This window comes from Hydromonas duriensis (genome assembly GCF_004363775.1).
In the GTDB taxonomy this organism is placed as follows: Bacteria; Pseudomonadota; Gammaproteobacteria; order Burkholderiales; family Burkholderiaceae; genus Hydromonas; species Hydromonas duriensis.
Genome location: NZ_SNZE01000004.1, coordinates 57,172 through 114,842 on the forward strand (window position 1 = coordinate 57,172; position 57,671 = coordinate 114,842).

The following is a 57,671-nucleotide window of genomic DNA, read 5'->3' on the forward strand; positions in this document are numbered from 1 at the left end:
AGAAGGCGGTGCGCATTTGCCCGACGCGTTAAAGTCTAATGAGGTGCGGTTAGCCTTGATTACAGGCCCTCAGGTTGCAGCTCAAGCCATTAGTTCGCCTGTAAAAGCAAATGGGACCAGTTTGATTGTGGGTCGAGTGACGAAACAAACGCAAGCAGGTTTATTGCCGTTGGCAGATGTACTGGCTGAAATAGAGAAAACGCTTAAGCAAGAAGCGGTTTTGGCTCTGGCGCGCGATGAGGCGAAAAAACAAATTGCTGGCATGAATGCAAGTCAAAGTATCGGTCCAAAAATGATGGTGGGGCCTTTATTGAATAATGTTTTAAGTTCAAAAACGGTGGGGCAGGTGCTGGCTGTGGCCTCAAAAGACTTGCCTCAGCTTTTGGTCAGTGAAGAGTCCAATAGTGTGAGCATTCTACGCGTGGTTGGGGAGCAATCGGCAGACACGGCGGCGGATAAATCCAATGCTTTACCTTCATCGCTGCAACAATGGAGCGATTTGTCAGGGGTGCTGCAACAACGCGCTTATTTACAACAATTGCGAGAGCGTTTGGGTGTTAAATTGTATCCAGAGCGTTTAGGCAGCCTTGATAAATCTAAGGTTTAAACTCAATAAAAAGCACGCCATTTGAGCGTGCTTTGATGTTTAAAGTGTGGCGAAAACAGAGTTTTATTAAATGGCGTGACTCAAGTTGTTTATAGCTGTCCGTATTTATTTTATTTTTTATTTGGAGTTCTAAGTGTTATCTGCTGTCAATATTACGCAACAATTTGGTGCTAAGCCTTTATTTGAAAACATTAATGTCAAGTTCGGTGAAGGCAATCGATATGGTTTGATTGGCGCAAATGGTTGTGGCAAATCGACGTTCATGAAAATTTTGGGTGGAGATTTAGAGCCGACGTCAGGGCAAGTGATTTTAGAACCCAATATTCGCTTGGGTAAATTACGACAAGACCAATTTGCTTACGAGGATTTACGCGTCTTGGATGTGGTCATGATGGGGCATATTGAAATGTGGGCGGCGATGACCGAGCGTGACGCCATTTATGCCAATATGGAAGCCACCGAAGATGACTATATGAAAGCAGCCGAGCTTGAGGGCGTTTTTGCCCAATATGATGGTTATACAGCGGAGTCGCGTGCAGGTGAATTGTTGCTTGGCGTGGGTTTGCCAATTGATTTTCACCAAGGCTTGATGAGTGCGGTTGCGCCTGGTTTGAAGGTGCGCGTGTTATTGGCGCAGGCCTTGTTTTCTAATCCAGATGTGTTGTTGTTGGACGAGCCGACCAATAACTTGGATATTGATACCATTCGGTGGTTGGAACATGCGCTTGATGAAAAAGATTGCACGATGATTATCATTTCACATGACCGTCACTTTCTGAATGGCGTGTGTACGCACATGGCCGATATGGATTTTGGCACTTTAACGGTTTATTCGGGCAATTACGATGACTACATGCTCGCCTCAGCTGAAGCGCGGGCGCGACAAATGGCAAGTAACTCAAAAGCCAAAGAGCGCATGGCTGAGTTGCAAGAGTTTGTGCAACGCTTTGCTGCAAATAAGGCAAAGGCCCGTCAAGCCACATCGCGCCAAAAAATGATTCAAAAAATCAAAGCCGATACCGTTGAGATTAAGCCGTCGTCGCGTCAAAATCCATTTATTCGCTTTGAACAAAACAAGGTGTTGCATCGCTTGGCTTTAGAGGTTGAAAGCGTAAGCAAAACATTCGACCGCCCAATTGTGACCAAGTTTTCAACAATGATTGATGCGGGTGATAAAGTCGCCATTATTGGCGGTAATGGCGTGGGTAAAACCACGTTGCTGCGTATCTTAAAAGGCGAGTTGTCGAGTGATTCGGGCACGGTCAAATGGTCGGATAACGCCGATGTTGGATATATGGCGCAAGATGCCGCCGAGCAGTTTGACAGCGATGATTTGGTGTTTGATTGGATGGGGCAATTTCGTCAGGCGGGAGATGATGACCAAGTGATTCGTGGTGTGCTTGGTAAATTGTTATTTTCTGGCGATGACGTGACCAAATGCGTGCGTGTTTTATCAGGTGGAGAAAAACATCGCATGAGCTTCGGTCGATTGTTGTTGGGACGACATAATGTCCTCATGCTTGATGAGCCAACGAATCATTTAGACATGGAATCGATTGAATCTTTGCAGTTGGCTTTAGAAAAATATGCGGGCACTTTGTTTGTGGTCTCTCATGATCGCCAATTCATCGATAATGTCGCCACCCGTATCATTGAAGTCAAAGGCGACGGCACCGTGATTGATTTCAAAGGTGACTATGAATCGTATTTAGACAGCCAAGGTTTAAATTAACATGCGCATACTCCAACTCATCGCTCCGTCGGGCTACCCACAAGACCAAGATGCTGTAGCGCGTGCCGTCGATTATTTTACTCAGCATGGTTGGTTGGTGCGTGGACACAGTGCTGCGTTGCGTCATTTTCAACGTTTTGCAGGAACGGATACAGAGCGTTTGGCTGAATTAAATGCCTTGACGCAGCTTGCGCAAGAAGGGCATAAGCCTGAATTGGTCATGGCCTTACGTGGAGGCTACGGCATGTCACGTTTGCTGGATGGCATTGATTTTGAAGCCTTGGCGCAGGCTGATTTGCGCTTTATGGGGCACAGTGATTTCACGGCGTTCAGCTTGGCCTATTATGCCAAAGTAGGCAAGCCATCGTATTTAGGACCAATGGCCTGCTTTGACTTCGGTTCTGAACAGCCATCCACGTTTATGGAACACCATTTTTGGTGTTTGTTGGATGAGGGGCAAGATTTGATTGAGGTGCAGGCTGCACAACCTCAGACTTTTGAAACAGAAGGTGTTTTGTGGGGGGGAAACCTCACGATGGTCAATCAACTGGTTGGAACGCCTTATTTGCCAAAAGTCACGGGGGGGATTCTATTCCTTGAGGACATCAATGAGCACCCTTATCGCATTGAACGCAACTTGTATCAGCTTAGGGACGCGGGGATTCTTGAGCAGCAATCGGCCGTGATTTTAGGTCAATTCAATGGCTTTAAGTTATATGATAACGATCATGGCTATGATTACAACGAGATGGTGGCCCACATGCGCAGTCGTTGTCGGGTTCCAATTTTAACGGATTTGTCTTTTGGTCACGTTCGCGATAAGGTCACTTTGCCTGTGGGGCAAAAAGCCAAGCTCTGTGTCGCAGGCGAGGCGGGTTATCGATTGGAAGTGAGGGCAATTTAGTTTGCTAAAAACGAAAAAAGGAAAAGCCGATGTCTTTTCCTTTTTTGTTCTTCAACGCGATGTTTAACGCAAATAATAAGTTGTGCGCAGCATCTTGATGCGGGCAATGTAATTTTGTGTTTCTTCAGGCATTTTGTTTAAACGAAATCGCTCATAAGTACTGCCGCTCGGGCGTGTTTTTATGTAATTGTCTACATTACCCAGTCCCCAGTTGTACGCGGCTAAGGTCAACTCCAAATTTTTGTTGTAGCGTTCATACAGTTTATCCAAATATTCAGCAGCTGCGCGCGCCGAGTCTTCAGGGTGAGTGCGATCATTTAGCCCCATGTCACGCGCAGTTGGACGCATGAATTGAAACAGCCCCTGTGCGCCAGCGGTACTTTTTGCATTCGGATTGCCAGCCGATTCTTGGTGCATCACTGCTGACAGAAGGCCGCGTGGCAAATTGTTTTTTTGCTCAAGTTCTTCTAGTTTGAGTTTTTCTCGCCAATCGTAAATGCGTTCTGCCACAAGCTCATCGCCGGATTTATAACCAAACTCGAGCAAAATGGGTCGAAGCACCAGTCCGCATGCAACAATAGCGATGGCGATGATTAGCCATTGAATGCGTTTTTTAGGGGTGTTGTAAGTTAATTTTGGCATTGTTTTTAGTGGATTTACAATCCCTAAAGCATAACGTAGAGAAAATAAAAAAGCCACCGTTAAGGTGGCTCTCTCACAAGAAAAACATCAAATAATGATTATTTGATTTTTGTTTCTTTGTAGATGACATGTTTACGCGCCACTGGATCAAATTTTTTGATTTCCATTTTTTCAGGCATATTGCGTTTGTTTTTGTCGGTCGTGTAAAAATGACCTGTACCTGCTGTTGATTCGAGTTTGATTTTATCACGCATGATAAGGCTCCTTAGATTTCACCGCGGGCGCGCAAGTCTGATAAGACTGCATCGATACCGTTTTTGTCGATGGTGCGTAAAGCTGCATTCGAAACGCGCAAACGCACGAAGCGATTTTCAGACTCTACCCAAAAACGACGGTTTTGCAAGTTAGGCAAAAAACGACGTTTGGTTTTATTGTTTGCATGAGAAACATTGTTCCCAGACATCGGGCGTTTACCCGTTACTTGACATACGCGTGCCATGATAATTCCTTATTTCAAACCAAATGATTACAAACTGTGTTGTGATTCAAGCGCTTAAATCTTTGTTTTTAAAAGGTTCTTCGCTCAATCTTTTTAAATTGGAGACGCGAAACAAGAACAAAAATTTGAAAACTGTTTGCACCGAGACATTCGATTATAGATGATTTTGCCAAGTAATGCAATTAAGTCGATGCAAATACTGTGTTTATTTGTATTTTTAGGTGTTGTTTTAACGTGAGTTGAGGCTGGGGCCGACAGTGAGGTGTTTGTCTGGTGTGCGCCTTATTTTTTTGGGGTGGTGGGTGCTTGGGAGAGAATCCATTCAACCAGATATTGAGCTTCTTCGGGTTTTAGATGCGCTTGTGGCGGCATGACAACGGGTCCAAAGCTACCTGAACCGCCGCTAAGGACTTTAGCTGTCAGTTTAGTCACCGCATCTTTATCATTTTTGTACTTTTCGGCAATGCTTGTCCAAGCAGGCCCGACCATTTTTGCATCACGAGTATGGCAGCTGAAGCAATTTTTTTGCTGGGCAAATGCGGGCGCAGGTGGGCGGGCATCGGTTGAATGTGTTGGACTGGCTGAGTTGACTTGTGGCTCCTGTGGCGTTTGTTCTTGATTCATGTTTTGGCGTGTGTTGTCATTACATGCAGTAAGCGCAATGCTGGTGATCAAGAAGTAGGCGATACGCAGTGCGGTGGAATTTTTCATAGTGGGCATATCCGAGTCAGCGTGGTGTGTGGTGTTTTGAAGAAAATCATGGGCATGCAGTAAATGCGGGGCTTTGCCATGCGGACGATGCCGCGAAAAGTTTAAAATTCGGGTAGAATGCGGGAGCACTTCACACGGCGTTTGCGTGGCATCGATGTGGTGAAGTCTATCAGGAAATGCCTTATGAATGCACCATTACAACATCATTTAAATCCAAATTTTGCCCATGTTGCGCCTCCGAGTGCGGCCTTGACCGAGTTGTTGGAGTCTACGCGCATGCGCGAAATTCCTTACAACTATACGTCTTTTTCAGACCGAGAAATCATTATCCGCTTGTTGGGCGAGGATGCGTGGCAATTGATTTTGGATTTGCGCAGCGAGCGTCGAACGGGTCGTTCTGCAAAGATGTTGTACGAGGTATTGGGCGATATTTGGGTGGTGAGTCGCAATCCGTATTTGCAAGATGATTTGCTTGATAATCCGAAGCGTCGTGCGGCTTTGGTTGAGGCTTTGCAGCATCGATTGAGTGAAATAGATAAGCGGCGGGATGTGACCGATACGGATGAAGCGCGTGCGCGCGCAGCCAAGGTGGATGAACTGGTGCGAAAAGCACAAATAGCCGTGGCGGATTTTGCTCAGCAATTTCGAGACATGTACGATTTACGTGCTCAAGTGCGCAGTAGTCTAGGGCGCTACACCGCTAAAGGCAATATTAAATTTGATGGCTTGTCTCGAGTGTCACACGTCACTGATGCAACCGACTGGCGGGTTGAGTATCCATTTGTAGTGCTCACGCCTGATAGCGAGCAAGAAATGGCAGGATTGGTGCGAGCCTCCATTGAGTTGGGCTTGACCATTATTCCTCGTGGCGGTGGTACGGGTTACACGGGCGGGGCGGTGCCTTTGGATGCGCGATCGGTGGTTATCAATACCGAAAAATTGATTCAAATCGGCGCAGTTACCCCTTGGCGTGGTCGAATGATGGGTCAAGAAGTCATGACGATTCAGACAGGAGCGGGTGTGGTGACGCGCCGTGTTGAAGAAGCGGCCAAAAAAGCAGGTTTGGTGTTTGCCGTTGACCCGACCAGTGCCGATGCGTCTTGTGTGGGTGGCAATGTGGCGATGAATGCGGGCGGTAAAAAAGCGGTGCTGTGGGGTACGGCTTTGGATAACTTAGCCAGTTGGCGGATGGTCGATGCCAAGGGCGAGTGGCTCGAAATCACTCGCCTTGACCACAATATGAGCAAAATTCATGATGCGCCTTTGGCGACCTTTGAAATTGTGCGCTTTAAGGCCGATGGCAAAACCGAGATTGAACGAGAGATTTTAGCGATTGAGGGCTATAAATTTCGCAAAGAAGGTTTGGGCAAGGATGTGACGGACAAATTTTTGTCAGGTTTGCCAGGGGTGCAAAAAGAAGGGTGTGATGGCTTAATTACCAGTGCACGTTGGGTGTTGCATACCATGCCTAAATATACGCGGACAGTGTGTTTAGAGTTTTTTGGCCAAGCGCGCGAGTCCATTCCATCAATTGTGGAAATTAAAGATTATTTGTTTGAAACCGCTAAAACCACGGGCGCAACGCTTGCTGGTTTAGAGCATTTGGATGAGCGATATTTGCGTGCGGTCGGTTACGCGACCAAGAGTCGTCGTGGTGATTTGCCAAAAATGGTTTTGATTGGTGACATTGTTGGCAACGACGAAAATGCCGTAGCGCATGCCACTTCTGAAGTGGTGCGCATGGCCAACACCCGAACGGGCGAGGGATTCGTTGCGGTGTCAGAGGAATCTCGCAAGACATTTTGGCTTGACCGAGCGCGCACAGCAGCCATTGCCCGCCATACCAATGCGTTTAAAGTCAATGAAGATGTTGTGATTCCGCTGCCGCGCATGGGTGAATACACCGATGCGATTGAGCGCATCAATATTGAATTATCCACTCGCAATAAGTTGAAATTATTGGATGCGTTGAGCCATTATTTGGACGGTGATTTGCCTTTGGCTAAAGGCGAAGACGATGCAAATGGCAATATGTCGAAAACAGAGCGTTTGGGTGAGCGGGCGAATGATGCTCAAATGCTGATTCAGCGTGTGCGCATGCGTTGGATGTATTGGATGTCAAATTTAGACCGACGAGTGGCGGATGTGATTGAAGGGGCTGTTGCATTCACCGAGCCTGTACAAATCGATGCTTTGCGTGAACGCTTGATTCGAGAGCCTGAAGTCAAGGTGTTTGACGTGTTGCAAGACCGCACTGTTCGGTTGTCTTACAAGCGCGAAGTGCGTGCCGAATTGCGTCGTATTTTCACGGGCTTATCCTTCGCAACCATTTTAGACGAATGCACACAAATCCATAAAAAAGTGCTGCGCAGTCGCGTCTTTGTTGCGCTGCACATGCACGCGGGCGATGGCAATGTGCACACCAATATTCCTGTTAACTCAGATGATTACGAGATGCTGCAAGAAGCCAATGAGGCGGTTGCGCGCATCATGCAGGTTGCACGCAGCTTAGATGGCGTGATTTCGGGTGAGCATGGTATTGGCATCACCAAGCTGGAATTTTTGACTGATGAAGAACTTGCGCCATTTCGTGCTTATAAAAACAAAGTGGACCCGCATGGCCACTTCAACCGCGGCAAGCTCATGCCCCATGCCGATTTGCGCAATGCGTATACGCCGTCTTTTGGCCTGATGGGGGCGGAGTCTTTGATTATGCAACAATCCGACATTGGCGCGATTGCCGCTTCGGTCAAAGATTGTTTGCGGTGCGGTAAATGCAAGCCCGTGTGTTCCACCCACGTCCCCGTCGCGAACTTATTGTACTCACCTCGAAATAAAATTTTAGCCACATCGCTGTTGGTTGAAGCCTTCTTGTATGAAGAACAAACGCGCCGAGGCATTTCAATCAAGCATTGGGAAGAGTTTGAGGATGTGGCGGACCACTGCACGGTGTGTCATCGTTGCGAAAAACCGTGCCCCGTCAACATTGATTTTGGCGATGTCACGATTGCCATGCGCAATTTATTGCGCACCATGGGTAAAAAGACGCCCAATATTGGCACCAATTTAGCCATGTCCTACTTGAACATGAAAGACCCTGCGAGCATTCGCATGTATAAAAAATTTGTCATTGAGTGGGGCGGCAAAGTGCAAAACATGGCACATAAATTTGCCAAATCCATGCGCATAACCAAGTCACAAGTGACGCAACCTTCGCCAACCATTGGCCGTGCTCCGATACGTGAACAGGTGATTCATTTTATCAATAAGCCCATGCCTGGTAACTTACCGAAAAAAACCGCACGCGCTTTGCTTGACATTGAAGATGCCAAATATGTTCCGATTATCCGTGACCCCAACAACACGTCGAGCGAGTCCGAATCGGTGTTTTATTTCCCGGGTTGTGGTTCGGAGCGATTGTTTTCTCAGGTCGGTCTAGCAACGCAAGCGATGTTATATTCGATTGGTGTTCAAACCGTTTTGCCGCCGGGATATTTATGTTGCGGTTATCCGCAGCACGCCACGGGTAACTCGGATAAAGCCGATAAAATCACCACGGATAACCGCGTGTTGTTTCACCGCGTGGCCAATACGTTGAATTATTTGGACATCAAAACCGTTATTGTTTCTTGTGGCACGTGCATGGATCAGTTGGAAAAATATCAATTTGAGCATATTTTCCCCAATGCACGTTTACTTGATATTCACGAATACCTGCTTGAGAAAGGCGTTCAAGTCAATAAAATTCAAGGCGTGCGCTACATGTACCATGACCCTTGCCACAGCCCGATGAAAACCCACAAACCACAAAAAGTAGTGAATCAATTGATGGACACAGACGTTGCCTTGAGTGACCGCTGTTGTGGAGAATCGGGTACTTTTGCGCTCAGTCGGCCTGACATCGCAACGCAAGTGCGTTTTCGCAAGGAAGAAGAATTGCGTAAAGGCGCAGGCGAACTGCGGGCGGACGGGTTTACAGGGCAAACAAAGGTTCTGACCTCATGCCCCGCTTGTTTGCAGGGTCTACAGCGTTATCGCGATGATATTGACTCTGATGCCGACTACATTGTGGTTGAGATGGCGAAGCACATTTTGGGCGACAATTGGATGCCTGAGTATGTGGCCGCTGCCAACAACGGTGGCATTGAGCGGGTCTTGGTATAAATTAAAACGGTCAATTTCAATTAAAAGCAATGAGAGTCTTGTGAACCTCTGTGGTTTGCGAGTGGATGGGGCGTTGCTGTTGTTGATTTTGACTGAACCACCGAACACAGACTGTTTCTAATGACTTTATCCTCTTACCTGCTATTCATTCCCGCGTGTGTTGCACTTAACCTCGTGCCTGGGCCAAATAATATATTGTCAATGAACAACGCCTCGCGCTTTGGTTTTCGTCCTGCGGTGATGGCGGGCGTTGGGCGATTGGTGGCTTTCGCCACCATGATTGTGCTAACGGCATTGGGCTTGGCAATGGTGTTGGCAGGTTCATCCCGATTTTTTGTTGTGCTTAAAATAGTGGGTGGTTTGTATTTAATCTGGATTGCAATGTCGTTGTGGCGCAGTCCAGTGACGCATTTGGCTTTTGATGGTCAACACAGTAACGTTTCAACCATGCGCTTGACGATGCAAGAGTTTATGTGTGCGGCGAGCAACCCCAAAGCGATTTTAATTTTCACCGCTATTTTTCCTCAGTTTTTAAATACGACCGAACCTTTACTCGCTCAATTTTTACTGATGGGTGCGACTTTTTTGGTGTTTGAATGGGGAACAATTGCTTTATATGCTTTTGCAGGTGTTCATGTGCGACGTTTCTTAAACAATGCCGCTGGGCAGCGTTATTTCAATCGTTTCAGTGCCGTATTGTTGGGGATAATTGGTCTGATTGTGCTGATGTCCAATCCGTCCCATGGCTGATTTCATCCTCACTCAACTCAGAAAAAAAGCTGTTGCAAAAAAGTATCATGCTTGTCTCGCTGCTTGATAAAATCTGTGTCAAATTCGATGCTAATTGGCTTTGATTCGCCTATACATGGTTTGTTCACGATTCAAAATTACAATTGTGCGTCATCATTCTCGCCTATTTAATCATCATGTACTCTTTCCCTCGTCCCTCCGCTCAGCTCACCCTTCAGAAAAAGTTTTTTCTAGCGTTTTTCTCACTTGCCGTGTTTTTAGTCATCATTTTGGCGGGTGTGATGCATTACATTGTGCGCGATGGCTTTGGCGATTATGTGGCGCATGTCAAGTTGCAACGGCTTGCCCCCGTCCAAAAAGTATTGGTGCAATACGTTGAAGAACAAAAGGATTTTTCTGGGTTGAAAATGCCAGGTGTTTGGGAAAGCCTAATCTTGGCGGTTGAAGAAGTCAAACGTGAAGAAAAGATAGCGAAGAATCAAAAGCATCAGGATAAAACAAAAATAGAAGGAGCGCCCGAGGAGCGACGCTTGCCACCACCCGTGAACGAGGACGGTGGATATTTGCCCCCTTACGTGCGCGGGGTGGCGTTGTTGGATGCAAATGCTGATTTTGTCGCGGGTGAGCCTTTGACTTTAGAAAATGCCATGCGCTTTCCTATTAAAAATAGCAATAACACGACAATTGCGTATTGGTTAATTCGCAAAGGGCCTCCTGACAATGATGTGTTGGGGCAACATTTTTTAGCAGAGCAAGTTAAGTGGTCTTTTTTACTGTTGACTTTATCGGCTTTGATTTCAGCTGTCTTGGCGTGGTTACTTGCAGGCTATTTCAAAAAGCCCATGGCGGTTTTACAAACTGGATTTCGTCGGGTCGCGGCTGGCGATTTGGCAACCCGTTTGCCCGTGAATGCGGACAGTGAAATGGGTGAAATTCAACGCAATTTTAATAGCATGACCGCACAGCTTGAGGCGCAAGAGTCTGCGCGTCGTCAATGGGTCGCGGATACATCACATGAGTTGCGCACGCCATTAACGATTTTACGCATGCGCAATGAGGCCATGCGTGATGGCATCATTCAAATCAGCGATGAGGAATGGCAACGCAATTTAAGCACCATTTCAGATTTGACCGTATTGATTGATGATTTGCAATCAGTGGCACGGGCGACTGAAAGTGGCTGGGATTTAAAAATGAGCCCAATTCATGTGCAAGCCTTTTTGGAGGAGGCGTTGCAAGACAATATGGCGGCGTTTACCGCTTCGGGTTTGACGCTGAAAATGAACGATTTGACCGATGCGCCTTTATACGTGAGTGCAGATGCTCAACGTTTGCATCAAGTGTTGCGTAATGTTTTGTTGAACAGTTTGCGCTATACCGATGCACCGGGTGAGACCTTGGTTGAGGTCTCGCGTGAGGGTAAATATGTAAAAATTGAACTCATGGACACAGCACCTGGGGTGTCAGAAGGCTCTTTACAGCATTTATTTGAGCGTTTTTATCGATGCGAAGGGTCGCGTAACCGCGCAACAGGCGGCTCAGGCTTAGGTTTGGCCATTTGTGAAGGCATCGTTAAAGCGCATCATGGCAAAATTCATGCGCAACATTCACGCTTAGGCGGTTTAAGCATAGTGGTAGAATTGCCCTTGCATCAAGTTGCTAAGACGAAATAAGGTCGAGAATACTGTGAAGACCGTTTTGTCGTGCGCATGATTGATGCACAATGCTGTGTCAAAATGAGAAAGTAACACACATAAGAATAAAGCCCTTTATTGACCTGCCAAAGCAATAGCCCAGTCATTTATTGGATATTGAATTGGCTCACTCCGTGGAGTAAAACATGAGCGAACGTAAGAGTCAGATTTTATTGGTTGAAGACGAAGCGATGATTGCCCAAGTGCAACAAGCCTATTTGCAAAACGCGGGTTATCTGGTGCATTGGCATGAGCGCGGTGACGCAGTGATTGAAGCGGTTAAGATTCAAAAGCCAGACATTGTTTTGATGGACATCATGATTCCAGATGCAAAAGAGCGTGATGGCGTCGCCTTATGCAAAGAAATTCGAACATTTTCGGATGTCCCCATCATGATGATTACCGCTAAGGTGGAGGAGCTTGACCGCTTGGTTGGCTTTGAGAGCGGCGCTGACGATTACTTGTGTAAACCATTTAGCCCAAAAGAGATGGTTGCTCGAGTTAAAGCCTTGTTGCGTCGTCGTCAATCTCCTTCAATTGCCCAGTCTGCTTTTGTGTATGACCCTGCGGCGCAAGTGATTCGTTACGGTGAGCAAAAATTAGATTTAACGCCGACTGAATTGCGCTTGTTCAATACCTTGCTGATGCAACCCGAGCGTATTTTTTCGCGGGACCAGTTGATTGCACAAGCATATAACGACAACTTGGATGTGTTTGACCGTGCGGTGGACAGCCATATTAAAAATTTGCGCAAAAAAATCGCCTTGGTCTTGCCCGATGTTGAAGTGGTGCAGTCAGTCTATGGTTTGGGTTATCGCTATTCGCCACCGCCATCGGAGATGGATTTGCTGATGGGCTGATGTGATAAGTTACATATAAGCAATAGAGTTTTGCCCATTTTTACCCTTGTTTTTTACCAAGAAAGGTTCAGCTTGTTCAGTACAACCACTTTAAACCCCTTTGTCGAAGGGGCTGAGTTCAACGGTTTTTTTGATTTGTTCTCGCACATTACCGTGCAAGATTGGGCTATAACCGCGGGCTTTATTGCTTTGGCATTGGCTTTGACATGGGCTTTGCGTGTCATGCTTAAACGACGTATTTCTAAGCGTGACATGCCCAGTTGGGTGAGTGTTGATGTCATTACCCGATTAATGTTGCCATTTTTTCTATGGCTTTTGGCGGACACCGTCAGATATTTTTACAATAAAAATGGTCTATCTGAGCAGTGGTTTGAGTTTTTGGCTCAGATTTTTGGTGCATTCTTATTGGTACGTGTGTTTTTGTATGTGGTGCGTCGTGCGCTACCCGTTGATGGCAGCGTGCGGCATGCCATCGAAAAAATCGCGATTGTCTCTATTTGGGCCGTCATGCTACTCGACTATGTGGGGCAGCTGGATGTGTGGGTAGAACGTTTGGACGCCTTACAGGTTACTTTTGGTAAAAACACCATTACGGCAAAAGATGTATTGACGTTGTGTTTGGTCTTAGTTGTGGTCTGGTTGGTTGTGCAGTGGTTGATTCATGAGATTGAATTGATGTTGCTCAAGCGCCCCAATCGCTATTTTGCAAAATTTGATTTATCCGCTCGGGTCGTGATTGTTCGCATACTCAATGCCTTATTGCTGGTCGCTGGGGTGCTGTTTGCCTTGAATGCGGCGGGGATTAACTTAACCATTCTATCTGTGTTTGGCGGTGCGCTGGGTGTTGGTATTGGTTTGGGTTTACAGAAAATTGCCAGCAATTATGTGTCAGGTTTTGTGATTTTATTTGAGCGCAGTGTGCGCATCGGGGACTTAATCACGACCAATGATGGTTTTCGTGGAAATGTGTCTCAAATCAATGCCCGTTATACCGTTTTAAAAGGAGCCAGTGGCGATGAGGTTTTGTTGCCAAACGAAACATTGGTGACCACGCCGATTGTGAACTGGTCTTTGCAGGATAAAGAATTGTGGATGAGCATTCCCATACAATTAAAACACACGGTAGACATAGATTTTATTCTTCCTAAGTTATTAGAAGCGCTGATTGCTGTTCCACGTGTTTTAAAAGACCCTGCGCCATCGGTGCTTTTGTCTAAAATCACAGATAAAGGTTTTGTTTTGGACATTACATGGTGGATTGGCGACCCTGAAAATGGTCGTATGAACATCACTTCTGATGTCAATTTGGCCATATGGCGGACATGCCGTGAACATCAGGTTGAATTTTTTACTTTGCAAATACCTGAAGTCGATAAGCTGCCCGTGCCTAAAAAAGGTTGAAGTTAGAATCCAAGCAATATACGCAATATACGTTAAAATACTTAAATTTCCTGCTGCAAATCAGATTTGACTTGTTAATGGGTACTGCCTTTTTACGTTGCGATTTATAGAAAGTGTGTCATGAATGAATTATTAAATTTTTTGTCCAACGGCGTGTTGGGGTGGTCCATCGGCAAGATGGTCATCTTTACGCTCGTGGTGACTCACATTACGATTGCTTCGGTGACGATTTACTTGCATCGTCACTCAGCTCATCGGGCACTTGATTTACATCCCATTCCAGCGCATTTTTTTCGTTTTTGGTTGTGGTTGACCACGGGGCAACACACCAAGGCATGGACCGCAATTCATCGCAAGCATCATGCCAAATGTGAAACCGAAGAAGACCCTCATAGCCCAGTGACTAAAGGTTTAAGTACGGTTTTGTGGCAGGGAGCCGACTTGTATCGTATGGAAGCGAAAAACCAAGAAACGCTCCAAAAATATGGTGCAGGCACCCCCGATGATTGGATGGAGCGGCATGTTTACACACCTCGCACTTACTGGGGGATTGTGTTCATGTTCATGATTGATTTTGTCTTGTTTGGGTTTGCGGGCATCACCATTTGGGCGATTCAAATGGCATGGATTCCATTTTTTGCGGCAGGTATCATCAATGGTATCGGTCACTTTTATGGTTATCGTAATTTTGATAGCCCAGATACTTCGACCAATATTTCACCTTGGGGCTTATTGATTGGTGGCGAGGAGTTACACAACAACCATCACACCTTTGCCACTTCAGCCAAGTTTTCGAACAAATGGTATGAGTTCGATTTGGGCTGGTATTACATCAAAGCCATGAGCTTGATTGGTTGGGCTAAGGTCAAAAAAATCCAACCTAAAGCCGTGTTCGTGAAAAACATTCCCGTTGATGAGCACACTTTAGAATCCATCATTAAAAATCGTTACGATGTGATGGCGAAATACGCTCAATCCTTGCGCCAAAGTGTCAAGACTGAGATTGAAGCGTTGCGAGCAACCAATGCGAGCGCAGCCAAGCGACTATCTGAAATTCGTAAACCCCTGCTGCGCGACAGTGAGCACATTGCGGGTGACGTGGCCGCCAAAGTACAGGCCAATATCACGGTCAGCCCGACATTAGAACAACTGTATGTCATGCGCAATGAGTTATCCATGCTGTGGCGTCGCTCAAGTTTGAGCAAAGATGAGCTGCTTGCTCATTTACACGACTGGTGCGACCGTGCCGAACAAAGTGGCATTGAAGCCCTGCGACGTTTTGCTTTACAGTTGCGAACCTATCGTTAAAACCACTGCGTTATCAATTTACCCATTTAAAAAGGCTTGCGCGTGCAAGCCTTTTTATGCGTTTAATGCGTATAAATACTTTACAATGGCGGCTTAATGTTAATAAAGCGATGATTATGTCAAATGCAAAAATTTTATTCGGTTTTCATGCGGTGCAAGCGCGATTGCGCGTCGCCGCCAGTTCTGTTCGCGAGGTGTATGTAGAACATGCAAGGGCAGACAAGCGTATGCAGAACTTCCTTGCCAGTTTGGTGCGTCTGAACATAGAGCCGCGTTTGGTCGATAAACACCGCTTAGACGGTATCGTTGGGCATAGTCGTCATCAAGGCGTAGCCGCTTTGGCGGGCGATATTCGTTTAGCGAATAGTGTGGATGAAGTGCTGGAAAATCTCAGCGTTCCGCCCCTTTTACTGGTGCTCGATGGCATCACCGACCCACACAACTTGGGTGCATGTTTGCGCGTGGCCGATGCTGCGGGGGTACACGCTGTGATTGCCCCAAAAGATAAGGCGGTTGGTATCAACGCCACGGTGGCTAAAGTGGCGTCAGGTGCGGCCGACCATGTACCTTATATTATGGTCACCAATTTGGCACGTACATTGCGCGAAATTAAAGAGCACGATGTATGGGTGGTTGGAACCGACGAAGAGGGCACAAGTGTATTGCACGATGCCAAAGTGGGTGGGGCGATTGCTTGGGTGATGGGCGCGGAAGGAGAAGGCATGCGTCGCTTGACTCGTGAAACCTGTGATGAGTTGGTGCGCATCCCGATGGCGGGTTCTGTGGCGAGCTTGAATGTTTCTGTGGCTGCGGGTGTGTGCTTGTTTGAGTCTGTGCGTCAGCGCGGTTGACAATGTGTTAGGGGAATTCAAATGAACTTAGATTCAGTGAATGAAAGTGCGGATATTGAAGATCGCCGAGGTCGTACGGGAAGGGGAATCGGTGGTGGCGGTCGCTTGGGTATTGGGAGCTTGCTTTTGGCCGCCGTGGCTTATTTTGTCTTTGGCATCAGCCCGTCAACGACGTTGACTGGTTTAAGCACGGTTCAATCCATGTCAGCTGACTCTTCAACGGGTACGGCTGTTTCCAAAGGGACGTATACTAAAGACCAGCAGGCCGTATTTTCTTCTAAGGTCTTGCAAAGCACAAAAGAGGTGTGGTCGTCAGAATTCGCCGCGGCTGGCGGGCAGTACAAAGCCCCGACTTTGGTTCTATATGATGGTGTGACTCGCACGGCTTGTGGTACGGGAGACGCGGCGACAGGGCCTTTTTATTGCCCTGGTGACCAAAAAATTTATTTGGATTTATCATTTTTTCAACAAATGAGTAAGCAAATGGGGGCGGGCGGTGATTTTGCGCAAGCCTACGTGATTGCGCATGAAGTTGGTCATCATGTGCAAAATCAAATCGGTATCGAAGAAAAAGTCAGTGCGCGCCGCTCTCGCGTGTCAGAAGCTGAGGGCAATGCCTTGTCCGTTCGGGTTGAGCTACAAGCCGATTGTTTCGCTGGTGTTTGGGCGGCTAAAGCGGATGTGAACAGTCACATTTTGCAGCAGGGAGATATTGAAGAGGGGTTAAATGCCGCTCATCAAATTGGTGATGATTATTTGCAAAAGCAAGGTCAAGGTTATGTTGTGCCTGATAGTTTTACCCATGGCACTTCAGCACAACGCATGCGTTGGTTTAAACAAGGTCTACAAACAGCCGATTGGAAACAGTGCGACACATTCCGTGCCGCAAGTTTGTAATCCAGGCGTTTTTTCAGACGCTGTGTGATGCTACCCCTTTTATAAAACCAATTAAAAAAGCCCCCAGCGTTTGATTGCTGGGGGCTTAAAAAATGAGTCAAATGGGCATTCGCTTAATGCGCCAAACCTTCCGACTTAACGGCCGCGGCACTCGGAACGTCAGGCACAACGATTTCAGGTTCTATAATCGGAGTCAATGGTCGTTCCAATGCGTGTTGCAACACCTCTTCAATCCATTTCACTGGAATGATGTCAATGCCGTTTTTCACGTTGTCGGGTATTTCGGCTAAGTCCTTGACGTTTTCATGTGGAATTAAAGCAACGGTGATGCCGCCGCGTAAAGCCGCGAGCAATTTTTCTTTCAAACCACCAATTGCAAGCACTTCACCACGCAAAGTGATTTCCCCCGTCATGGCCACATTTGATTTAACAGGGTTATCTGTTAAAGCCGAAACCAACGCCGTGGTCATGGCAATACCTGCCGATGGACCATCTTTTGGCGTCGCACCCTCTGGCACATGGACGTGAATGTCTTTTTTATCAAACACGGTGTTGCTGATACCCAAGGCGTTCGCGCGTGCGCGGACTACGGTACGGGCAGCTTCGACCGACTCTTTCATCACGTCACCCAAAGAGCCAGTGCGCGTCATGATGCCCTTGCCAGGCATGACTTGCGCTTCGATGGTGAGCAACTCGCCGCCGACTTCTGTCCATGCCAAGCCTGTGACCTGTCCGACTTTATTTTCTTTTTCAGCGATACCGAAACTAAAACGATGCACGCCTAAGAAGTGTTCGATATTGCTGCTGTCGATGGTAACGGTTTTAAGGTCTTTGTTCAGCAACAGCATTTTCACGGCTTTGCGGCACAACTTTGAAATGTCTCTTTCAAGCGAGCGCACGCCTGCTTCGCGCGTATAGTAACGAATGATGTCGCGCAAGGCTTCGACCTTAACGTCTAACTCGCCCGCTTTCAAGCCATTGTTTTTCAACTGTTTTGGCAATAAATATTTTTGCGCAATTGATAATTTCTCGTCCTCGGTATAACCCGATAAGCGGATGACTTCCATGCGGTCAAGCAATGGGCCTGGAATGTTGAGAGAGTTCGACGTTGCGACAAACATGACATCAGACAAGTCAAAATCAACTTCAACATAGTGGTCGGAGAACGTATGGTTTTGTTCTGGGTCAAGTACTTCGAGCAAGGCCGAGGCTGGGTCGCCACGAAAATCCATGCCCATTTTGTCCACTTCATCCAATAAAAACAATGGGTTGCGAACGCCGACCTTGGTTAGGCTTTGTAAAATGCGACCCATCATCGCGCCAATGTACGTGCGGCGGTGTCCTCGGATTTCTGACTCGTCGCGTACCCCGCCAAGAGCCATGCGCACAAATTTTCGATTGGTGGCTCGAGCAACCGATTGCCCCAACGAGGTTTTGCCCACGCCTGGGGGCCCGACCAAGCATAAAATCGGTGATTTGTTTTTTTCAACGCGCTGTTGCACGGCGAGGTATTCCAATACGCGCTCTTTGACTTTCTCAAGTCCGTAGTGGTCTTCGTTTAAAATGGCTTCAGCTTTAGCCAAGTCATTGTTTGGCTTGGTTTTTTTCTTCCACGGCAAGCTGACTAAAGTTTCGAGGTAGTTGCGCACCACGCCTGCTTCGGCAGACATGGGCGACATCAATTTGAGTTTTTTCAACTCGGCATCGGCTTTGTCACGCGCCTCTTTAGGCATGCGCGCCGCAATGATTTTTTTCTCAAGTTCCTCAATGTCTGCGCCTTCTTCGCCTTCGCCCAGTTCTTTTTGAATGGCTTTGACTTGTTCGTTCAAATAGTACTCGCGTTGGCTTTTTTCCATTTGGCGTTTGACACGACCACGGATGCGTTTTTCGACTTGGAGGATGTCGATTTCAACTTCCATTTGATGCAATACATCTTCCAAGCGGGTTTTGACGCTGCGCAATTCGAGCAACTCTTGCTTGAGTTCCAATTTGATGGGCAAATGAGCAACGATGGTATCGGCTAAATGCGCGCCATCATCAATGGCTGCCAGTGAGTTTAAAATCTCATCAGGAATTTTTTTATTCAATTTGACGTATTGTTCAAATTGAGTCAAAACGGTGCGACGCAAGGCCTCGACTTCTGCAGCATCGGCTTCCGTGTCGATTAAGTCATTGACCGAACAGGCCAAATAGCCATCTTTTTCAATAATGTTCGATAAATTGGCGCGCTTCTCACCTTCAACCAGTACTTTGACTGTACCGTCGGGCAGTTTTAACATTTGCAAAATGCGCGCAACGCAACCCACTTTGTACAAGTCGTTGCCGTCTGGATTATCCTTTTCGGGGCTTTTTTGCGCCACCAGCACGACATTCAGTTCTGCTGCACTGGCCGCCTCAAGAGCGCGGATGGATTTTTCGCGACCGACAAACAGTGGAATGACCATGTGTGGGAATACGACGACATCGCGTAAAGGCAAGAGGGGAAGCGAGTCGTTATTTTTGAGGTCAGCGGCCGTAGGGAGTGTTGCCACTGTGGGCGCAGTTTCTTCGCCCACGGATTTTTTTACACGCGGAGCGCGCGGTTTTTTGATGGATTCTTCAGACATTTTTCACTCCTTAGTAAGTCAAAAAGCACAATACAGCTTTTTTAAGTTTGGGTGGCCCTTGGGATGTTGCATGAGCCAATAGCTCTCATTTGAGGGCAGTGAAGTAAAAAACAAGGTCGAATGCGTTAAAAGGCGTTCATTCGGCCTGACTTGATTATAATTGATTTAAATCTGTTGGTTGTAAAGCATAATCGCTTTGTTAATGAGCGCTTTTGTATGGTTGTTATCGTTGCTCTTAATAAAAAGACCTTGACGTGAGTCAAGGTCTTTTAAGTTAAGTGGGTTAAGTGGTTAAATGCGGTTATGTATGTTGATTAAGGTTGCCATGTTGATTGGGTGGCGGCCTTTTTGAGTATCTCGCGGTTTTTGTCATTGGCGGGTGGTTCTGATTCGCCAAAAATGGCACGCATCCAGTGACCATCCAAAGGATTGGGCATGACGATAAATTTACGACCAAACATTTCTTTGTCCTCCTCCATGAGTTGGGTGCGTTGGTCAACGTTTTTAGTGTAGTACTTGCGCTGAAAATCATTTAAGTTGTCGCCCAAATAGACGACCACATCATATTTTTCGGCAATGTTCTTTTGAGAAGGTTCTTTGTTGGAGCTGTCGCGCAAGATGGTCACATGTTCAGCATCTGCGTTTGGAAATCCTAAGGCTTTCATATTGGCAATCGCGTATTCAAAGGTCTTTTCACCTTGATCGCGACTGGAGACATAAAAAATTTCAACGCCTTTGTTCTTTACATCATTTAAAAAGTCTTGTGCCCCCGCGGTAGCGGCAATGGTGTTGGAGGGTACCCATTTATCCCATACAGCGTCATCGAAAAAATCCTTGTTGTTTTGAATCAGGTTCCCCCAATAGGCGCTGGCATCAAACAAAGTTTCATCCAAGTCACTGATAATGGCAAGTGGCTTGTCTTTTTTCTTGTGCTTTTTTAAAGCGGCATCGACTCGCTCTTTAGCGATGTTAAATGCTTGATGATACAAGGCTTTATTTTCTGCTGCGGTTTGTTTCCACGCCGCAGCGACCATGAGGTTATTGGATAAACCATCACCTGTTGGACCTTGTTTGTTGGTCAGTGCCTCTTCGGCAAAAGCAGTGGTGGATAGGCTTAAACAAAGCGCAGCAATGAGTGCGGTAAGAGGGCGGCGTGGTTTTTGTGTGTTGACAAACATGAGGTCTCCAGTCGTTTTATTGTGTTTAGTTTTATTGTGTGTAGCGGTGTGTCTGTACTTAGACGATTCATACTAATGTTCGTTCAGACAGTCTGTCAATAGTTCTTTAATCGTCTATTGCGAGTGGAGGTTTTAAAAAGATGTTTGGGCTTGGCACACAGGGCAGTATGGATTGCGTTGTAAAGACAAGCGTTGCCATTCCATGAGTCGTGCATCAAGGGTCAACAATTGACCGACTAGGGGTTGTTTCATTTGGACGATGATTTTTAGTGCTTCTGCGGCTTGCATCGCCCCGATGATGCCAACCAGTGGCGCAAATACGCCGAGTGTGGCGCAAGGTTCATTATTAAAGTTTGATTCAGGTGGGAATAAACAGGCGTAGCAGGGCGAGTCGTCATCGCGCGAGTCAAAAACGCTGATTTGTCCTTCGAAACGAATTGCCGCCCCAGACACCAAGGGCACGCGGTGTTGAACGCACAGTCGGTTAATCATTTGGCGGGTTTCAAAATTATCCGAACAGTCAAGCACGACAGAGATGTGCGGCAGCAGTGGGTTCAATGTGTCTGCATCGGCCCGTTGTGCCCGTGCATTCACGCCTACATCAGGATTGATTGATTGAAGTTGTGCTTGAGCTGAAGCGACTTTTGTTAATCCTAGCGAATCAGTGGTGTGGATGATTTGTCGCTGCAAGTTAGATAATTCGACCACATCGTCATCAATAAGCGTTAAATGCCCTACGCCGCTGGCGGCTAAATACAAAGCTGCGGGCGAACCCAAACCGCCCGCGCCGACAATTAAAACATGGCTGGCCAGTATGCGTTCTTGCCCCAAAATGTCGATGTCGGCCAACTGAATGTGGCGTGCATAGCGTAAGAGTTGTGTATCGTTCATGGTTCTATTTTAACAAACAATGATTTGAAAATTATATGAGTCATTGGTCGTATCCTGACAAACTGCGCTAAAATGCGCCATTTCCCTTATTTAGACGACTTCGGATTTTTTATGCATATTCACATTCTCGGTATTTGCGGTACATTCATGGGCGGCATTGCGGCGATTGCCAAGCAAGCAGGCTACAAAGTGACAGGTTGTGATGCCAACGTGTATCCGCCGATGAGCACTCAACTTGAAGCACAAGGCATTGAGTTGATTAGTGGCTTTGATGCGTCACAAACTGAGTTGAACCCTGATGTGTATGTGATTGGCAATGTGGTGTCGCGTGGTAACCCGCTGATGGAAGCGATTTTAGACCAAGGGTTGCCGTACATTTCGGGGCCGCAATGGTTGGGCGAAACCGTACTCAAGGATAAATGGGTGCTGGCGGTGGCGGGCACACATGGCAAGACCACGACGTCGTCAATGTTGGCTTGGATTTTGCAAGATGCAGGATTGAACCCTGGCTTTTTGATTGGCGGTGTGCCAAACAATTTTGGCATTTCTGCCCGCTTGACCGATGATCCATTTTTTGTGATTGAAGCGGATGAATACGACACCGCGTTTTTTGATAAACGAAGTAAATTCGTGCATTACCGCCCACGCACCGCGATTTTGAACAACCTCGAATTTGACCACGCTGATATTTTTAAAGACTTGGCCGCGATTCAAACCCAATTCCATCACCTTGTGCGTACAATTCCGAGCAACGGTTTAATTGTCTCTAATGCGCACGAAGCGGCGTTGGATGAGACTTTAGACAAAGGTGCTTGGACGCCCGTGGCACGCTTTGCGGATGATACGCGAGCAGCCGATTGGCAAATTGCCAATGTGGGTGATGATGACAGCTTTGACGTGTTGTTCAAAGGCGAGTTTCAAGGGCGCGTGCATTGGAATGTGACAGGTGCGCACAACCGCTTGAACGCCCTTGCGGCCATAGCGGCCGCCCGTCATGTGGGCGTTGAACCTAAACACGCGATTGAGGCTTTTTCACGTTTTGAAATGGTGAAACGTCGTATGGAAGTTAAAGGCGTGGTGAACGACATCACGGTTTATGATGACTTTGCGCATCATCCTACTGCGATTACTTTGACCGTTGCGGGTCTGCGCAAGCGCGTGGGGCAGGCGCGAGTCTTGGCCGTGCTCGAGCCACGTTCAAACACGATGAAACTCGGGGTGATGAAAGCGCAATTGCCTGACTCACTCAAAGAAGCGGACTTGGTGTTTGGTTACGGCGAGAGCGGTGCAGGCAAAAACGCACTCGGCTGGGACTTGGCCGAATCGCTGTCGCCGCTCGGGGATAAAGCACAGGCTTTTGATAATATAGACAACTTAGTGAAAGCGGTGCAAGCTGTTGCGCAAGCAGGTGACCATGTGTTGGTCATGAGCAATGGCGGTTTTGGTGGCGTGCATCAAAAATTATTAGACGCCCTAAAATAGTTTTGAATCACGTTGGGCGATTGTTTAAAAGCCGATAAAAATTTAGAAAAGGCAGAGAGGGAAGCATGACGTCATATGTGTTGTTCATTATCATGGCGGTGTTGACCATTTTGAGCCCTGGACCTGGGGTCTTAAAATCAGTCACTAACGCCTTGAATTATGGGTTTAAATCCGCGTTGGTCGGCGTTTTGGGTTTGTCGACAGGTGTGTTTTGTGTGGCGACGCTGTCCGCGACCAGCCTTGGGGCGTTGTTGGCGGCCTCGCAAACCGCTTTTGATGTACTTAAATATTGTGGTGCGGCCTATTTGATTTATTTGGGGGTTAAGTTGTGGCTTTCGCCTGCGATTGAGTTTGACCGTACATCTAAAACGGCTGCGTCATACCGACGTCTGTTTGTAGAGGGTTTGCTTTTTCAGTTTTCTAATCCAAAAGCGTTGGTCTTCTTTTTGTCGGTTTTTCCACAGTTTATCAACCACGAACAGAATTATGCGACGCAGTTTGCGACTTTGGTGCTGACGTTTTGCGTGTTATTGATTGTGATACATACGACATATGCTTTTTTTGCCCACAAGGTACAGTCCTTTTTAAAAACAGGTCGTGGCGGGCGCATCATGAATCGCATGGGTGGTTCTGCATTTATCGGCTTCGGCGTGTTGTTGGCGAGTTCTAAAAAAGGCGCTTAAAAGCGTCCGCATACAAAGGAGAAACTTATGAAGTTATTGTATTTGCATGGCTTCCGCTCCAGCCCCGACTCACCTAAAGCAATTGATATTGCGCATTATTGCCAATCTCAAGGTGAGGCCGATGTGGTGATTCCACAGTTACCCGTCTCGCCCAAATCGTCCATTCGGTTATGTGAAACGCTGATTGCAACACATCAAATTGACACCGTTTGTGGCTCATCATTGGGTGGGTTTTATGCCATATATCTTGCCGAGAAATATGGTCTGCGCTGTGCGGTCATTAATCCTGCCATTACGCCTTGGAATGAGCTTAAACAAGAGCATTTGCAAGACCGCTATTATGTCGATGAGATTGCGCCTGAAGACGCTGTTCACTATTTGGCAGAGTTACACTATTACCACGTTCCACAGTTGACTGATTTGAAACGATATTTATTGCTGGTGGCTTTAGGAGACGAGGTGTTGAGTCCTAGGCAAATGCGCGATTATTTTAAGGGTGCGAATGAAATTGTGGTTGAAGGCGGCGACCATACCTTAAATGGTTTTGGTGGGCACTTGGATGATTTAATGACCTTTTTATTGGGGACGCGTTGAGTTTTGGCTGAACGCTCATTTTTAACTGAACCAAGCGTTTCGGTGCAAAACAAATCGTTTGAATGTAAGCGCGCAAAACCGCTTGCAATATGTCGAGTATTTGTGGAACAATGATTTGATATCAATATTTTTACATTTTTAATAATAATTTTAATTTCAACAACCCCGTCAAAGGAGACAATGATGACGATATCCAAATGGATGACCACGGTGGTGGCTGCAGTTGTAGCAACCAGTTTAATGACGGCATGTGGGGAGAAAAAGAAAGACCCCAATGCACCTTATGAACCCAAATCATTGACGATGGTAGCGCCATCGGACGCGGGTGGCGGTTGGGATAAGACCGCACGCTCTATCACCAAAGTCATGACTGATGCGAAATTGGTTAACGTCCCCATGACTGTTGAGAACGTGCCTGGCGCATCAGGTGCTAAATTCTTAGCCACTTACTTGGCTAAAGATGTGGGCAATGACAGTAAATTGTTTGTGAACTCGCCTCCCATCTTAATCAACAACTTGAAAAAAGACGGCAGTCCTTCTGGTTATAAAGATGTGACGCCTTTGGCAGCCTTGACGCAGGATTTCTCTGTTTTGGCGGTTAAAGCTGATTCGCCAATTAAAGACATCAAAGAGTTGGTGGCTAAAATTAAAGCCGACCCGACAAAAGTCAGCGTTGCGGGTGGCTCATCGCCTGGAAGCATGGATCATTTGGCTGCATTATTGCCTTTGATGAAGTCAGGCGTTGACATTACCAAAGTTAAATATTTACCTTTTGATGGTGGCGGTAAAGCGATTGTCGCCTTGTTAGGTGGTGAAGCTGAAGTGTTATCAACCGATGCGTCAGGTGCTTCCGAAATGGCGAAAGCAGGCAAAATCCGTATTCTCGCCATCAGCGCGCCCGAACGTGTCAAAGCGGCCCCTATGGATCAAGTGCCCACATATAAAGAAGCAGGCATTAACGGTGCTGAGTTCGTGATTTGGCGTGGTGTGTTCGGTCCAAAAGACATGTCGCCGATGGCTTACAAATTCTGGCAACAGGCTTTGAAAGATTTATCCGCTAAACCCGAGTGGCAAGCCGAGTTGCAAGCTCAAGGTTGGACTGGCGATTTTAAAAATGGTGAGGAATTTAAAGCCTTTTTAGGACAACAAGAAGCCACAATTAAAGAGTTGTTGACGACATTGGGCTTGGCTAAATAATAAAAAAAACTCAAGGAAACACGCTTGAATATCGAGCGTGTTTTTTATTGTATAAGACGTATTGGAGGGATTATGTCTCGTCGTTCAGACTTTATTGCCAGTCTATGTTTCTTTTTGACGGGCGCATTTTTTGTGGTGGCCAGCTCACACTTGGCCGACAACGTGATTGGTGGGGCGGTCACACCCGCAACTTTTCCCAAGGCATTTGGCGCACTCTTGTGTTTTTTGAGTGTGATTTTGCTGCTTGAAACTTTGAAGAAAAAAGCAACAGAATCCAAACAGCAACACACCCAACACGCCGAAGATGAAAAATACCATCGTCGTTTTTTCATTATATTAAGCAGCATGGTGCTTTATATTCTGTTGATTGAGCCTTTGGGTTTCATCATCAGTACCTTTTTATTTTTGGTGGTGTCGTTCCAAGCGATGGAGCGTGGCAATATCGGTAAAACCGTCGCCATTGCAGGTGGGTTTTCCTTGGTTCTGTACTTTGTGTTTATTAAATTACTCGAAGCCAGCGTTCAGTCGTGGCCTAGTTTTTTGAGCTAAGGGGGCAAAATGAGTACTTTAGATTATTTGATGCAAGGTTTTTCGGTCTCATTCTTATGGTATAACTTATTGTTTGCCTTTATGGGCTGTTTGTTGGGTACAGTCGTTGGCGTTTTACCTGGGATTGGCCCGATGAGCGGTGTGGCGTTGTTGATTCCGATTACGGCTTCAATCACCAGTTCAATTGGTTTGTCAAATGAGCAAGCCGCGACCAGTTCGATTATTTTATTGTCAGGCGTTTATTACGGCGCGATGTACGGCGGCTCAACCACTTCCATCTTGCTTAACACCCCTGGCGAGTCGTCATCGGTAGTGACCGCGTTAGATGGTTATCAGATGGCGAAGCAAGGGCGTGCGGGCAGTGCCTTATCAATCGCTGCAATTGGTTCTTTTATTGGCGGTATTGTCACTTTGGTCGCATTGATTTTGATGGCCGAGCCTTTATCTGAAATGGCCATTAAGTTCACCAGTGTCGAGTATTTTTCGCTGATGATTTTAGGGCTATGTGCGGTGTCAGGATTGGCGGGCAAATCCATGACCAAGGCATTGATTATGACCACACTTGGTCTTTTGATTGCCACCATTGGTCACGATGGTTTGTCGGGGCAGGAACGATTTATTTTTGGCTTTGATTCGTTGTCCGATGGTGTGGCGTTTTTGACTTTGGCGGTTGGTTTCTTTGCGGTGGTGGAAGTATTTAAAACCATTTTAGAAGCAGACACCAAAGACATCCAAATCGCAAAAATTACACGCTTATACCCCAGCATGGATGAAATGAAAGAGAGCGCAGGCCCCATTGCCCGAGGCTCTATTTTAGGATTTTTCATTGGTATATTACCTGGCGCGGGCGCAATTTTGGCTTCGTTCTTTTCTTACATCATGGAGAAAAAATTATCTAAAACTCCAGAAAAGTTCGGTCATGGTGCAATTGCGGGCGTTGCGGGCCCCGAAACCGCAAATAATGCGGCCTCTGGTGGCGCGATGGTCCCGTTGTTGACTTTAGGTATTCCCAGTTCAGGTACGGCGGCGATTTTGATGGGTGCGCTGATTATGTACAACGTCCAACCTGGGCCGTTGTTGTTTTCTGAGCATCCTACCGTTGCATGGGGCTTAATCGCCAGTATGTTTATTGGTAACGTCATGCTGCTGGTTTTGAACTTGCCGTTGGTGCGTGTATTTGCCAAAGTGATCAGCACGCCAGCAAGATATTTACTGCCTTTGATTCTTGCCATTTCAGTATTTGGTGTTTTGTCTACGCAAAATACCATGATTGATTTATGGATTTTGGTGATTTGTGGCATTTTGGGCTTGTGGCTCAATAAACATGATTATCCTGTTGCACCGATGGTGCTCAGTGTGATTTTAGGTCCGATGATGGAAGCAAACTTAGGTCGGGCTTTGAGTAAATCCGAAGGTGATTGGTCAGTTTTTTTCAGCCCCTCACATCCAGTGTCGTTGGCATTTATGACGTTTGCCATATTGTGGATTAGCATTCCGCTGTTGTTGAAGATGCGAGGTAAAGAGGTTTTGGTTAATGAAGAAGGATAATTAAACTAAAATATCTTGAAATATAAAAACGGCACTCGAAAGAGTGCCGTTTTTACCAAAATATAACAACGCGTTATAATGAACGCCTTTTTTGACTTTAGAAGCAATCATGACCACACAAAATCCTTTGTTAGACCTCTCCGATTTGCCCCGTTGGGCCGATATTCAACCGCAGCATGTGGATGAGGCCATGACTCAAGTGTTGGCGCAAGCGCATGCGGCTTTACGCCAAGTCGAAGCCATTGCACCCGCAGATGTAACTTGGGAAAACGGTATGGTGCCTCTTAATGACGCGATGGAGCGGCTTTCGCGAGTGTGGGGTGTGGTGAGTCATTGTCACCACGTCATGGCTGCCCAATGGCGCGATGTGTATAACGAACATCTTGAAGCAGTGACTGCGTTTTACACGCTGCTCGGTCAAAGCGAAAAACTGTTGGCGCAAAATCAAATGTTTGCCACAAGTCCGCGTTGGGAAGCGCTGACGCCGACACGCCAACATATTGTTCAAAACGCTTTACGTGATTTCAAATTATCAGGCGCGTTATTGAATGAGGTTGAAAAAACCGAGTTCGGACAATTGCGGGCTAAGGAAGCGGCGTTGCAATCCAAGTTTTCAGAGAATGTGTTGGATGCAACCAATGCTTATGCTTATTACGCGGATGAAACTCAAGTCATGGGCATTCCCGCCGACGCGTTGGCAGCGATGAAAGCGGCCGCGCAAAAGGATGGTAAAGAAGGTTACAAAATCACCTTGCAATTTCCATCGTATTTCCCAGTGATGCAATACGCGGAAGACCGAGCCTTGCGTGAAACCATTTATCGTGCGTATGTGACTCGTGCCAGCGAGCTGGGCGATGCTGCTTTTGATAATACCAACGTGATACAAGACGTTTTGGCTACGCGTCAGCGCATGGCTCACTTGCTCGGTTATCCACATTATGCGGATGTATCGCTGGCGAGTAAAATGGCGGAGTCTGTGCCACAAGTGACGGATTTTCTTTACGACTTGGCGCACAAGGCGCAGGTATCGGCCAAAACCGATATGGCTGCGCTGCGCAATTTTGCATCCGAGCAGTTGGGTTTACACGATGTTCAAGCATGGGACATCACTTATGTCAGTGAAAAGTTGCGTGAGGCACGCTACGCCTTTTCTGAGCAGGAAGTTAAAGATTATTTTCCATTGCCCAATGTTTTAAATGGCTTGTTCCATGTGGTCGAGCAATTGTTCGGCGTGCGCTTTGTACAAAAACAAGTTCAAGTTTGGCATCCAGATGTGCTGTTTTTTGAGCTGAAAAATCAAGCCGACATCACTATTGGCGCGGTTTATCTAGACCCGTATGCTCGAGAGGGCAAAAATTCGGGAGCGTGGATGGATGAGGTGCGTGGTCGTCGTGCATTGACGATGGGCGCATTGCAAACGCCCGTCGCGCACATGGTGACGAACTTTACCCCACCGCTTGAGGATAAGCCCTCAACGTTGACCCATGATGACATCATCACGCTGTTTCATGAAACAGGGCACGCGTTGCATCATTTGCTTACGCAAGTTGATGATGTTGAAGTGTCGGGTATTCACGGCGTTGAGTGGGATGCGGTTGAGTTGCCCAGTCAGTTCATGGAAAATTTCTGTTGGGATTTTGATGTATTGACCCGCATGAGCGCGCATGTGGACACGGGTGCTGGTTTGCCTCATGAGCTGTTTAACAAAATGTTAGCCGCTAAAAACTTCCAATCGGGTTTGCAAATGCTGCGCCAAGTTGAATTTTCATTGTATGACATTTTGTTGCATGCGCGATTCACGGCTGAGGCCCCTCATGTGGTGCATGAGCTGTTGGAGAAGATTCGCGCTGAAATAGCGGTTGTGCAGCCGCCTGAATTTAACCGATTCCAGCACAGCTTTTCGCACATTTTCGCAGGCGGTTACAGCGCAGGTTATTACAGTTACAAGTGGGCTGAGGTGTTATCCGCAGATGTCTTCTCTGCATTTGAAACGGCACAAGCGGATAAAGCCCCTTTGCTCAACCGAGAGTTGGGGCAAAAATACTGGCAAAATATTCTCGCTGTCGGCGGCTCACGTCCCGCAATGGACTCGTTCAAGGCCTTTATGGGACGCGAGCCAAGTGTCGATGCGCTATTGCGCCACAGCGGGTTGGTCGCTTGATTGTAATCGAGGAGTAGGTGTGAGCAACAACTTGACTTTTTTGCAATTGAAAGGCAGTGATGTATTGCTCCAAGTGTATGTCCAGCCTGGGGCTAAAAACACCGATTGGGCGGGGGAGTATGGTGAACGAATTAAAATCCGTTTAAATGCCCCGCCGATTGATGGGCGTGCGAATGCGGCCTTGACCGCATGGCTGGCAGAACAATTTGAATGCGCCAACCGAGATGTTGATGTCGTACGAGGTGCCAACTCACGCAGCAAAACCATTTGCTTTAAAAACGCAGAAGCACGCTTCGAAAAGATGCGTGCCACTTTGTTGACAATTAAAAATACGGATTAGCTCGGGGTGGCTCCCGTGTCAATGATTTCAAAACTATGGGTCATCTGGACGGAATGCGCGAGCATGATGCTGGCCGAACAGTATTTCTCATGCGATAACTTAACTGCACGTTCAACCGCAACCTCAGAGAGTTGATCTCCACTGACGATAAAGTGAAAATGAATATCTGTAAACACTTTCGGGTCGCTGTCTGCACGTTTAGCCGATAATCTCACCTCGCAGTCACTCACCGCATGGCGGCCTTTCTGTAAAATCATCACCACATCAAATGCGGTACAGCCCCCAGTTCCCATGAGCACCAGCTCCATCGGGCGAGGGGCAAGGTTGCGCCCGCCCGCTTCAGGAGCACCATCCATCAATACGGCATGATGAGTGCCTGATTCACCGATAAAAGACATGCCTGCTTGTGGCCCAACCCAACGTACGGTGCATTCCATAATGACATCCTAGAAAAATGAATAATAAAGAGAGCCATTATATCAGCCGTAGGAAATGCAGGAAAAATGACTTTTCTCTTTTTTATTGTCGGTATAACAAACAAGTTGGATAAAATAGATGTTTTTTAGCAACATCCATTTCAATAAAATTAAATCATTTTTAATAATATTTAATAAAAATCATAAATTAGTGGTCAATAATTTCGTTTTTCGCTTTTATAGCGACAAATTTGTGAATGGGCGTTTTTTTATCTTGCATTGCACAATTTTTTCGGTATAATTAACACTGTTGGATGCGCAAGCATTCTAAAGATTGTCTCCTCCACCCTCCTTTTGGTGGATTTATGGCCCAAGCAAATTTTGCTTGGGCTTTTTTTGTTATCTTTGTGTGTAAGGATAACTCGGTTGGTATTTGTGAGGTCTTGATTCACGGCTATTTATCCTTAAATGCTTGACTTTATTCATAAAAGTGTCGATAATAATCGGCTAGCCCATATTAACTCGCTTCGGGAGAGGCCGCAGGCATAAGCGGTGAGGTGCGGTAAACATGGTTTTTTAAATTGTGATGAATGGAATTGTCATGAAAACTTTTTCAGCAAAACAACACGAAGTACAACACGACTGGTACGTCGTTGATGGTACGGACAAAGTGTTGGGTCGTGTAGCCAGTGAAGTTGCACGTCGTTTGCGTGGTAAGCATAAACCTGAGTTTACGCCACACGTGGACACGGGTGATTTTATCGTTGTCGTGAACGCGGACAAACTCCGCGTAACAGGCGCGAAATTTGAAGACAAAAAATACTATCGCCACTCTGGTTATCCAGGCGGTATCTATGAAACCAATTTCCGCAAAATGCAAGAGCGTTTTCCGGGTCGCGCGTTAGAAAAAGCGGTCAAAGGCATGTTGCCTAAAGGTCCTTTGGGTTACGCGATGATTAAAAAATTGAAAATCTATGCAGGCGCTGAACATCCACACTCTGCACAGCAACCACAAGTCTTGGACATTTAAGGATAGATGAACATGAACGGTAATTACAACTACGGTACAGGTCGTCGTAAGTCTGCGGTGGCTCGTGTATTTTTGAAAGCGGGTTCGGGCAATATCGTTGTGAACGGTAAGCCTGCAAATGAGTACTTCGCGCGTGAAACAGGTTTGATGGTGATTCGTCAACCTTTGGAATTGACGCAAATGACTGAAAAATTTGACATTATGGTCAATGTTTCAGGCGGCGGTGAGTCAGGCCAAGCGGGTGCAGTGCGTCATGGTATCACTCGCGCTTTGATTGATTATGATGCGAACTTGAAATCAGGCTTGTCACAAGCAGGCTTGGTGACACGTGATGCTCGTGAAGTTGAACGTAAAAAAGTCGGCTTCCGCAAAGCACGTCGTCGCAAACAGTTCTCAAAACGTTAATCTCACGATTCTCGTTTGGACGACAAAAAAAGACTGCCTTGTGCAGTCTTTTTTTGTTTTTGAAGCATTGGCAGATGGGTGTTTACATTGCGGTGGTTATGTTTTTTATTAAAAGTCACAACAAAAATAGGTAGAATTACAGGTTCTAACCTAGCTAGTGGGAAATATGATGCAAAAAATTAAAGTGGGTATTGTTGGTGGTACTGGATACACAGGGGTTGAGCTATTGCGCTTACTTGCACATCACCCTTATGCGCAACTGCACGCCATCACCTCGCGTACCGAAGCGGGCGTTCCTGTGGCGCAAATGTTCCCGAGCCTGCGTGGTGTGGTTGATTTGGCATTTTCTGATCCAGCAAGCGGTATTTTGAACGAATGTGATGTGGTGTTTTTTGCGACGCCGCACGGTGTGGCCATGGCGCAAGCGCCCGCTTTGCTTGATAAAGGCGTGCGGGTGATTGATTTGGGCGCGGATTTTCGTTTGCAAGATACGGCGGTGTTTGAGCAGTGCTATAAATTGCCACACGCTTGCGCCGATGTGTTGAAAAACGCCGTGTATGGACTGCCTGAATTGAACCGCGAGGCGGTGCGCCAAGCGAAGTTAATTGGCAATCCAGGTTGTTACCCGACCACCATGCAACTGGGGTTTTATCCCTTGTTGAAAAATAATTTGGTTGATGCAGGTCAACTCATTGCAGATTGTAAATCGGGCGTTTCGGGCGCAGGGCGTAAAGCTGAAGTGGCGACCTTGTTCAGTGAGGCATCTGATTCAATGAAGGCTTATGGTGTCAGCGGCCACCGCCACACGCCAGAAACGCTGGAACAATTGCGCAAGATGACTGCGCAAGATGTCGGTTTGATTTTTACCCCACACTTGATTCCGATGATTCGCGGCATGCACTCGACTTTGTACGCCAAACTGTTGCCCGAAGCGCAACACTTGAGCAATGAAGATTTACAAAGCATATTTGAAACAACGTATGTCAGCGAGCCATTCGTTGACGTGATGCCGTTTGGCAGCCACCCCGAAACCCGTTCTACGCGTGCATCCAATATGTTGCGCATCGCCTTGCACCGTCACGGCGACACCGTGATTGTATTGGTCGTGCAAGATAATTTGGTTAAAGGCGCGGCAGGGCAAGCGGTACAAAATATGAATGTCATGTTTGGTTTTGATGAAACGGCGGGTATCAATATGCTGCCTGTGATGCCTTGATTTTTGGGCTATAATGCGGCATCTATGTTGAAAAGAACTCTTTTCAATTTTTTGGAGAAACATCATGAATGCAGTGACAGAACAAGTTTCAAACGGCCCATTTGTTTTTACTGATAGTGCGGCTGAAAAAGTCAAAGATTTGATTGCGGAAGAAGGTAATCCTGACTTGAAATTGCGCGTGTTTGTACAAGGTGGCGGTTGCTCAGGTTTTCAATACGGTTTTACGTTTGATGAAATCATTAACGAAGACGATACGCCAATTGAAAAAAACGGCGTGACTTTGTTGGTGGATTCGATGAGCTATCAATATCTGGTCGGTGCTGAGATTGATTACAAAGAAGACCTTGAAGGTGCGCAATTTGTGATTAAAAATCCGAATGCTTCAACCACATGCGGTTGTGGTTCATCATTTTCAGTGTAACAAAGTACGTGCTTAAAAAAACGCGGCTTCAAGCCGCGTTTTTCTATGAAACAAATAAACCAACAGCCAATAAAAACAATGTAATGAGGGTGAGTGCGACATTCATTCCTAAAAGTGGTATCAACGAGGTTAAGTGATTTGTATTGCGTCTAAGTTGCCGATAAATATAGCCCGCCAGCGGTGCACTCAATAATGTTAACGCGCAGCTCCAAGGCAGTTGCACGCAGAGAATGCCCAATATGACTGAACCATACGCCACACACAACAAACCGCCGTACACTTGCGCACTGGCGGCATAGCCAATGGTCATTGGATAATGCCGACGACCGATACTTCGATCGGCTGCGACGTCTGGAAATTGGTTGAGCAATAAAATACCGCTACTGAGGGCGGTGGCAGGCAGGGCAGCAAAGAGTGCATGGATGCTGTAGTGTCCCGTCAAAGCAAAATCAATACCCATCACCATGACGATGCCAAACCCTAAACCTGGAGCAAGCAGGCACATCAGTGGATAATAAGTCCACCATGTGGTGTAGGTCACGACCAGTAATAAACCCAATAGCCCAAGCGGTAAGATGCCCCAGCCACGTAGACCAATCACATACCAACCCACAGTTATTGCAATGCTTAACATCAGTGTCGCAGTGATAAAAGCCCAGTTTGCCAGTACTGGGTTGTGCGGCAACGTGCCGCTGCCACCACTGAAAGGCGTACGTGTTGTTTTAAAATCCAATCCTGATTTGAAATCAAAAAACTCATTGAATGCGTTGATACTGATGTGTGCGCTCAACGCTCCTAACAGCAGCCAAAACACCAGAACGCCATCCAGAACACCTGTACGCGCATATGCAGAACCAACGCCAACTGCGACACAAACTGGAGTTAAAGCCAAAAAAGGCAAACGAATAAAGCCCAAAAATGCGGTCAGCGTCAATAAGTTAGAGGATTTGTTCGTTATCATGTGTAAGCCCTCAACTTATTGCGCAGGGTCTCGATGTTGCCAGCGAATGGCATCAATGGCTTGCAATAGCTCATCCGATAAACGGATATTCAGTGCGTCTACGCATTCATCCAGTTGGGCCATGGAGGTCACGCCGATAATCGTGCTGGCGACTTGCCACTTTTGGTAACAAAACGCCAGCCCAAGTTGCGTGGGGGTGAGGCCGTTGTCGCGTGCCAGTTGATTGTATAAGCGAGCGGTATTGAGTGCTTCGGGACGACCCCAGCGTTGCGCACGCATGGTTGGGAATTTCGTCATTCGCCCTTCGGCGGGGGCACCGTCGCCTGTTAGGCCAGAAGCGTCATACTTGCCCGTTAATAGCCCAAAAGCCAGTGGTGAGTAAGCGAGCAGAGACACACCAAGGCGGTGCATGGTTTCGTCCAAGCCATTTTCGTAGCTGCGATTAATCAATGAGTATGGATTTTGCACCGTTGAAATCTGCGGTAAATTGTATTGTGCCGCCAGTCGCATGAATTCGTGCACGCCGTAGGGGGTTTCGTTTGATAGACCGACCGCTTTAATTTTACCCGCTTGCACCAATTGAGCGAGTGCTTCAAGTTGGGCATGAAGGCTGGTTTGCTGGGCATCTGCTTCGTTGGGTTGGTAATAGATGCCGCCAAAGGCAGGTGCGCTGCGATTGGGCCAGTGAATTTGGTACAAATCAATGACATCGGTTTGTAAGCGCTTCAAACTGCCATGACAAGCGGCGATGATGTCTGCTGCAGTCAAATCGCCGTTACCATTGCGAATCCAAGGCATGCCGCGTGAAGGGCCAGCCACTTTTGTGGCGACAATCCATTGTTCGCGCGCGCCTTTATTGGCTGCGAAATAATTGCCAATGATGGTTTCAGTGGCGTTAAATGTTGCGGCTTTGGGCGGCACGGCGTACATTTCAGCGGTGTCAAGAAAATTAATGCCACGCGCCGATGCGTGCTGCAATATGCGATGCGCATCACTTTCGTTGACTTGCTCGCCAAAAGTCATGGTGCCAAGGCAAATGGGTGTGACGTGAAGGTCGCTGTGGCCTAATTGAATGGTGTGCATGTTGAACTCCCAATGTGGGTTTGAAGTATTGTGTATAAAGTGGTGCGTAAAATTTTCTATAAAGCGGAGAAACGAAAACGATTTTTTTATGCAAAAGTCACTTGCCCTAAAATCCGCTCACCGCGTGCGCCTGTCACGGCAGGTAAGTTGCCGCTCAAATGGTGCATCGTACGAAACGCCAGCCACGCAAATGCTGCGCCTTCAAGGTGCATCGGGTCGATGCCCAGCGTTCCGCTGTTGGTGACAGGGCAATGACTGAGCATTTGTAATTGCAGCATTAAGGCGCGATTGAGCGCGCCGCCGCCCGCGACGATGATGTCATGACAATGAGGGCTGTTGCTTTTAATCGCATCACTGATGCTGTGCGCGGTCAGCGCAAGGAGTGTCGCCTGTACATCCACGGCGGAGATGTTGGCATGGCCAGCGAGTTTACCGTTTAGCCAGTCCATGTGAAAATAGTCGCGTCCTGTGCTTTTGGGTGCAGGCAAATGGAAGTACGAATCTGCAAGCATGTCCGCCAAAAGCCGCTCGTTCACCGTGCCTTGCGCCGCCCAACCGCCGTTGGCATCGTAAGGTAAGGCGTGGTGTGCCGCAATCCATAAATCCATTAAAACATTGCCTGGCCCTGTGTCAAAGCCGAAAGTGGTTTGCCCCATATTCAATACGCTGATGTTCGCAAATCCACCAATATTGACCACCACTCGATTTGTATTCGTCTCGCGCCATAAGGCATCATGAAACGCAGGCACGAGCGGCGCACCATGTCCACCCGCCGCGATGTCGCGTGCTCTAAAATCAGACACCACGGTCAAGCCCGTTTGTTCGGCAATGCGCGCGGGTTGATTAAGTTGCACGGTATAGGCGTGTTCAGGGCGATGGCGAATCGTCTGCCCATGCACGCCAACTGCGGCCACCTGCTCAGGCTTGAGCGACAAATCGTTCATCAAAGAAACAATTGCACTGCTGTATACATCCGCCAGTTGATTGGACAGCAATTGCGCCGTATGAATTTCATTGTCTTGCGCACTCTGCAACGCCAAACATGCCGCGCGTAAATGGGCATCAAATGGCATTGAATGCGCACCGATGACTTCAAAATGAGAGCCGTTGACTGTAAGGGCGACGGCATCTGCACCGTCGAGGCTGGTGCCTGACATGACGCCGAGGTAGATGTTTGAGGGAGTGTTCATGCTGAGATTATAAGGTTCTTTTGGTAAGAGCGATTGTGCGGAATAAATAGTGTGTTATCGGTTTGCTTTTATGTCACATGTTATGTTGATAAGTCAAAGATACAGAAAAACACCTGTTGAGTGAAAGTCATTTTAGTGCCAATGTACAATATTTTTTCATTTGCAGGACGCATTGATTATTGACGGGAGGAAAAAATGATTTTGGAAGTCGCGCCATTGTATATTCGAGCGGGTCAAGCCGCTGCCTTTGAAGAGGCTTTTCGGCAAGCCCAAGCCATTATTTCAAGTATGACGGGCTATCTGTCTCACGAATTGCATCGTTGTGTCGAGCGTCGTGATGAATACATTCTTTTGGTACGCTGGCAGACGTTGGAGCATCATGAAGTCGGATTTCGTCAATCGCCAGAGTATCAAGAATGGCGACGTCTTTTGCATCATTTTTATGAACCATTCCCAGTGGTGAGTCATTACGAGCGGTGCTCGTAATGAACTCAATCCGTTCATATGATATTGAACACATCCTTTTGACCTTCCGCCAAACGCCATTCATACACCCCATGCGGCGCAGGCGCGTTGACGAGTTTGGTTTTTTGTAAAACATCATCTCTAAAATAGTACACGCTCACTTCGACGCCAATGTTGATTTTAGCTAGGGTGTCATCAGGTGATTGATTCAAACGGAGTGTGTCGAATGCGATTAAAACATCATCGGGCGCAAGGCCAGCCTGTTGTGCTGCGCTACCGTTTAAAACCCGTTGAATCTGCCAGCCGCCATCGACTTTTTTTGTGCTTGCGCCGAGTTGAGCGATGCTGCTTTTCGGTTCAGAGATGAGCATGCCGTGTTGGGTGAGCAGTTCAGGTAAGGGCAGTGCGTTGGTGCTGTGCAGCGCGTTTTGGAAAAAAGCATGTACTTCGGTGTCGTTGGCAGTGCTGAAACGAGCGACCGATTGGATGATGTCGGCTTCGGTCACACCTTGGGCTGCGCCTTGCGGGTACAATTGATAAAAATCGCGCCCAAATCGCATCCACAAATCGCGCATGACATCATCAAGTGAGTGCTTGCTTTCGCTGTGGTTTCGGATAAATAAATCCATTGCGAGCGCGATAAGTGCGCCTTTGCTGTAGTAACTGACGACGGCGTTGGGGGTGTTGGCTGAGGTTTGGTAGTATTTTGTCCACGCATAATAGCCGCTGTCGTGCACGGTTTGTCGGTTTGCACCGTCGTGACGAACCACGCTGTTGTAGCCGTTTTCTAATTTTTTTAAATATTGCGCCGCATCCAAAATGCCAACGCGGTACATGATTAAATCGTCATAGTAGCTGGTGACCCCTTCAAAAAACCAGAGCAATGAGGTGTCGGTGATGCGCGTTAAATCGTATTGAACAAAATTGGCGGGCTTGATGCGTTTTACATTCCATGAGTGAAAATACTCGTGACTGCATAAGCCAAGAAAGTTAATGTACGAGTCATTGCGAGGCTTCTCGGCGTGTGCCACAACAGGCAAATCACCTCGCTCACACAGCAAAGCCGTGCTGCTGCGATGCTCAAGGCCGCCGTAACCAGAGCTGCGCACATCCACCATGAATACATAACGTTTAAATGGCGCTTGCGTTGGGTTTTGCGGTTCGAATAAAGCCAATTGTGCGGCGCAGATGCTGTGTAAATCGGTGACGAGTCTATTTTTGTCTAAATACGGCAAGGTGCCTGCCAACGCAACTTCGTGCAACACGCCGTGGCTGGAAAATTCCAACCAAGTTAAATCGCCAAAGCGTACGGGGTGGTCGGTCAACTCATCATAGTTGTGAGCCTTGTGTTCACCAAAATCACGCGCCCAAGTGCCGTCAGCGCGTGGCAGCGTCGTGGCCACTTGCCAGTTTGGATAATCGACAGGCGCATTCAGGTGTAAATGATGCGGCTGCATCGCCAGTTCGTGTGCGGTGAGGCATAGTGATGTGGCATTGAAAAATCCGCCATTGCCATCCAAAAATGCGGTGCGCACCGAAGTGTCATGGGCAAATACTTCATAACGGATGTTTAAATGACCCACAAAATCAGGCGTTGACCACGAGTGTTGACTGGTCGGGCGCAAGTCAATCGCACCCTTATCATCGTGCGCGCTGATACTGACGATGTGTTGAGCAAAGTCACGAATCATGTAGCTGCCCGCAATCCAGTTGGGTAAATACAGTGAAAGCGCAGTGCCCCTTGTGTTGCGAATCTGTAAGTCAATTTGAAAAAGATGGCGATGCGGGATGGGCGTGAGGGTGTAGTGCAGGCTAGGCATAAATAAATTCAGTTAGAATGAACACTTTAGCACCTTGTTCATCATTTAAAAAAAGGAGTGTCATGGAACATTTAGCCACGATTGTACTGGAAACGTTTGGTGCGGTGGCACGCATCACTTTAAATCGTCCGCAGCAACTCAACGCACTCAACGACGTACTGATGGATGAGTTGGGCGCGACCTTGAAGTCATTGGATGCTGATGACCGCATAGCGGCGATTGTCATTACAGGTTCAGAAAAAGCCTTCGCCGCAGGTGCAGACATTAAGGTCATGGCGAGTTTGGACTTTGAAACCGCGTATACGCACAATTTCATTACGCGCAATTGGGACACAATCCGCACCATTCGCAAACCGATTATTGCCGCAGTCGCAGGGTTTGCTTTGGGCGGCGGCTGTGAACTGGCTTTGGCGTGCGATACCATTGTGGCTGCAGACAACGCGCAGTTTGGTCAACCCGAAATTAAACTGGGCATCATCCCAGGTGCGGGTGGGACGCAGCGTCTGACACGAGCGATTGGTAAAGCCAAAGCGATGGACATGATTCTCACGGGACGCATGATGAATGCAGTCGAAGCCGAGCAAGCGGGTTTAGTCGCTCGCGTTGTACCGCTGGCGGAATTGAACGATACCGCCATGAATATGGCTCAAACCATTGCGGGCTATGGTCGGGTGTCGGTCATGATGGCGAAAGAAGCGGTCAATGTGGCGCAAGAGCAGTCGTTGTCTGATGGCTTGTTGTTTGAACGTCGAGGGTTTCACAGTTTATTTGCGACCAAAGACCAAAAAGAAGGCATGGCGGCATTTATTGAAAAACGTGCCCCATCATTTGGACAAAACAATTAAGTCAAATCAATTAAGTTAAATAAGTTAAATCGATTTGCTCAAACATCAAAAGGCTCGTTGAGCCAAACGTGACTTTCGAGCCTTTTGTCGCAAAACAGCAAAAAGCAACTTAAACACTTGACCTTAAAGCGTTTAAGCGGTATTGTCGAGTTTTGCGATTTTTGACTTGAATACTATCCGTGTGCAGGTGCTTAAAAATCGATTCTTGTTTGTGAATGGGCGACACAATTGCTGCATTCACATCCAATCAATCTCAAAAATCCTTGTTCAGTGAGGTGACGTGAAGGTTTGTTATTGGGGTGTTTTGAAACGTCTTCGGACAGACAAAGCAACAACGTAACAAAAACCGCGTACATCTTGGGGCAGGGCTGGAATTTGACCTTGAAAGGATCAATATGTCAAATGAATTGACAGGCTCAGAAATACTCGTCAAGAGTTTAGAAGCCGAAGGCGTTAAACACATTTTCGGTTATCCCGGTGGTTCCGTACTGTATATTTACGACGCCATCTATCAACAAAATTCCATTGAACATATTCTCGTGCGTCATGAACAAGCAGCTGTTCATGCGGCGGATGCGTACTCGCGCACCAGTAACGAAGTCGGCGTGGCGTTGGTCACCAGTGGCCCTGGTTTGACCAATGCGATTACGGGCATTGCCACCGCGTATTATGATTCAATCCCCTTGGTTATCATCTCAGGTCAAGTCCCAACGGGCATGATTGGCCAAGACGCATTCCAAGAATCGGATGCTGTCGGCATCACTCGCCCTTGTGTCAAACATAACTTCCTCGTTAAGGACGTGCGTCAACTGGCGAGTACCATCAAAAAAGCATTTCATATTGCCAAAACAGGTCGCCCTGGCCCCGTTTTGATTGACATCCCGAAAGATGTGTCGAATATGAAGTGCAAATTTGAGTACCCCGAAACGGTGGAAATGCGCTCGTACAACCCTGTGGTTAAAGGCCACTCGGGTCAAATCCGCAAAGCTTTGCAATATTTATTAAATGCTGAACGCCCAATGATTTATACGGGTGGCGGCGTGATTTTATCCAATGCTGCGCCTGAGCTGAATGAGTTTGTCAATACGCTTGGCTATCCTTGTGTCAACACCTTGATGGGGTTGGGCGGTTGTCGTGCGGATAACCCACACTATCTTGGCATGCCAGGCATGCACGGTAAATACGAAGCCAACATGGCGATGCAAAACTCCGATGTGATTATTGCCATTGGTGCGCGTTTTGATGACCGTGTGATTGGCAATCCAAAGCATTTTTCTTCGGTGCACCGTAAAGTTATTCATGTGGACATTGACCCATCTTCTATTTCAAAACGTGTGCGCGCCGATGTGCCTATCGTTGGCGATGTTAAAGAAGTATTGAAAGACATGCTGGCGCAACTGGCGGAGATTAAAGAGCGTCCTGATGCGACCAAATTAGCCAAATGGTGGAAGCAAATCAATGAGTGGAAAGCCGTTGATTGTTTGGCCTATGACCGCGACAGCCAATTGGTTAAGCCACAATACGTGATTGAAACATTACACCGCTTGACCAAGGGCGATGCGTTTATCACCTCCGACGTTGGTCAGCATCAAATGTGGGCGGCGCAGTTTTACTCATTCAATGAACCACGTAAATGGGTCAACTCAGGTGGCTTGGGTACGATGGGTGTGGGCATTCCTTTTGCGATGGGTGTTAAAAAACTGCATCCTGAGTCGGAAGTTTGTTGCATCACGGGAGAAGGCTCGGTGCAAATGTGCATTCAAGAGTTGTCCACCTGTAAACAATACGACTTGCCTATTAAAGTTTTGAGTTTGAACAATCGTTACCTTGGTATGGTGCGTCAATGGCAAGAGCTTGATTACGAAAAACGTTACTCTCATTCTTACATGGACGCTTTGCCCGATTTCGTGAAATTGGCGGAAGCATTTGGTCACGTTGGCATGCGCATCGAGAAAAAATCAGATGTTGAAGGTGCATTGATAGAAGCTTTGGCTTTAAAAGACCGACTCGTATTCATGGACTTCCAAACTGACCAAACTGAAAACGTGTGGCCAATGGTGCAAGCGGGTAAAGGCTTGTCCGAAATGTTGTTGCGCCCCAATCACCAAACGCTTGAACAAGCCTTGAAAGTAGGAGAGTAATATGCGTCGCATTATTTCAGTATTACTTGAAAATGAATCGGGTGCGCTGTCTCGCGTGGTGGGTTTGTTCTCTGCGCGTGGCTACAACATTGAAACCTTATCGGTTGCGCCAACAGAAGACACCTCGTTGTCTCGCATGACCATCGTCACATCAGGCTCTGATGACGTGCTTGAACAAATCACCAAACAACTGAATCGTTTGATTGAAGTGGTGAAAGTCAATGACTTAACCGAAGGGGCGCATATTGAACGTGAGCTCATGATGGTTAAGGTTCGCGCTGTGGGTAAAGACCGCGAAGAAGTGAAGCGCATGGCGGATATTTTCCGTGGCAATGTGATTGATGCGACGGACAAGTCCTACACCATCGAGCTCACAGGTGACGTTGCGAAGCTCAATGCGTTTTTACAGTCAATTGACCGTGCTTTAATTTTAGAAACAGTGCGCACAGGTGTTTCGGGCATAGGGCGGGGCGAGCGGATGATGCGGCTTTAAACAACCGCTTCAAAGATGGTTTAGATGGTTTAAAAAGTAGGTATTGTTAAGTTGTTGTTAATGAATGTCCAAAGTGCTGTGGTACACCTTGTCAAGGTGGGCAAAGGATAGCGCGAGTTGTGAACCATGTATAATGGCACGTTTTGAAAATAACACTGAATAATTAGTTTTGATAAAACCCATTAGGGAAAAGGAAAAAAGATGAAAGTTTTTTACGATAAAGATTGTGATTTGTCATTGGTTAAAGGTAAAGCCGTTACCATCATCGGTTATGGCTCACAAGGCCACGCACATGCGTTGAACTTGTCAGAATCTGGCGTGAATGTCACGGTTGGCTTGCGTAAAGGTGGCGCATCATGGTCAAAAGCTGAAGCTGCTGGCTTGAAAGTGAAAGAAGTTGCAGAAGCGGTTAAAGGCGCAGACGTTGTGATGATGCTTTTGCCCGACGAGCAAATTGCCCAAGTGTACAACGACGAAGTGGCTGCCAATATCAAAGAAGGTGCAGCATTGGCTTTCGCTCACGGCTTTAACATCATTTACAACCAAGTCGTGCCTCGTGCTGACCTTGACGTCATCATGGTTGCACCCAAAGCCCCTGGTCATACCGTGCGCGGCACATACAGCCAAGGCGGTGGTGTTCCTCATCTGATTGCGATTTATCAAGACAAAACAGGTGCAGCGCGTGACATTTCATTGTCATACGCTTGCGCCAACGGTGGCGGTCGTGCGGGCATTATCGAAACGACGTTCCGCGAAGAAACAGAAACCGACTTGTTCGGCGAACAAGCGGTATTGTGCGGTGGCGCGGTTGAGTTGGTCAAAATGGGCTTTGAGACTTTGGTCGAAGCGGGTTATGCACCAGAAATGGCTTACTTCGAATGCTTGCATGAGTTGAAATTGATTGTTGACTTGATTTATGAAGGCGGCATCGGCAACATGAACTATTCAATTTCAAACAATGCTGAGTACGGCGAGTACGTGACTGGTCCACGTGTGATTAACGAGCAATCACGTCAAGCCATGCGCGAGTGTTTGAAAAACATTCAAACAGGTGAATACGCGAAGAGCTTTATCCTTGAGTACAAATCAGGTGCGCCAACAATGGTGTCGCGCCGTCATTTGACCGCACAACACCCGATTGAACAAGTCGGTGGAAAATTGCGCGACATGATGCCTTGGATTAAGAAAAACAAATTGGTTGACCAAGCGAAAAACTAATCATCCATTGTTTAAATTCATGGCGTAGGTTACGTTACGTGAAAGCGGGTATGTTATAACATACCCGCTTTTTTAATTTAAAGGCTATGGATAGTGTGGTCAACCAGTTGGGCTGGGCAAGACTTATTTACGAGCTTTTGATGTGTTTATTTTGGTTCAAGCATAGAATGCTTAACTTTCATTTCAATCGGTTGTATTTTTTTGGAAACTATATTTATGAAAACATTCAAATTTACTAAGCGTCTGTTTCAAGGACTTATGATGGTCGGCGCAGTGCAAGCGCCACTGGCTTTTGCCCAGAATGTCAACGTCAATCAAAATGGCACTTTAGTTGAAATGTGTGCGATGGCGCAGCAGGAAGTCGAGCAAGATAGAGCCAATGTACAGGTGTCGTATAAATTTGAGAACCGTGATAAACGAATTGCCGCTGATGAGGTGAACAAAACCATGACGGCTGTGATTCAGCGCATTAAAACGAGTTTTCCTGAAGTTAAAATTGACAATCAAAACTACAACACATACCAGCAGCACACGTCTAAGGGGCAAGCAAAAGAGTGGACCGTTGAACAGACTTTCACGCTAGAGAGCAAAAATCCAAAAGAAGTGCCCAGCTTGGTCAGTATGCTTCAGGAGGCGGGCATCACCATCAATGGCATGAATTCATTTGTTGCGCCTGAGACGGCGCAGCGCATGCAAGAAAAACTCTATAACGAGGCATTCAAAGATGTTCAATTGCGCTTAAGTGCCATTTCTTCAGGCATGGGGCGTTCGAATGCGTGGCAAATTGTCCACATTGACACCACAGGCCAACGTGGTTGTGGGGCGGGTCGACCTATGCCTATGATGGCTGTGTATCGCAAAGCGATGATGGATGAAAGTCCTCTTGCTGTCGCAGCCCCTTCATTTGAGGCGGGCAAGGAGGCGGTGCAGTTAAGTCTTTGGGTTGCGGCGAAAATGAAGTAAAATACCAGCTTGGCGGTGTGTGTGTCTTTTGTGATAGGTACTGAAAGATGCACACCGTTTCGCTGTTTTTTTATAATTTTTTGTGAGCATACATTATGTCAGGTAGTTCCAACTATCCCCATCCAATACTCGCCCGCGAAGGCTGGCCGTTTATTGGTATAGCCGTATTTTTAGCGTTATTGATTCACTCTTTAGGCGGCTTTGGCTGGGCTTTGCCTTTTTATATTATTGCTATTTTTGTCATTCAATTTTTCCGTGACCCCGCGCGTGACATTCCACAACAAGTCGGTGCAGTACTTTCGCCTGCCGACGGTCGTGTGATTGTCGTCGAAAAGACCCGTGATATCTATGCCGACCGTGACGCATTAAAAATTTCTGTGTTTATGAATGTTTTTAATGTTCATTCGAACCGCATGCCTGTTGATGGTGAGGTGGTTGATGCGCGATACTTTCCAGGGCAGTTTTTTAATGCGGATTTGGCTAAGGCCTCTGAACAAAATGAACGCAATGCATTGGTCATTAAAACCACGTATGGACAAACTGTCACCAGCGTCCAAGTGGCGGGGCTGATTGCACGTCGAATCTTGTGTTATGTGGGCATCGGTCATCAAGCCAAGCGTGGCGAACGTTATGGTTTTATCCGTTTTGGCTCACGTGTGGACGTGTATTTACCTTTGGATGCCATTCCGCGAGTGAGCATCGGTGATGTGGTATCGGCTTCGTCAACCATTTTGGCTCAACTGGCTCAGAATGAATCGGTTGTTGTACCAGCGACTTCTGTACAGAATACGCTGTGAAATAAAAAAGGAGGCGTTATGGAAGCAAATGACAAGTCGACTCATTTACGCATCGTGACGGATGAAGATGCTCTCGATTCTGACGCTGTTGTGAGAGGGCATCGCCATAAGAGCATCTATTTATTGCCGAATGCGTTTACTACGGCGGCCTTGTTCTGTGCTTTTTTTGCCATCATTAGTGCGATGCGCGGTGAGTTTAGTAGCGCGGCCATTGCGATTTTTTGCTCGATGGTACTCGATGGTATGGATGGTCGGGTTGCTCGTTTGACCAATACACAAAGTGTATTTGGTGAGCAATATGATAGCTTGGCGGATATGGTGTCGTTTGGCGTAGCGCCTGCTTTAATCATGTATCAATGGCAGTTAAAAGATTTGGGTACGGGACGTTTGGGTTTGATTGTTGCTTTTGTTTATTGCGTGTGTGGTGCATTGCGTTTGGCGCGTTTCAATGCAAATATCAGCGTGGTTGATAAGCGATATTTTCAGGGGTTGCCCAGTCCGTCGGCCGCCGCTTTGATTGCGGGTTTTGTTTGGTTGGTGTCCGAAGAGCGCTTGTTTATAAAAGAGGGCTTCTTGCCCTACGCGGCGCTTATTATCACGTTGTTTGCGGGTCTGTCGATGATTACGACTTTGCCTTATTACAGTGGTAAAGCCATGGATATTCGTCACTCAGTCACCTTTCCGAAACTTTTGGTGTTCGTTGCTATTATGCTTGCGGTCATTTCTAACCCGCCATTGATGTTGTTTGCTTTGTTTGTTGCATACGCCATCTCGGGCTATCTTCTTGGTTTAGTGCATAAAATGCACGCAAGAAAAATTCATAATTTTTGATTTTAGTAAAAAAACTGGACGCGTTAGCGTCCAATTTTTTGACTGTGGTATTATCCTGTGGTCGTCTGCCTATCAAGATGAGTGGCGATAGGGCATTGGTTTATAGTGTGATTTAAATATTTATCATAAATGAGGAGTGTATTATGGGTATGTTTAGTTTCTTAAAAGATGCAGGTCAAAAATTATTTGGTGGCAAGCATGAAGAGCAAATGGCGCAAGATCCAAATGCAGCCAATCAAGCCGCTTCACAAGCGATTCTCGATTACATCACGTCAATGGGTCTGTCAGCCAATAATTTATCAGTTGCCTTTGATGGTTCAACTGCTATTGCCACGGTATCTGGCGATGCGGCCTCTCAAGAAGATAAAGAAAAAATTTTGTTGTGTGCTGGTAATGTTCAAGGTGTTGCTTCGGTGAATGACAACATGACCTGCCCAGCAGCGGAAGAGCCACAGTTTTATATGGTACAGTCAGGCGATACCTTGTCTAAAATTTCTAAAGAAGTGTATGGCGATGCTAATAAATACAATGTGATTTTTGAAGCGAACAGACCGATGTTGGGTCATCCAGATAAAATTTATCCAGGTCAAAATTTGCGCATTCCTAAATTGGCTTGATTGTACGAGGATGTGTAACTCAATCCGTTGTGCAGTTGTTTGTTGTCAATTGTTCTAAAAACCCCTTTTGAGGGGTTTTTGCTTGTGTAGAGAATGGCTTGGAGCATCGATGATTTTTTGAGCAGGGGGCTTGTTGCCATTCTCTTTTTATATTGTTTTATCAAAGTAATTCAAACGTTGTTAAACAAGCAAAACATCAATCCTTATGCGATAATTCAATCGTTTTTAACGACAATCAAGTCACTAACCTAGGAGGTTGTATGCAAGGTACTTTGTTATCTCACTCACTCGCCGTTGAATTCCCAGAATTAGCGGAAATCATCAAAACATTAAAACAAGACAATGCACATTTTGCTAAGTTATTGGATGAGCATGATGCATTGGACAAACAAATTACCCAAGACGAAGAGGGCGTAAAAGCCATCAATGATGACTCTTTACATACGCTAAAACAACAGCGCGCCAAACTCAAAGACGAACTCTACAAAATGGCAATTGCTGCTAAGTAAGCTCTCAAAATGACCGACGTAAAAATTTATATGCAGGATTTGGGGCGTAGGGCGCGGCTGGCTTCGCGCGCCATGGCGCGTGCCAACACCGCCACCAAAAATGCTGCTTTGCTCAAAATGGCGGATTTAATTGATGCTCAAACTGAGCATTTGAAATTAGAAAATGCTAAAGATGTGGCGAATGCCAGCGCCAAAGGCATGGATTCTGCTTTCATTGACCGCCTCACTTTGTCAGATAAAGCCATAGCCTCTATGGTGGCAGGTCTGCGACAAGTCGCAGAGTTGCCTGACCCAATTGGTCAAATGATGAATTTTAAACCCTTGCCATCGGGCATTAACGTCGGTCAAATGCGTGTTCCGCTGGGTGTCATTGGCATCATTTATGAATCACGCCCCAATGTCACTATTGACGCAGCAGCCTTGTGTATCAAATCGGGTAATGCCACTATTTTAAGAGGTGGTTCTGAAGCGTTGCATTCTAATCAAGCACTCGCAAGTATCGTGCAATCGGGCTTGCTTTCAGCAGGCTTGCCTGCTGACGCGGTTCAGGTTGTAAATACGACAGACCGTGCTGCAGTGGGTGAACTTATCACGATGACAGAATACGTTGATGTCATTGTGCCTCGTGGGGGGAAATCGCTCATTGAACGCTTGATGAACGATGCTCGCGTGCCGATGATTAAACATTTAGACGGTATTTGTCACTCATATATTGATGTCGATGCCGATGTGTCTAAAGCAATTAAAGTGTGTGATAACGCCAAAACACAGCGTTATGCGCCATGCAATACCATGGAAACCTTGCTGGTTCATGCTCAAGTTGCAGCCGAGGTTTTGCCCACTTTGTGCAAAATTTATCAAGAAAAAGCTGTAGAGTTGCGCGTTGACTCAGCCACTCGTGCCACTCTCGAAAGCGTGGGTTTCAAAGATTTAGCTACAGCCACAGAAGCCGATTGGTGTACGGAATATTTGGCTCCAATTTTATCAATTAAAACAGTGCAAACCGTTGATGAAGCCATTGAACACATCAATCATTACGGTTCTGCACATACAGACGCCATCATCACGGAAAACTACAGTACCGCACAAAAATTCTTACGCGAAGTCGATTCATCATCGGTCATGGTCAATGCTTCCACACGTTTCGCTGATGGTTTTGAATACGGTTTGGGCGCAGAAATTGGTATTTCCAACGACAAACTGCATGCCCGCGGCCCGGTGGGCTTGGATGGTTTAACCAGTTTGAAATACATTGTGCTTGGCGATGGGCATATTCGCACATAGCCTTTAAAAAAACCTACTAAAAAAACTCTAAACAGCTCTCATGAATTTACAAAACAGCATCATCGAAAATGTTCGCGCGGCCCTCTTAGAAGATGTCGGCTATGGCGACTTAACCGCTCAATTGGTGCCTGCCGATGCCCGCGCAGAAGCCAAGGTCATTAGTCGTGAAGCGGCGGTGTTATGCGGTCAGGCATGGTTCAGCGAAACATTTAAGCAGGTCGCGCCGAGTGCGGTCGTGCAGTGGCACGCTGCCGAAGGCGATGTCATGACGGTTAATCAGCACATTGTCACCGTTACGGGCAATGCGCGTGAATTGTTAAGCGCCGAGCGCACCGCATTGAATTTCTTGCAATTACTTTCTGGTACCGCGACTACTGTTAAACAGTTTGCCCTTGCGTTGCAGGGTACACACACTAAAATTGTGGATTCACGCAAAACCATCCCAGGCCTGCGCCTCGCTCAAAAATACGCTGTCACGGTGGGGGGCGGATACAACCATCGGTTTGCGTTATACGATGGTATTTTAATTAAAGAAAATCACATTGCGACCGCAGGAGGTATCACCGCTGCTCTCAAACAAGCACAAGCCGTAAAGGATGCTGCAACACAAAATCCTTTTGCACGTGATGCTTTTGTGATGGTCGAGGTTGAAACGTTGGCGCAACTGCACGAGGCACTCACCGCAGGGGCAACTCTGATTTTGCTAGATAATATGAGCCATGACATGATTCGTGAAGCGGTGGCAATGAACATGAGCTTTAATGATGGCAAGGCGGACTTGGAGGTGTCGGGCAATGTGACTTTGGATAATGTCCGTGCCTATGCGGAGCTGGGTGTTGACCGTATTTCCAGCGGTTCTTTGACTAAGCACATTCGAGCGGTTGATTATTCGATGCGAATGAATCGATTGTAAGTTGAACTATTAAATAAACTATTTTCTTTTAAAAAAACAGCGTGCTTTTTAGTCACGCTGTTTTTTTGGGCTATTTAATTATTTAGATTCATTAGGGTTCGGTAACAATTGAGCAATATAGCGTGCCAGCAAATCAATTTCTAAGTTCACGCGGTCACCCGCTTTTAAATATTGAAATACGGTATGTCTGATGGTGTGTGGAATCAAGTTGATGCTGACAAAGACCTCATCGCCATCGACCCATGTGCGGTTGGCGGTTAAACTGGTGCCATGAATTGTGACTGAGCCTTTATCGGCAACGAAGCGTCGCCATGTTACAGGGGCTGCGATAATCAACTCATACGACTCGCCGACAGGCTCAAGTGAAACAATACGCGCCACATCATCGACATGACCGCTGACCAAATGCCCGCCTAAACGATCCGATAAACGCATGGCTTTTTCTAAGTTGACATAACCCACGGTATCTAAACTGCTTGTTTTGGATAAGCTCTCGTGCGACACATCAACCGCAAAGGTGTTTTTTTTAACATCCAATGCAACAACCGTCATACACGCGCCATTCAAAGCAATTGAATCACCCAAAGCCACATCACTCAAATCTAAATCTACCGCATTGATGTCTAAACGTACACCCGATTGGGGACTGTTTGATAATGGAGCCACCCGCATAATTTGACCCACCGCCGCAATAATTCCTGTAAACATGAATACTCCAATAATGTGTTGTCTTCGCCGCATTTTAACACGCCCATGCAATTACGCATGTCGGCTTTAATTCATCACTATGCGCTGTTTCAACAATTGTATTAACAGCTATACGCCAACACCATTATTGCTAAAATTTATCTTTTGTTGCTCTTTGGTTTGTTCGTAGCAGTGGTAAAATCCCAATGAATAAATCAGACAATCCCTCCATGCATTTGAAAAAGGTTTAAAACCAGATGAGCAATCCATCCACTTCTACTTCTAAGCACCTCTTAAGCACATCGGTCGGTGCTGGCGTTGCGATTTTACTTGTTGCTTTATTATTCCGAGGCTGCGGCACTTGGGGGCAGACCACAGTCTTGCCTAAAGTGGCCAGTCCAGCGGCTACTGAAGTCGCACAACCTGCTGAAAAGCCTGTGGCAACCAAGCCCATGCTGTTGACGGGCGTGAACAAAAATGGAAAATTTGAGTTGTCGGGGGTGGTTCCGACCGATGAGTTCAAGACCAATATTGAAATGGAATTGAAAAAAACCTTTGGCGAAGGTAATTATCTTAATAACTTGACTGTGAGTGCTGATGTGAAGCCCGCTTCGTGGCTAAGTAAAACAGCGGGCATGTTTGATGTGTTTAAGCTGCCTGGTTCAGAAATGGACATTAATGCTGACAAAATGGTTTTGTCGGGGACTGCGGGCAGTTTAAAAGAAAAAGTGCAAGGCTTCTTTGGTGACAGCATGAAAGTTGTTGCGCTTGATGTTGCGATGACAGCGAAAGAGGCAACGTCCAATGCACTTAATGCACTCAATGCGCTCGGTGATGATGCAACAGGCCTTCAAGTTTTAGATGCACTGGGCGTGCAAATCATTAATTTTCCCAGCGGCTCTACCATGATTCCAGCCGACAATAAAGACGTCTTGAAAAAAGCGGCGGCATTATTGAAATCCAAGCAAAATTTTAAATTTGAGGTTGGTGGGCATGCAGATAACCAAGGCAAGGCCGCCAGCAATTTATCGTTGTCAAACAAACGTGCCGCGGCTGTGCGTTCTTTCCTGATTGCCAAGGGCGTGCCTGCTGACATGATGACGGCAAAAGGCTACGGCGACACACAGCCCATTGCCGATAACAACACAGAATCGGGGCGTTTGAAAAATAGACGCATCGCTTATAAACCCTTGTAACTCAAAAAGCCCCTCGTTGAAAGACAAGGGGCTTTTGATTGCATGATGTTGTGCGTCAGAGGTTCAATAAAAATCAATTAAAAAAACAGTAGTTTTTTTAATTCATCTGTTTGATTTTAAATACTTTTTTATTGTCGTCGTCGACGCTGACATTAGGCGTTGTGAGGAGTTTTTCACCATAAAATACCGAGTTCGCGCCCGCCATAAAGCACAACTGTTGGGCGGCCCAGTCCAACTCATGTCGCCCAGCGGCGAGGCGTAAAGTGGTCTTTGGCATTATCAGACGTGACACGGCAATGGTGCGTATCCATTCCTCATCATCAATGCGCTCAACATCTGCCAAGGGTGTGCCTTCAATGGGGACCAGCCGATTAATGGGTACAGATTCTGGATGAGGCGACATATTGGCTAAAACTTGCAACATACTGATGCGGTCTATACGGGATTCCCCCATGCCTAAAATACCGCCCGTGCACAATTTCAACCCTGCTTGGCGTGCGAGGTTCAAGGTGTCGATGCGGTCGCTAAATTGGCGCGTGCCGACCACCTTGTCGTAATATTCGGGTGATGTGTCAATATTGTGATTATAAAAGTCTAAACCAGCGTCCACCAGTGTATCGGCTTGCTCTTTTTTAAGCATGCCTAACGTCATGCAGGTTTCCAAGCCTAAAGCATTAACCCCTTCAATCATTTCAATCAACGCAGGCATCGCCGAAGCAGGAGGGCTTCGCCAAGCCGCGCCCATACAAAACCGCTGTGCCCCAGTTTCTTTGGCTTCTTTCGCTGCGGCCAAAACATCGTCAACCTGCATGAGCTTTTCTCGTACTAAGCCTGTGTCGTAATGAGCCGATTGAGAACAATAGCCACAATCCTCAGGGCATGCGCCTGTTTTAATGTTCAGTAGTACGGCTTTTTCAATCACATGTTCACCATTAAATTGGCGGTGTACTGTTTGTGCTTGATGCAGCAAATCCATTAAGGGTAAGTCGTACAACGCTGCAATTTCAGCGTGAGACCAATCGTGTCGTGCCTGTTGGAAAGATTCATGCTGTTCCATGGTGCTCCTTAAAAAATGTAGACCACATCTTAACGCAATTGAGCAAAGGTTTAAATTGAGGTGGAGCTGATATAAAAACTGGTTTTAAATGAATATGAGTGAAAATAACGATGTTTTAAACGATTTTAAAATAATAAGAACAAAACACAGTCAAGACCATATAATTAAATTCTTCTATTTTTAAGGGTTACCTTATGTTTGCCCCCGATTTTTTTACGTTATTGTTATTGCTCATTACTGGATTCATCGCGGGAGTATGTAATGCCATTGCGGGCGGCGGTACTTTTTTTACATTGCCCATTTTTTTAGCCGCGGGTTTGCCCCCTGTGCTGGCGAACGCATCGAACGCCGTTGCGGTCTGGCCAGGGCATATTTTGGCGAGTGTCGGTTATCGCGACATTTTGCTCAAAAATCGCCAAACGTTATTCAAAGCCAGTTTGATTGGTTTGGTTGGCGCACTGATTGGGGCGTATGTTTTGCTGACGATGGGTAACGCGCGTTTTCGCGTGCTTATTCCATTTTTGATTTTATTGGCCACATTGTTATTTGCTTTTGGCGCACGTATTCGTTCTTATTTTAATAGCCGTGTATCCGCATCGTCTCGTCACTTTAGTTTGGACAACCCGAATGTATGGGGCGTTTTAATACAACTTGTTTTGGCGATTTATGGCGGTTTCTTTAGTGCGGGATTGGGCGTGATGTTGATGGCGATGTTGATGTTGTTTGGTGTGCACGACATTCAGCTCAATAACGCTTATAAAAATGCGATTGCCAGTGTGATTTCAACCGTCGCGGTGATGGTGTTCATCAGTCAAGGATTAGTGGTTTGGTCGTTCACTTTACCTGCTTTTGTCGCTGGTGTGGTCGGTGGCATTGTGGGGGCGCGCGTGGCGCGTTTTTTACCTGCTCAACTCTTGAAAAACATTGTTGTGGGCACAGGCATAATTCTCTGCATCTACTATGTTGTTAAGTTGTTTTGAAAATAAGAAGTGGGTGCTCTGAAGTGTGTAGGTTTTTTTAAAAGCATCAACATCCTTATAACCACTTTATAACCGCTCCACCTGTTGCACCCCAGTCACTTGTCGGAGTGCGCTCAAGGCTTTTTGCAATTGTGTTGTGCTTTCGACTTCTAAGCTGAATGTGAGCTGGCAGCGTGCGCTTGCCATGCCCTGACGCACGGTGCGCAAGCCACTGATGAGGATTTTTTCACGTGCGAGCACATCGGTGATGTCTTTCATCAAATCAACCGATTCTTGGGCATACACCAGAACATCAACCGCATAACGCATGCCTGCGCGCTCGGCCCATGTGCACGACAATACCCGTTCAGAGTGCTGAAACTGCATGTGCTGAAAGTTGTCGCATTCAAGTCGATGAATTGAAATGCCTTTGCCACGAGTGACAAACCCAGCGATGGCATCGGGTGGCGCAGGTTTACAGCATTTAGCCAATTGGGTCATGAGGTCGTCTAAACCGACCACCAATACGCCGCCTTTGCCCACTTCCGATTTGTTGGCTTGAGTGCTGACCCAGTTGTGGTCTTCCACGGCTACGGGCGGTTCGGCGGGGGCTTGGCTTTTGAACAACTCTTCCAAGTTGTGCGCAGTCATTTCTTCACGACCAAACGCGAGGTAGCATTCTTCAGTCTTGGTAAATCCTAAGCCTTGAGCGATGTCCTCATGTTTGACCGAGGTTTTACTCAAGCGTTGTAATTCTTTTTCAAATACAGTGCGACCTTGGGCGATGTAATCCGCGGTGGCTTGCGCATTAAACCATGCTCGCACTTTACTTTTTGCACGCGGGCTATTGGTGAAACCCTCGCGCAGCCAGTCGCGCGAAGGCCCGCCCTGTTTAGCGGCGATAATATTGACCGTTTGACCTGTTTGCAGTTTTGTTGTTAAGGGCACCATTTGGCCGTTCACTTTTGCGCCTCGGCACAAATGCCCCAAATTGGTGTGGACATGATAAGCAAAATCAATCGGGGTTGAATCGCGCGGCAGTTCAATCACCCGAGCGTCTGGGGTGAGCACATAAATATGCGGGTCTTGTAGTTTAAAAGCTTTACCTTGCCCCGCCAATGCGTGAGTTAAGTCCGATTGCCAGCTGATGAGTTGACGCACCCAAGCAATTTGCTCATCATAATTGGCTTGTTCCGTGCTGATGTCCGCCTTGCCGCTTTTTTGTTTAAAGCCACCTTCTTTATAACGCCAATGGGCAGCGACACCGTACTCTGCAAACTGATGCATCTCTTGTGTGCGAATTTGAACCTCAATCGGTCGACCGTCATCACCGACAACGACCGTGTGCAAGGATTGATAGCCATTGGGTTTTGGGCGGGCGATGTAATCGTCAAATTCTTTTGGAATGGGTTGCCACAAATGATGCAATACGCCCAGCACGCCGTAACAGTCTTTAACATCGGCGACAATGATGCGAAAAGCACGGATGTCGTATAAGTCGGCAAATTGCAATTGTTTGCCACGCATTTTGTTATAAATGCTGTAAATATGTTTGGGGCGACCCGAAATTTGCGCATTGATTTGCTGTAAGGCCAACGCTTGTTCTAACGCCGCAATCGACGCACTGACAAAACTTTCTCTTTCTGCACGTTTTTCATCGAGCCATGCTGAAATGTCTCGGTATGTTTGAGGCTCCGCAAAACGAAATGCCAAATCCTCTAATTCCCATTTGATTTGCCACACGCCCAAACGATTGGCCAAGGGCGAATACAGCAACAAAGTTTCCTTGGCGATGTCCTCAGGGCAGGTTATTTTGTTTTTGGCGTAATAACGCAAGGTTTGTAAACGCGAAACCAGTCGCAAAATCACCACGCGAATATCATGCGCCATCGCCAACAACATCTTGCGCACGCGCTCAATTTGCGCTTGCATGTCGGCATCGGTGTTTTTATCTGAGTGCGCATGTTGAACCTTCGCGCGAGCACCCATGTGCATGAGCGCATAAAGGTTTTGAACGCGCTGTGCTTGTTCCGCACCCCACTGCGCTTTTAATGTTTCAACAATATGTTCACGTTCTTCTGTTGTGTATTCACCTTGCAACCAGCCGAACAAATACGCGGAAATATGCATGTCATCCGCGACATCCAAGCGCGACAAAATCTCGCTCATCCCTACCGCATGAGCAAACATGTCTTCGCCTGAACTTAACAACCGATGTTCATAACGTTCTTGTGCCGATGCACGCGCATCGTCCACCGAGGTGAATTGGATGTCTATCTTAGAGTCGACAGGCTTGATTTTAGAAGGCATTGTAAAAATAATGATTGATCAAAAAAACACAGCGTCATCATATCATTGACTTTCTTATAAAAGCACTACAGGCGAGCAAAACACTTTGAAAATCAAATTTTGCTTTGATTTGTTGGATAGTTTGAGATAGGCAAAGATATCTATATTTAAACTGACGTATAATAAAGTCTTACGTTGTTATGACACACCTGAAAGGAAAAAGCATATGTCCACTTATTCGTGGCTCGTTATCGCAACAGTTTTGTTGGTGATTGAAATCACCACAGGCACTTTTTACCTGCTCATGCTTGCCATTGCCGCGGTCTGTGCATGGTTCGGGTATTTGTTGGGCGCATCGTTTCTCAGCCAATCTTTAATTTTTTTAGTTGCGTCTGCGATTTTAGTCAGTTTGGTGTATCGCTACCGTACTCAAAAATTGCGGCAAGCGGTGCCGAATCTCGCCGACCAGTTGGATACAGGTGAAATCGTCATGGTCAATAAATGGCACAACGGTGTGGGTGACACCCAGTATCGCGGGGCACATTGGCAAGTGGTTTTAGAAACACCCATCGAACACCCCACAACAGGTCAGTACCGCATCGTGCGTTTGGACGGAACGCGCTTGCTTGTTAAACCGTTATAACCCGTTGTTTTTTGTTCTCCTCTCTGCTTAAAGCCCAGATTGTTTTGAATGATGCCTTTTCTTTTTTAACCATTTAGGAGTATTGTTTATATGGAATTCATCACTTTTCCACTCGTCATACTTGCATTGGCGGTATTTTTTGTCTTGCAAGCTGTTAAGGTTGTTCCTCAACAAAGTGCATGGGTGCTTGAGCGTTTTGGCAAGTACAACCGCACCTTATTACCAGGTTTGAACATCGTCATTCCTTTCATGGATCGTGTTGCTTACAAACACTCGTTGAAAGAAATCCCAATGGATGTGCCCAGTCAAGTGTGTATCACGCGCGACAATACGCAGTTGCAAGTGGACGGCGTGATTTATTTCCAAGTGACTGATCCGATGAAAGCGTCTTATGGCTCATCGAATTTTATTTTCGCCATTACTCAACTTGCACAAACCAGCTTGCGTAGTGTGATTGGTAAGCTTGAGCTGGATAAAACTTTTGAAGAGCGTGACATCATCAACTCACAAGTGGTCAGTGCGCTTGATGAAGCGGCAACCAACTGGGGCGTTAAAGTTTTGCGTTATGAAATTAAAGATTTGGTACCACCCGCAGAGATTTTGCGCTCAATGCAAGCCCAAATTACCGCCGAACGTGAAAAGCGTGCGCTGATTGCCGCTTCAGAAGGCCGTAAGCAAGAACAAATCAACATTGCGACAGGTGAGCGCGAAGCCTATATCCAACGTTCTGAGGGTGAGAAACAAGCCGCCATCAATAAAGCACAGGGTGAAGCGGCCGCGATTCTCGCCGTGGCCGAAGCCAATGCATCTGCCTTACGCCAAATTGGTGAGGCCACTCAGTCAAACGGCGGTATTACCGCGATGAACTTGAAAGTGGCGGAGCAATATGTACAAGCGTTCCAAAACATGGCAAGCAAGAACAATACGTTAATCGTACCTGCGAATATGGGGGATATTTCAACCTTGATTAGCA

General features: G+C 46.8%; 53 protein-coding genes and 1 pseudogene (2 of these 54 only partly in view). 39 read left to right on the forward strand and 15 right to left on the reverse strand.

The genetic code is table 11. The features are described from left to right. From DFR44_RS02885 to DFR44_RS02895, 3 genes are all read left to right on the forward strand, one after another. Positions 1-607: the 3' portion of a peptidylprolyl isomerase gene (locus DFR44_RS02885; RefSeq protein WP_133619212.1), read on the forward strand. Its footprint begins 965 nt before the window's first position; only the last 607 of its 1,572 coding nucleotides appear in the window; its start codon lies beyond the left edge, outside the window; the stop codon is at positions 605-607. Positions 608-740: 133 nt separating this feature from the next. Continuing rightward, positions 741-2,339, forward strand: coding sequence for an ABC-F family ATPase (locus DFR44_RS02890; RefSeq protein WP_133619213.1), 1,599 nt, complete (start codon positions 741-743; stop codon positions 2,337-2,339). 1 nt (position 2,340) lies between these two features. Further along, positions 2,341-3,243: an LD-carboxypeptidase gene (locus tag DFR44_RS02895; RefSeq protein ID WP_133619214.1), complete on the forward strand. Its 903-nt coding sequence runs from the start codon at positions 2,341-2,343 to the stop codon at positions 3,241-3,243. Positions 3,244-3,306: 63 nt separating this feature from the next. Here DFR44_RS02895 and DFR44_RS02900 read toward each other — a convergent pair whose 3' ends face one another. The 4 genes from DFR44_RS02900 to DFR44_RS02915 form a co-directional block, all read right to left on the reverse strand. Continuing rightward, a complete protein-coding gene (locus tag DFR44_RS02900; protein ID WP_133619215.1) occupies positions 3,307-3,885 on the reverse strand; it encodes a lytic transglycosylase domain-containing protein in 579 nt (192 codons plus the stop codon). A 98-nt stretch (positions 3,886-3,983) separates the two neighbouring features. Next, positions 3,984-4,139: a 50S ribosomal protein L33 gene (gene rpmG, locus DFR44_RS02905; protein ID WP_114562497.1), complete on the reverse strand. Its 156-nt coding sequence runs from the start codon at positions 4,137-4,139 to the stop codon at positions 3,984-3,986. A gap of 11 nt (positions 4,140-4,150) precedes the next feature. After that, the gene (rpmB, locus tag DFR44_RS02910) at positions 4,151-4,384 is read right to left on the reverse strand and encodes a 50S ribosomal protein L28 (RefSeq protein WP_114562498.1); all 234 of its coding nucleotides are present in this window, start codon (positions 4,382-4,384) and stop codon (positions 4,151-4,153) included. A gap of 282 nt (positions 4,385-4,666) precedes the next feature. Then, complete coding sequence (locus DFR44_RS02915; RefSeq protein WP_162845129.1) at positions 4,667-5,095, reverse strand: c-type cytochrome; 429 nt, start codon at positions 5,093-5,095, stop codon at positions 4,667-4,669. 183 nt (positions 5,096-5,278) lie between these two features. Here DFR44_RS02915 and DFR44_RS02920 point away from each other — a divergent pair, with 183 nt between their 5' ends. From DFR44_RS02920 to ypfJ, 8 genes are all read left to right on the forward strand, one after another. Then, complete coding sequence (locus DFR44_RS02920) at positions 5,279-9,259, forward strand: DUF3683 domain-containing protein (RefSeq protein ID WP_133619217.1); 3,981 nt, start codon at positions 5,279-5,281, stop codon at positions 9,257-9,259. A 120-nt stretch (positions 9,260-9,379) separates the two neighbouring features. Beyond that, on the forward strand, positions 9,380-10,009 hold the full coding sequence (locus DFR44_RS02925) for a LysE family translocator (protein ID WP_133619218.1): 630 nt from the start codon (positions 9,380-9,382) through the stop codon (positions 10,007-10,009). Positions 10,010-10,260: 251 nt separating this feature from the next. Further along, complete coding sequence (locus DFR44_RS02930; protein WP_162845130.1) at positions 10,261-11,682, forward strand: ATP-binding protein; 1,422 nt, start codon at positions 10,261-10,263, stop codon at positions 11,680-11,682. Positions 11,683-11,849: 167 nt separating this feature from the next. Beyond that, the gene (locus DFR44_RS02935) at positions 11,850-12,563 is read left to right on the forward strand and encodes a response regulator (RefSeq protein WP_133619220.1); all 714 of its coding nucleotides are present in this window, start codon (positions 11,850-11,852) and stop codon (positions 12,561-12,563) included. A gap of 72 nt (positions 12,564-12,635) precedes the next feature. Beyond that, positions 12,636-13,964, forward strand: coding sequence for a mechanosensitive ion channel family protein (locus tag DFR44_RS02940; RefSeq protein WP_133619221.1), 1,329 nt, complete (start codon positions 12,636-12,638; stop codon positions 13,962-13,964). Between the two features lie 120 nt (positions 13,965-14,084). Continuing rightward, positions 14,085-15,272 carry a DesA family fatty acid desaturase gene (locus tag DFR44_RS02945; protein ID WP_133619222.1) on the forward strand — a complete coding sequence of 396 codons (1,188 nt, stop codon included), beginning with the start codon at positions 14,085-14,087 and terminating at the stop codon, positions 15,270-15,272. A 116-nt stretch (positions 15,273-15,388) separates the two neighbouring features. Then, complete coding sequence (rlmB, locus tag DFR44_RS02950) at positions 15,389-16,123, forward strand: 23S rRNA (guanosine(2251)-2'-O)-methyltransferase RlmB (protein ID WP_133619223.1); 735 nt, start codon at positions 15,389-15,391, stop codon at positions 16,121-16,123. A 21-nt stretch (positions 16,124-16,144) separates the two neighbouring features. After that, positions 16,145-17,020 carry a KPN_02809 family neutral zinc metallopeptidase gene (ypfJ, locus tag DFR44_RS02955; protein WP_133619224.1) on the forward strand — a complete coding sequence of 292 codons (876 nt, stop codon included), beginning with the start codon at positions 16,145-16,147 and terminating at the stop codon, positions 17,018-17,020. 187 nt (positions 17,021-17,207) lie between these two features. Here ypfJ and lon read toward each other — a convergent pair. From lon to DFR44_RS02970, 3 genes and pseudogenes are all read right to left on the reverse strand, one after another. Next, positions 17,208-19,464, reverse strand: a pseudogene (gene lon, locus DFR44_RS02960) (endopeptidase La); the annotation flags it as partial. A 476-nt stretch (positions 19,465-19,940) separates the two neighbouring features. Further along, entirely contained in the window at positions 19,941-20,804 is an 864-nt protein-coding gene (locus tag DFR44_RS02965; protein WP_133619226.1) for a 5'-nucleotidase, lipoprotein e(P4) family, read from the reverse strand. Positions 20,805-20,936: 132 nt separating this feature from the next. Then, positions 20,937-21,695, reverse strand: a complete 759-nt coding sequence (locus DFR44_RS02970; protein ID WP_133619227.1) for a HesA/MoeB/ThiF family protein — start codon at positions 21,693-21,695, stop codon at positions 20,937-20,939. 111 nt (positions 21,696-21,806) lie between these two features. Between DFR44_RS02970 and mpl the strand changes: the two genes are divergently transcribed. The 8 genes from mpl (at position 21,807) to DFR44_RS03010 (ending at position 30,249) form a co-directional block, all read left to right on the forward strand. After that, positions 21,807-23,177 (forward strand): UDP-N-acetylmuramate:L-alanyl-gamma-D-glutamyl-meso-diaminopimelate ligase, encoded by a 1,371-nt coding sequence (gene mpl / locus DFR44_RS02975; RefSeq protein WP_133619228.1) that lies wholly within the window; start codon positions 21,807-21,809, stop codon positions 23,175-23,177. A gap of 65 nt (positions 23,178-23,242) precedes the next feature. Beyond that, positions 23,243-23,860 (forward strand): LysE family translocator, encoded by a 618-nt coding sequence (locus DFR44_RS02980; RefSeq protein WP_133619229.1) that lies wholly within the window; start codon positions 23,243-23,245, stop codon positions 23,858-23,860. A 27-nt stretch (positions 23,861-23,887) separates the two neighbouring features. Then, positions 23,888-24,454, forward strand: coding sequence for a YqiA/YcfP family alpha/beta fold hydrolase (locus tag DFR44_RS02985; protein ID WP_133619230.1), 567 nt, complete (start codon positions 23,888-23,890; stop codon positions 24,452-24,454). A 180-nt stretch (positions 24,455-24,634) separates the two neighbouring features. Further along, on the forward strand, positions 24,635-25,651 hold the full coding sequence (locus tag DFR44_RS02990) for a Bug family tripartite tricarboxylate transporter substrate binding protein (protein ID WP_211336886.1): 1,017 nt from the start codon (positions 24,635-24,637) through the stop codon (positions 25,649-25,651). A gap of 72 nt (positions 25,652-25,723) precedes the next feature. After that, on the forward strand, positions 25,724-26,200 hold the full coding sequence (locus tag DFR44_RS02995) for a tripartite tricarboxylate transporter TctB family protein (protein ID WP_133619231.1): 477 nt from the start codon (positions 25,724-25,726) through the stop codon (positions 26,198-26,200). A 9-nt stretch (positions 26,201-26,209) separates the two neighbouring features. Then, positions 26,210-27,748, forward strand: coding sequence for a tripartite tricarboxylate transporter permease (locus DFR44_RS03000; RefSeq protein WP_133619232.1), 1,539 nt, complete (start codon positions 26,210-26,212; stop codon positions 27,746-27,748). Positions 27,749-27,857: 109 nt separating this feature from the next. Further along, positions 27,858-29,909: a M3 family metallopeptidase gene (locus DFR44_RS03005; RefSeq protein WP_133619233.1), complete on the forward strand. Its 2,052-nt coding sequence runs from the start codon at positions 27,858-27,860 to the stop codon at positions 29,907-29,909. 19 nt (positions 29,910-29,928) lie between these two features. Then, a complete protein-coding gene (locus DFR44_RS03010; RefSeq protein ID WP_246012031.1) occupies positions 29,929-30,249 on the forward strand; it encodes a DUF167 domain-containing protein in 321 nt (106 codons plus the stop codon). Here the strand turns inward: DFR44_RS03010 and DFR44_RS03015 are convergent. Next, positions 30,246-30,686, reverse strand: a complete 441-nt coding sequence (locus tag DFR44_RS03015) for an OsmC family protein (protein WP_133619235.1) — start codon at positions 30,684-30,686, stop codon at positions 30,246-30,248. The genes DFR44_RS03010 and DFR44_RS03015 overlap by 4 nt on opposite strands. 580 nt (positions 30,687-31,266) lie before the next feature. Here DFR44_RS03015 and rplM point away from each other — a divergent pair. From rplM to erpA, 4 genes are all read left to right on the forward strand, one after another. Continuing rightward, positions 31,267-31,695: a 50S ribosomal protein L13 gene (gene rplM / locus DFR44_RS03020; RefSeq protein WP_114562368.1), complete on the forward strand. Its 429-nt coding sequence runs from the start codon at positions 31,267-31,269 to the stop codon at positions 31,693-31,695. A 12-nt stretch (positions 31,696-31,707) separates the two neighbouring features. After that, positions 31,708-32,100 (forward strand): 30S ribosomal protein S9, encoded by a 393-nt coding sequence (gene rpsI, locus DFR44_RS03025; RefSeq protein WP_133619236.1) that lies wholly within the window; start codon positions 31,708-31,710, stop codon positions 32,098-32,100. 166 nt (positions 32,101-32,266) lie between these two features. Then, a complete protein-coding gene (gene argC, locus DFR44_RS03030; RefSeq protein ID WP_246012032.1) occupies positions 32,267-33,316 on the forward strand; it encodes an N-acetyl-gamma-glutamyl-phosphate reductase in 1,050 nt (349 codons plus the stop codon). Positions 33,317-33,380: 64 nt separating this feature from the next. Next, on the forward strand, positions 33,381-33,737 hold the full coding sequence (gene erpA, locus DFR44_RS03035; protein ID WP_133619237.1) for an iron-sulfur cluster insertion protein ErpA: 357 nt from the start codon (positions 33,381-33,383) through the stop codon (positions 33,735-33,737). 43 nt (positions 33,738-33,780) lie between these two features. On the opposite strand, the gene DFR44_RS03040 is transcribed toward erpA, so the two are convergent. From DFR44_RS03040 to DFR44_RS03050, 3 genes are all read right to left on the reverse strand, one after another. Beyond that, positions 33,781-34,698 (reverse strand): prenyltransferase, encoded by a 918-nt coding sequence (locus DFR44_RS03040; protein WP_133619238.1) that lies wholly within the window; start codon positions 34,696-34,698, stop codon positions 33,781-33,783. A gap of 15 nt (positions 34,699-34,713) precedes the next feature. Next, positions 34,714-35,781, reverse strand: a complete 1,068-nt coding sequence (locus tag DFR44_RS03045) for an aldo/keto reductase (RefSeq protein ID WP_133619239.1) — start codon at positions 35,779-35,781, stop codon at positions 34,714-34,716. Between the two features lie 86 nt (positions 35,782-35,867). Further along, on the reverse strand, positions 35,868-36,971 hold the full coding sequence (locus tag DFR44_RS03050) for an anhydro-N-acetylmuramic acid kinase (protein ID WP_133619240.1): 1,104 nt from the start codon (positions 36,969-36,971) through the stop codon (positions 35,868-35,870). A gap of 195 nt (positions 36,972-37,166) precedes the next feature. Between DFR44_RS03050 and DFR44_RS03055 the strand changes: the two genes are divergently transcribed. After that, positions 37,167-37,457: an antibiotic biosynthesis monooxygenase family protein gene (locus DFR44_RS03055; RefSeq protein WP_133619241.1), complete on the forward strand. Its 291-nt coding sequence runs from the start codon at positions 37,167-37,169 to the stop codon at positions 37,455-37,457. Positions 37,458-37,471: 14 nt separating this feature from the next. On the opposite strand, the gene DFR44_RS03060 is transcribed toward DFR44_RS03055, so the two are convergent. Next, a complete protein-coding gene (locus tag DFR44_RS03060; RefSeq protein ID WP_133619242.1) occupies positions 37,472-39,256 on the reverse strand; it encodes a M61 family metallopeptidase in 1,785 nt (594 codons plus the stop codon). Between the two features lie 62 nt (positions 39,257-39,318). Here DFR44_RS03060 and DFR44_RS03065 point away from each other — a divergent pair, with 62 nt between their 5' ends. The 11 genes from DFR44_RS03065 (at position 39,319) to nadC (ending at position 49,867) form a co-directional block, all read left to right on the forward strand. Continuing rightward, positions 39,319-40,101: an enoyl-CoA hydratase gene (locus DFR44_RS03065; RefSeq protein WP_133619243.1), complete on the forward strand. Its 783-nt coding sequence runs from the start codon at positions 39,319-39,321 to the stop codon at positions 40,099-40,101. Between the two features lie 395 nt (positions 40,102-40,496). Beyond that, positions 40,497-42,242 carry an acetolactate synthase 3 catalytic subunit gene (locus tag DFR44_RS03070; protein ID WP_133619244.1) on the forward strand — a complete coding sequence of 582 codons (1,746 nt, stop codon included), beginning with the start codon at positions 40,497-40,499 and terminating at the stop codon, positions 42,240-42,242. Position 42,243: 1 nt separating this feature from the next. After that, positions 42,244-42,735: an acetolactate synthase small subunit gene (gene ilvN, locus DFR44_RS03075; protein ID WP_133619245.1), complete on the forward strand. Its 492-nt coding sequence runs from the start codon at positions 42,244-42,246 to the stop codon at positions 42,733-42,735. A 201-nt stretch (positions 42,736-42,936) separates the two neighbouring features. Beyond that, the gene (gene ilvC, locus DFR44_RS03080; protein WP_133619246.1) at positions 42,937-43,953 is read left to right on the forward strand and encodes a ketol-acid reductoisomerase; all 1,017 of its coding nucleotides are present in this window, start codon (positions 42,937-42,939) and stop codon (positions 43,951-43,953) included. Between the two features lie 216 nt (positions 43,954-44,169). Further along, positions 44,170-44,916, forward strand: coding sequence for an SIMPL domain-containing protein (locus tag DFR44_RS03085; RefSeq protein ID WP_133619247.1), 747 nt, complete (start codon positions 44,170-44,172; stop codon positions 44,914-44,916). A 95-nt stretch (positions 44,917-45,011) separates the two neighbouring features. Beyond that, entirely contained in the window at positions 45,012-45,713 is a 702-nt protein-coding gene (locus DFR44_RS03090) for a phosphatidylserine decarboxylase (RefSeq protein WP_133619248.1), read from the forward strand. Positions 45,714-45,731: 18 nt separating this feature from the next. Further along, positions 45,732-46,544 (forward strand): CDP-diacylglycerol--serine O-phosphatidyltransferase, encoded by an 813-nt coding sequence (gene pssA / locus DFR44_RS03095; RefSeq protein WP_133619249.1) that lies wholly within the window; start codon positions 45,732-45,734, stop codon positions 46,542-46,544. 143 nt (positions 46,545-46,687) lie between these two features. Next, positions 46,688-47,161, forward strand: coding sequence for a peptidoglycan-binding protein LysM (gene lysM, locus DFR44_RS03100; protein WP_133619250.1), 474 nt, complete (start codon positions 46,688-46,690; stop codon positions 47,159-47,161). A 260-nt stretch (positions 47,162-47,421) separates the two neighbouring features. Then, positions 47,422-47,670 (forward strand): HP1242/YdcH family protein, encoded by a 249-nt coding sequence (locus DFR44_RS03105; RefSeq protein WP_133619251.1) that lies wholly within the window; start codon positions 47,422-47,424, stop codon positions 47,668-47,670. 9 nt (positions 47,671-47,679) lie between these two features. Further along, the gene (locus tag DFR44_RS03110) at positions 47,680-48,954 is read left to right on the forward strand and encodes a glutamate-5-semialdehyde dehydrogenase (protein ID WP_133619252.1); all 1,275 of its coding nucleotides are present in this window, start codon (positions 47,680-47,682) and stop codon (positions 48,952-48,954) included. Between the two features lie 40 nt (positions 48,955-48,994). Further along, complete coding sequence (gene nadC, locus DFR44_RS03115) at positions 48,995-49,867, forward strand: carboxylating nicotinate-nucleotide diphosphorylase (RefSeq protein ID WP_133619253.1); 873 nt, start codon at positions 48,995-48,997, stop codon at positions 49,865-49,867. A 78-nt stretch (positions 49,868-49,945) separates the two neighbouring features. Here nadC and DFR44_RS03120 read toward each other — a convergent pair whose 3' ends face one another. Then, positions 49,946-50,575, reverse strand: coding sequence for a riboflavin synthase (locus DFR44_RS03120; RefSeq protein ID WP_133619254.1), 630 nt, complete (start codon positions 50,573-50,575; stop codon positions 49,946-49,948). Between the two features lie 236 nt (positions 50,576-50,811). Between DFR44_RS03120 and DFR44_RS03125 the strand changes: the two genes are divergently transcribed. After that, positions 50,812-51,750: an OmpA family protein gene (locus DFR44_RS03125; protein WP_133619255.1), complete on the forward strand. Its 939-nt coding sequence runs from the start codon at positions 50,812-50,814 to the stop codon at positions 51,748-51,750. A 97-nt stretch (positions 51,751-51,847) separates the two neighbouring features. Here DFR44_RS03125 and bioB read toward each other — a convergent pair whose 3' ends face one another. Beyond that, complete coding sequence (gene bioB, locus DFR44_RS03130; protein ID WP_133619256.1) at positions 51,848-52,807, reverse strand: biotin synthase BioB; 960 nt, start codon at positions 52,805-52,807, stop codon at positions 51,848-51,850. Positions 52,808-53,001: 194 nt separating this feature from the next. On the opposite strand from bioB, the gene DFR44_RS03135 reads away from it, so the two are divergent. Beyond that, positions 53,002-53,787: a sulfite exporter TauE/SafE family protein gene (locus DFR44_RS03135; RefSeq protein ID WP_133619257.1), complete on the forward strand. Its 786-nt coding sequence runs from the start codon at positions 53,002-53,004 to the stop codon at positions 53,785-53,787. A 66-nt stretch (positions 53,788-53,853) separates the two neighbouring features. On the opposite strand, the gene DFR44_RS03140 is transcribed toward DFR44_RS03135, so the two are convergent. Next, on the reverse strand, positions 53,854-56,076 hold the full coding sequence (locus tag DFR44_RS03140) for a RelA/SpoT family protein (RefSeq protein WP_133619258.1): 2,223 nt from the start codon (positions 56,074-56,076) through the stop codon (positions 53,854-53,856). A gap of 205 nt (positions 56,077-56,281) precedes the next feature. On the opposite strand from DFR44_RS03140, the gene DFR44_RS03145 reads away from it, so the two are divergent. Further along, a complete protein-coding gene (locus tag DFR44_RS03145) occupies positions 56,282-56,698 on the forward strand; it encodes an NfeD family protein (RefSeq protein WP_133619259.1) in 417 nt (138 codons plus the stop codon). A 90-nt stretch (positions 56,699-56,788) separates the two neighbouring features. Then, positions 56,789-57,671, forward strand: partial view of an SPFH domain-containing protein gene (locus DFR44_RS03150; RefSeq protein WP_133619260.1) — the 5' portion only. It continues 41 nt past the right edge of the window; 883 of the gene's 924 nt are visible here — the first part of the coding sequence; its start codon is at positions 56,789-56,791; its stop codon lies beyond the right edge, outside the window.

Bases quoted from the DNA above. Each gene is read 5' to 3' on its own strand.
- DFR44_RS02895 (WP_133619214.1), top strand. From the start codon at position 2,341: ATGCGCATACTCCAACTCATCGCTCCGTCGGGCTACCCACAAGACCAA.
- DFR44_RS03120 (WP_133619254.1), bottom strand. From the start codon at position 50,575: ATGTTTACAGGAATTATTGCGGCGGTGGGTCAAATTATGCGGGTGGCT.
- lysM (WP_133619250.1), top strand. From the start codon at position 46,688: ATGGGTATGTTTAGTTTCTTAAAAGATGCAGGTCAAAAATTATTTGGT.
- ilvN (WP_133619245.1), top strand. From the start codon at position 42,244: ATGCGTCGCATTATTTCAGTATTACTTGAAAATGAATCGGGTGCGCTG.
- rpmB (WP_114562498.1), bottom strand. From the start codon at position 4,384: ATGGCACGCGTATGTCAAGTAACGGGTAAACGCCCGATGTCTGGGAAC.
- DFR44_RS03005 (WP_133619233.1), top strand. From the start codon at position 27,858: ATGACCACACAAAATCCTTTGTTAGACCTCTCCGATTTGCCCCGTTGG.
- DFR44_RS02915 (WP_162845129.1), bottom strand. From the start codon at position 5,095: ATGAAAAATTCCACCGCACTGCGTATCGCCTACTTCTTGATCACCAGC.
- rplM (WP_114562368.1), top strand. From the start codon at position 31,267: ATGAAAACTTTTTCAGCAAAACAACACGAAGTACAACACGACTGGTAC.
- rpmG (WP_114562497.1), bottom strand. From the start codon at position 4,139: ATGCGTGATAAAATCAAACTCGAATCAACAGCAGGTACAGGTCATTTT.
- DFR44_RS03105 (WP_133619251.1), top strand. From the start codon at position 47,422: ATGCAAGGTACTTTGTTATCTCACTCACTCGCCGTTGAATTCCCAGAA.
- rpsI (WP_133619236.1), top strand. From the start codon at position 31,708: ATGAACGGTAATTACAACTACGGTACAGGTCGTCGTAAGTCTGCGGTG.
- DFR44_RS03060 (WP_133619242.1), bottom strand. From the start codon at position 39,256: ATGCCTAGCCTGCACTACACCCTCACGCCCATCCCGCATCGCCATCTT.
- argC (WP_246012032.1), top strand. From the start codon at position 32,267: ATGATGCAAAAAATTAAAGTGGGTATTGTTGGTGGTACTGGATACACA.
- DFR44_RS03090 (WP_133619248.1), top strand. From the start codon at position 45,012: ATGTCAGGTAGTTCCAACTATCCCCATCCAATACTCGCCCGCGAAGGC.
- DFR44_RS03070 (WP_133619244.1), top strand. From the start codon at position 40,497: ATGTCAAATGAATTGACAGGCTCAGAAATACTCGTCAAGAGTTTAGAA.
- DFR44_RS02935 (WP_133619220.1), top strand. From the start codon at position 11,850: ATGAGCGAACGTAAGAGTCAGATTTTATTGGTTGAAGACGAAGCGATG.
- DFR44_RS03085 (WP_133619247.1), top strand. From the start codon at position 44,170: ATGAAAACATTCAAATTTACTAAGCGTCTGTTTCAAGGACTTATGATG.
- DFR44_RS03015 (WP_133619235.1), bottom strand. From the start codon at position 30,686: ATGGAATGCACCGTACGTTGGGTTGGGCCACAAGCAGGCATGTCTTTT.
- DFR44_RS03140 (WP_133619258.1), bottom strand. From the start codon at position 56,076: ATGCCTTCTAAAATCAAGCCTGTCGACTCTAAGATAGACATCCAATTC.
- erpA (WP_133619237.1), top strand. From the start codon at position 33,381: ATGAATGCAGTGACAGAACAAGTTTCAAACGGCCCATTTGTTTTTACT.
- DFR44_RS02990 (WP_211336886.1), top strand. From the start codon at position 24,635: ATGATGACGATATCCAAATGGATGACCACGGTGGTGGCTGCAGTTGTA.
- ypfJ (WP_133619224.1), top strand. From the start codon at position 16,145: ATGAACTTAGATTCAGTGAATGAAAGTGCGGATATTGAAGATCGCCGA.
- DFR44_RS03145 (WP_133619259.1), top strand. From the start codon at position 56,282: ATGTCCACTTATTCGTGGCTCGTTATCGCAACAGTTTTGTTGGTGATT.
- DFR44_RS03040 (WP_133619238.1), bottom strand. From the start codon at position 34,698: ATGATAACGAACAAATCCTCTAACTTATTGACGCTGACCGCATTTTTG.
- DFR44_RS02970 (WP_133619227.1), bottom strand. From the start codon at position 21,695: ATGAACGATACACAACTCTTACGCTATGCACGCCACATTCAGTTGGCC.
- DFR44_RS02965 (WP_133619226.1), bottom strand. From the start codon at position 20,804: ATGTTTGTCAACACACAAAAACCACGCCGCCCTCTTACCGCACTCATT.
- DFR44_RS02945 (WP_133619222.1), top strand. From the start codon at position 14,085: ATGAATGAATTATTAAATTTTTTGTCCAACGGCGTGTTGGGGTGGTCC.
- DFR44_RS02920 (WP_133619217.1), top strand. From the start codon at position 5,279: ATGAATGCACCATTACAACATCATTTAAATCCAAATTTTGCCCATGTT.
- nadC (WP_133619253.1), top strand. From the start codon at position 48,995: ATGAATTTACAAAACAGCATCATCGAAAATGTTCGCGCGGCCCTCTTA.
- DFR44_RS03050 (WP_133619240.1), bottom strand. From the start codon at position 36,971: ATGAACACTCCCTCAAACATCTACCTCGGCGTCATGTCAGGCACCAGC.
- DFR44_RS03110 (WP_133619252.1), top strand. From the start codon at position 47,680: ATGACCGACGTAAAAATTTATATGCAGGATTTGGGGCGTAGGGCGCGG.
- DFR44_RS03135 (WP_133619257.1), top strand. From the start codon at position 53,002: ATGTTTGCCCCCGATTTTTTTACGTTATTGTTATTGCTCATTACTGGA.
- DFR44_RS02985 (WP_133619230.1), top strand. From the start codon at position 23,888: ATGAAGTTATTGTATTTGCATGGCTTCCGCTCCAGCCCCGACTCACCT.
- DFR44_RS02925 (WP_133619218.1), top strand. From the start codon at position 9,380: ATGACTTTATCCTCTTACCTGCTATTCATTCCCGCGTGTGTTGCACTT.
- rlmB (WP_133619223.1), top strand. From the start codon at position 15,389: ATGTCAAATGCAAAAATTTTATTCGGTTTTCATGCGGTGCAAGCGCGA.
- DFR44_RS03055 (WP_133619241.1), top strand. From the start codon at position 37,167: ATGATTTTGGAAGTCGCGCCATTGTATATTCGAGCGGGTCAAGCCGCT.
- DFR44_RS03000 (WP_133619232.1), top strand. From the start codon at position 26,210: ATGAGTACTTTAGATTATTTGATGCAAGGTTTTTCGGTCTCATTCTTA.
- DFR44_RS03045 (WP_133619239.1), bottom strand. From the start codon at position 35,781: ATGCACACCATTCAATTAGGCCACAGCGACCTTCACGTCACACCCATT.
- DFR44_RS02995 (WP_133619231.1), top strand. From the start codon at position 25,724: ATGTCTCGTCGTTCAGACTTTATTGCCAGTCTATGTTTCTTTTTGACG.
- DFR44_RS02980 (WP_133619229.1), top strand. From the start codon at position 23,243: ATGACGTCATATGTGTTGTTCATTATCATGGCGGTGTTGACCATTTTG.
- bioB (WP_133619256.1), bottom strand. From the start codon at position 52,807: ATGGAACAGCATGAATCTTTCCAACAGGCACGACACGATTGGTCTCAC.
- pssA (WP_133619249.1), top strand. From the start codon at position 45,732: ATGGAAGCAAATGACAAGTCGACTCATTTACGCATCGTGACGGATGAA.
- DFR44_RS03125 (WP_133619255.1), top strand. From the start codon at position 50,812: ATGAGCAATCCATCCACTTCTACTTCTAAGCACCTCTTAAGCACATCG.
- ilvC (WP_133619246.1), top strand. From the start codon at position 42,937: ATGAAAGTTTTTTACGATAAAGATTGTGATTTGTCATTGGTTAAAGGT.
- DFR44_RS03065 (WP_133619243.1), top strand. From the start codon at position 39,319: ATGGAACATTTAGCCACGATTGTACTGGAAACGTTTGGTGCGGTGGCA.
- mpl (WP_133619228.1), top strand. From the start codon at position 21,807: ATGCATATTCACATTCTCGGTATTTGCGGTACATTCATGGGCGGCATT.
- DFR44_RS02900 (WP_133619215.1), bottom strand. From the start codon at position 3,885: ATGCCAAAATTAACTTACAACACCCCTAAAAAACGCATTCAATGGCTA.